A 42,906-nucleotide genomic window follows, 5' to 3' on the forward strand; every position below is an offset into this window, starting at 1 on the left:
GTCGAAAGCACCGTCCTGAGCACGCCTAGGTCCAGCGGTCCATCAAAGCGAACCCGAACACCGCCACTCTCGACCACCAGGGCCGATGTTGCCGGTGCAGGCACCGGCAACTGCACAGGAATAAACGTTGGTTCAGGCTGCGAAAGCGTGGCCGCTTGGCTGCGCTCGTGTATGCGGCGCCAGCGCGCGATCATGTTCGCGTTTAGATCATGCGCTTGCGCAACTTCCGCAATTGAGCGCGCCGGGTCGTTCGCTTGCGCAACGACCATCGCTCTGAATTCCTTCGAGTAGTTCTTCGAACCGCGTCGGCGTCCCGGTGCCTTCTCTTCCATCATCCTGATTCCCACTAGATCTGGTGGGAATCAGATTGCCGCTTTCCGCTCTTCACGAACAGACGGTGAAGACGCGACGCTTACTTTATACAACGCCTTTATTGCTGTATCAACATAACGCCAACTTCAACACTAGAACAAACATTTTGATAAGTATACCGAGTATATTCCAGCAGACATTAGCCACAAATAAGGAAACGAAGCTCCAGTTGAGACGTAAGTTGTTGAAGGACCAAAAGGCTCCCAAAGGCACCTAACGTCCAGCCGGCCACTGAAACATGTCATCTTCTTTAAAACATCGTCTTTTGCCCCGTCTCGACGGCGTGAATACGCATCGCAAGGGTAGGATAGGCGGAGGAAAAAGAAAACCAGCGGTGCCACGACTTGGACGGATAAAGCGTGGCCATCTCGCGCAGCATGGTTAGAGTCGCATCGCGCCCTGCCACAACAGAGGCACCGTTGTCGGCCCGGTATTCGCAGTAGCGGCGTAGAGCTAGGAACAACAGGAAGCCAAGGAAGAACAGCGTACCGCTACTGAGCATGTGACTCATGATGGCGAAAACGCAGGCATAGGTAAAAGTAATCAGGATATGTCGTTCGCGGATGTGTGCGCTCTCATGGGCGATGACGCCGCGCATACCCTCATCGCTCATACTGGTCAGCAAAGCGGTGGTCACATAGATGCGCGAATGCTTACCCAGGAGCCCGACCGTATTGGCTTCCTTGTCAGTATGGTCGTACAGAACGATGGGGCAAGTCTCAGGCAGTGAAGCCACTATTGCTGCCAGCCGACTTTGCAGCGCCTCATCACGCGAGGGCTTCGGAGCAAGAAAGCGAGCGGCGAGCGGCGCACTGGCATAGAAACCGAACAAGAAAATTAGGCTGGCGATGGTCTGAGCTAGTGGCTGATAGGCTGGGCTGAGCGTTAGACGCGCTGCCACCCATAGAATCCCGCCGCCCACTTCCATGATGAAGACGATCAGGATAGCTCGTCGGAACCAGTGCGATGGGATCATTGGAGTTTGCAATCATCGCAAACAATGACAGGGGAAATGGATCGGTACGGGCTCTGAGCAATGCCGGCGCGCCAGTCATTGCGCATGTTCACCGTTTGCGCTCGGGTGGCGCAACCGCCCAGGATCACAGCTGCAAAGACAGCAAGTAAAATGTACTTCCTTTTCATTCAGTCCCCCTTCCTAGGTTTAGGTTGTTGATCCCATCAAACAATTCTAGGCGCACGAGGCGCTGACGCGAACCTCCACCATGCGCGCGAGGATCGTCTGCCTAAATTCATAGACAGACACTTATTTACACAATACGGTAAGCCACTAGTAAAAGCCGCATACACTTGGCGGTTTTCATAAAGACAGCAAGCAGAACCTTGCCGTGCGCTGTCAAGCTTGGCATGTAACGAGCCTCATGTCATTGTCAAATAGGCAGATAAAGGATATTTTGTCATCCAACAAACCCGTTTACTACCCAAGGCTAAAGGAGCACTCGAATGAAGCAAATTTTTGTCCTTGCTTTTATGATGGCAGCACTGTCAAGCGTTGTGTATGCCCAAAAAGAATCGGCACAACAGGGCGGTATGTGTTTCTCAGACAATCACAGAATCAGCAACTCGGAAGCCGTATGGAGGTGCGAAAACCTCGGCCGGGTAACCATCAAAGAAATTTACGAAAAAGGGTTTCGGGTTGTGGGCTCCTATCCAACAGACTATGCCGCACTACAGCCCAACGCCACGGCCAAAAGGACTCCTTCGAGTGTATACCAGTACCTCGTCATTGAGGAACAACGGAGATGAAAGTCTTCAAAATCCTATTTGGCCGCCGACGCTGGATGCTTTGGACTCCCGTGCCGCTTGCCGCGCTAGCCTCAGTCAGCGTTGCTGAATTTGGCACGCTGCTTGTCGGCGGTTTAGTTTTCTGGATCCCCTATTGGTTCGCATGGTGGCTGAGCGACGGATTCAAGGGCATGTCCGACTGGCCGGTTGAAGCACCGACTGTCACAGGCGGCGGCATCCACCCGCTAACGGGAAAATATTGCATGATTCATCATTTACCTTGGGGTGATGTCTACTTCTAGGCGGCAATTGAAGGGGCTAAGCCCCTTTCCCTTAGTCTTTCTTTCCTCCCGTATTGATCTGAACATTAGCCGCACTTTCCCGTTTCATGTTGTCGCTAAGCTTTTCGCCGTCAGCCGTGCCATCACCGCCCGTGATCTTATCCAACACCTTCTTACCGTAGTCCTTGACGTCCCGGACCTCCATGTCCTCCACAACGCCCATTTGATTCACCCGCCCTGCGCCGACCTCTTTGTCCGGGCTGGCCCAGGCGTTCACGTTCTCGTCTAAAGCCTCAGCACGCGCTGGTATGCTGCCCCTGCTCTTCGAATCGAGCTGTCTGTGCACACCCTCCTTGGAACTGCCAACGATGGGTGGCGCACTGGTATCGACGTTTAGCGCGCGAGCATCGTGATACCCGGTCTGAGCCACTTTGTTTTTGTGGACGCTAGCAATGTTCTCCGGAATCTCGGCGCGGGCCTTGGCCGCTTGCTCTTTGAGATCGCTCTGGGTTATGGGCAGTCTTTCGCCCGCGAAAGTGTGCTGCGGCATGGTCTTGGACTGCTCCACCATGCCCTTCTCGGTCACATAGTCGCTGACCATTTCCATGATCCGGTTCTCGGATTGATTGGCGAAACGCATGGCGGTCATGCCGTTGCGCGCAGCCACCTTATCGAACAGGTACGGGTCGGCCATCAGATCCTTGTGGACCGAAAAGGAATCAGTCTCGTTACGGCTGACCCGGTCGCCAGCCCCGTACTCGCGCCGATTTGACTCGTCGAGTACGTGCCCACGTTCATGAGCGCTCAAGCGGGTAGCGTCTCGGCTATGGCGATCTGTCTGGTTTGACTGCTGGCCCGATGTCGACTGCTCGCTTCGCGCGCCGGTGACGGAGAAATTCCGCTCGGTATGCGCTGCTTCGTTTAGGCCGTGGTGAGTGGACACTTCCCGGTTGCGGCCGTGTTCAGCCGAGTAAATCTTGCGCGAGTCAAGACCTAGGCCAACGTTGAAGATACTGCCGGCACCGCCGCCCTTGCTTGCACGATAATTGTCCAACGCCTCATTGATTTGCTGTTGCGTTGCCCCGCCTTGTTTCATCGAGTCAGTAATTCGATTTTCTTCGCGCGGATCGATACCGCCACCGGTTGCAGCAGCGCGGGCACCACTGCTGCCCCGACTGCCCTTTCCGACACCCAGATTCATGCCCAGCCCATCCTGAGCGCCGGCCTGCATGCTAAAATTTGACCCCTCGCGAAAATCCTTGCCCAGACTCTGGCCGGCCGTGTGCTGGCCACCGTAGCCGCCCTGCTCCGTCGTGCTAGTCTGGACACCGTGCTGCTGGTAAATGCCTTGCGTGCTGTCGTGGCCCTTGGCGTCGGTCAAATTAGATACGTCGCTGTGACGGTAGGCCAGCTGGTCGCCAGAAGAAGTGATGTCGGTTTGGTGAGCCTCTTGATTGCGCGAAGACTCAAATTTTTTGTCCAAACCCATCTGCATAAGCATCCGGTTCTGGAGTTGCTGCAACGCCACCGCGCCGTTAGCGGCCATCGTGACCGCTGAACCATCGCCCCGGCCAATAGTTGCACCGCCACCCGACAAACCGATGTTGCCGTCGTACTTGTGCATCGAGGTCGTATTAACCGAGGCCGTATCCAAGCCAGCCTGCCCCACGTTCACGTTGCCGCTGGCCATGCCAGAGCCGATGGCTGAACCAGCAGAAGCAAAACCGGAGAACATTTGATGGGAAACGGACATAAAGCCGCCCTGCCCCATTCTAATGACCACACCGGCAATGAACGGCACTAGCACAACCATGTAGCCGATCATCGCTTGCTCGTTGGTCAAAGTCGCGTCGAAGGCATCGGAAAGCTGAAACGGCACGCCTGCAGCCAGCTCCAGCGCCCGTGCCTTATAACGCAGGTGCATTAGCGATAGATGGTTAATCATGGCAAACAAGACCGGCCACAGCCCGATCCAGGCCAACGACATCAGATAACCGCCAAATACCTTCTTGGCCCCCTCCGTAGGAAGCACCACCATCAGCACTACCAGAACTGGGAAAAGGCCATAAATGATCGCCTCGATCCAGTTGCGCATATGAGGCAATGTCTCCTGCGCCAGCAGGCTCAAGGTGGAGTTGGAGCCATCCGCTTGACGTGCAGCTTGCGCGGCGCCAGCCAAGGCACTGACTTCGGACACGCGTGCGGGATCGTTCAGCAACACTGGCAGTTCGGCGCCCGCTTCTTTCCAAATATTGTTGAACATCGACTGCTTGATGGCATCGGATGCATTGCTGGCGTTGTTCAAGATCCAGTCGTAGGACGTACCCACGGCGGACATGAACATGCTGGTGGCAATCGCGTCGGAGGCGGCCCGCGTAAAGGCCTGCTTGCCATAAAAGCGCTGACCGGCCACCACGGCATCGTTCACTCGTTGTTTAAGGATGGCAGCAACACTGGTGCACGTATCCGTGGTCGGCTTACTGGTCAGCGTGTCATAAGTCACAAAGCGCGCCGGGCTCGTGTGGCTGAAGACCTCTTTCCAGGTGTCGGTGCCACCGACGATTGTCTGTGGCGTGATTTCACCATCCCTCACATCGTAAAACGTGCATTCCTTGATGAACTGCATCAGGTCGGCGCGCAAGCCTGGATCACGCACTGTTGCTTTGTTGACCTGCTTTAAAATACGGTGGCCGAAACCCACATCGCCTTTTTGCAGCCCGAGATCGTCGGGCACACCAAAGACGGTTTCGTAGGTCCGTGTGAGAAAACCGAACACCAAATTGTTCGCTTGAGCGACCCCTGCCAGTGCGAACGGTACGCGATCCACTACACGCGGCGGCTCCAAACCCGTCCGATCTGTGATGACCAAGCGTGCGATTGGCATATTGAGCAATGACGTGAAGACCAGTGCTTGGAAAAACCACTTGGCCATTTCGAGTTGCTTGTTGCCCGCGAAGGCGAATATGCTCAGGGCAATGGCGAGAATGAAAACGTACTTGAGCAGGCCGAAAAAACCGGCACCACTCATGACAGACGCCACCGCGTTGAACACGTAGTAGAGTGTCTCGACGTTCCAGTAGGTATGAAGTTCGATGTCTATCATCGGCTCCCTTCCTTAGCGCAGGCTCTTGCCAAAGGCCAGCGAGGCGCGCAGGGTCTGCGATAAATTCGCGTTCATGACCCGCTCCATATGTCGCACCTCTTGAGCAATGTTGTAGGTGCTGACGGTTTGCGAGTAGGCTGTGGCCAGCACTTGCTTGGCCGCGTGGGAAATGCTCTCCAATTCCGGCCTAATCTCTTCCAGCGCCTCGTTTTGGGAAGCGTCGGACACGAGCGAGAATTTGGTGATCGCGGCACGCAGGTCGGTGACCGCACGCTGGATATAGACTTCGGCGTATTTGGCCGCGATCAACTCCTCGTAGCGGCTAATCAGCGCGTCGGCCAACGACGTATTACCCAGCGTCGTGGTAACAGCCAGCATCTTGTAGATAGGCAAATCAGTGGCATTCAAAAAGCCGAGTACAGCTGTCATATCATCGTGCGCGGAGCGATCGGCGATCTTGCCCGAAATCGCCCCCATTTTCTGCCGCACCATCGCCTTGAAGCTCTTAACAGCGGTAACATCTTCGACAGGGTACAGGCACCCCTCCGCACTCGTAGTGTCGCAACGCCAGATCGGCACGATGATGGTGTCAGACGTGCTACGCACGCCAACCAGTGCCTCCACAGTGATCTCTTTTCGGATAAGAGGTTTTGGTTCTCCAGCAGCATCCGGGCTCGTGGGAAAAATAGTGCTGCCGATCATCGACATCAGGATCATGCGATGCTCATCTGTGATTCCGTCTAGCTTCTTAAGTGCCTTCCACACGACGTTTCCGCTTGGCAATGCGTCCCTGGCTTCCGGACGGGTGTTTTTTGCCCGTTCGATGGGTTCGTTGGCCTTTCTTTCGTTATTCATCACGTTAGTCCATGCATCCGTGATGTTCTCGAACAGGTTCATATCGACGCCGTAATTCTTCGCAGCGTTTTGTTTGCCGCGCTCCCACGTATTTGGCAGGGCGGCATTGACGAGGCCCTTGGCCGCCTCGCATGAGTCCATGTTGAGCCGGTTGATCTGCTGAGCGGTCGCCTGCAGCGCCTGCATCACGTTGTCGCACGTGGGGCACAGGTTTTGGATCGCCAGCTTGAAACCATAGCCGAGCGCGTTTGAGCCAATGTTGCGCATCATGGCTACAAACTGTTCTTTGTTGATGTAAGAAAAGCCGCCCATGTACAAGTCGATGCCACCACAGCCGGCGCCCCAGCTTGGCGGCGTTGACGTGGCAAGCTGATAGGTGCGCTTGGGCATGCGCATAAATAGGCTACCTCCGGTATAGAGGTTCATCGTCTGTCCCTGCAGCACGGCCGGGTTGCTGACATTACCTTGCGCGTTGACCGAATCGAACAGCTCTTGCATCGACATCGCATAAGAAAAGCTGCTCGAGGCCAAAGCCATGACCAACGCTATTACTTTTTTGCGCAGCATAGGTCACCCCTTAAAAATTGTCACCCGGCTTGGTGGCAGTCAACACAAAAATGCGATTGACGATTTCCGACAGCGCCATCATCCCGAAGCCGATAGGCGCAAGATCGCCGGTATGCTTCGAGCCGATAAATAGGGCCGGCACACGCTCGATGCCCCAAGCAGCGGCCTGTGCACGGCCATCTCGCGGGTTCGGAAACTCAGGTAGCCCCCCACCGTCCAAAGACACGCCCAACACGTCAAGACCGTACTTGTCGGCCAGCACTTTTAATGTCGGTGCCATGGCGTGGCAATATGAACAGTGGCTGCTGAAAAAGAAAATCAGGCCGTGGTCTTTGGCCAGCCTGCGTAGTTGCTGTGCCTCGTTCCGCAGACGCGCCGTATCATAGACTTTGATCGCCGAGTTGTTAGCCGGCCGCTTGAGCGTGTAGTCGAAGTCCGGGTTTTGCCAAACCACACGCCGCCAGGTGTCCGCGAACACCGCGCCCTTGTTCTGCGTAAGCTGCCACAGTTCGAGGTAGTCCTTCAGATTCTGTTCGGTGGGGTTCATCACCGCCACGTCCTCGCGGCGCTTCAGTTCCTGGCGCAGCTGCTCAGCCGTCTTAATGTCCTTCAGTTCGATGCGCTTGGGCTTGACCGGCTGTGTAGCCGGCTGCTGGATCTTCTCCGGGCCCTCGTCCATGTCGCAATACCAGTTGAACTTGTCGGTATCGCACTTCCAGACCGAGGGATAATCTAAGACGCTCTCGGCATGGGCAACGCCCGAAACGATGACAAGGGCAAGCAAGGTTCGCTTCAGCATGGTGGCGTCACTCCAGCGAGATAGGCGGTGTGCCGTCGAGACAGTAGTTAACCTGGGTCTTCAGAATCGCGTCGGTGCGCCCCTTCGCCGTGTTTACGTCTTTTTTGAGAAAAACGGTTTCCACTCGCTTGCACTCTTTGCGCTCAAACGATTGGATGACCTTGGCGCTGACCAATAGCGGTCCGGTGCTGCGGAACTGGCGGGTGAAGTGTTCCGCCACCTCGCCTTCCATGACACCGGATGCGCTACCGTTTCTGATGGCATCCGCTAATAGATCATGCTGACGAGTGTAGAGGGTTTGGGCTAAGCTCTTTTGAGTTACAGTCGAGCACGCCAGCAGCAGGCAGATGAAGGTGAACTTTCTCATTGGTCATAATACCCCTGCACTTTGTCGTTCACGGTCTGCTGGACCTTATTGGTCATTTGGGGCAGATTGGCGTCTTTGGGAATCATGTCCGCGATGAATTCGGACAAGTCGATTCGCGAGAAGTCGAGTGCTTTAAGTTGCGCTTCGTTGAAACCGCTGCAGCTATTCATGGCCATGCCGAGTTGGGCGCGGCCCTGGCGGTTAATGATCTTGGCCAGCTTCGAGTTAAAACAGCAATGTCGCTCTTTCTTCTCCACGCAGACTTTGAGCACCTTCTTGCTGCAGTACGTTTCGACGTGGGCGCAAAGATTTTGGCCGCGTTTCATCGACATGGCCTGCTCGCTTGAATCGCAAGCCAGCCACTCTTGAACAAGCATGATCCCAATCTGCAAAGCGAAGCTTGAAGGATCGAATCCGACGAATTGAAAACCATTGGCTAAACTGAACTCAAAAGTGAACCCGTAGAAGCCGAATTGCGGATTCAACACGCCGTCGCCAACAGCAGACGCCCAGTTGTTCATCGCACCCAAGCCCTTCTTCATCAAGGCGCTGTCTAACTGCCCATAGAGCGCGTCGTAGACGTATTTCGAGCCCATCGCCACCGCCTCGCGGCCGGCCTGACCAGCAACCGCTACGCCCGCACCAAGCAGCTGGTAGTTGCTGAACTTTTCGCCCCCGCCTGTGCTCTTACAGCAGCTCTTGAGTGTGGCACCGCCTAGCACTTTGATACTGCACTGCTCCATATAGCCCTTAAAGATTTCGACCTTATCCGGATCGACGCCGTAGACGCCGGCTTCACGGACGGCCTCCATCATCACTGCGGCTTGGCCAAAATCCTCATCGGGCGGTGCACTGGTGTCGAAGCACATTGCCTTGCTATCCTGGCAAAAGGCGCTTTGGTCGCACACGGTGCGCTCGGTGTAAGTTTCGGGCTTATCGGGACATTGATAGCTAAATTCATACATCACACACGTACCGGCATCGTCTTTGTCGACACATGTCGCCCCTATTTGTACGCAGCCGCGGTCGCGCAACGATTGACAGTCGTTTACCGTCGCAGCACTACGGCATTGGTAGGTATCTTCGAAGGCCCAACAACCTCCTACCTGATCGACCGTGATGTTCAGGCCTTGGATGTTTTTGACGGGGGTCGCGTCAATGCACACGCTGGATAGGCGATGGCAGTCACCGGCGACTGCCAGCTTGGGGCCCCACGCCAAGAAAATCATCGCAACAAGCAGCCTTTTTATCATTGCGCTCTTTGCTCTAACGTTGCGCATTGGTTATCAATGAGCGAGCCTAGCATGACCAACCTTTTGGCGCTGCCGACGATTTTTACCGTGCAGGGGCCAATATCGTTCGCGTTTGCACAAACCAAAACGATCTCGTTATTACCCTTCTTAAAGTGCGGCGTAATATCGAGATTGGGCGATACACCAAGGCAACCCCAATTACACCCATCATCATAGAAGTGGCCCATCGAGACGCCATGGCGATCTTTATAAACAATTCTTCGCTGGCGCCGCAATCCCCTGCCGATTAATTCTTGACCGACGCTGCCCCAACGCATATCGCCGTAGCCACTGAGCACGTTTTCGAAGACCTTAGTGCCATTGATCCACAGTTGACCGTAATTATCAACCCGATACCAAGTCAGTATAAGGCGCTCCGGGTTGCCGTTGACGTGAAAATTCATCGTGTACGTTTGCGCCGTCCATGGAGGCACGTTGACGCCGTGATCAACCTCAAAATACGGGGTTTCGACTATCGTGCCGACGTTTGCTGAAAATCCCCGCCTGCATTTCACGTTCTCAAGCGTTTGAGATTCTGTACAGGTTTCGGTGATGAATGTCGCTGGGTGAATGACTTTCTCCACCCGGCATCGCTGAGTATGGGCTCCCGGCACGGGACCTGGGTTGTCGATGACGGATTTTGAACCCGTTAATAACGGATCCGTTTTCTTGTCGATGGTGTACTTGGGCCGGGTAGCCGGCGTCTTCGACAAAAAATTGACCGCATCGCATTCCTGTTGCTGAAAGGCGTCGGAAGCTCTGTAGGATTGGCAGGCATTTTGCTTATTCGTGCCGTTCGCGCCGATTAAATTGCGCCCGCCTTGAAAATGCGCGGCCTCCGGCGCGCTAGTTCCGTAGTAAGGCAACTGCTGACTGCCAGTGTCGCCATTGACCTTGCCGACCGCGGCGTCCTTTGCATCATTGGCAAATACCTTGCCGGCGTTAAAGGCGTCAGCTTGAGTATTGATGGAATTTTCGGCACGCGCGGCAATAGCAGCAAGCACGGCCAGTGTAGCGAAATAAAAGACACGCATTATGGGTGCCCTCTGAGCTGCTGAATGTAGCGGTTTGCCACGTGGTTAAACTGCGGCAGGTTGCGCCCGATCTCATCAAGGGCATAGTCTAGAGAGACATCCCCGGCCACCGCTGCAAATTGATCATGCAACGCGCTGCCCTCGTTATCCACGCTGTCTAGGGTGGCCGCCTCGGCCAACACGATGGTGGGCACCACTTTAATCTTGTACTTGTTGAAGGCGTTTGGATTCACTACCACGTTGCCGGCCGGCTCGTCCAGCGCGTTGATTGCCTGCACGGTGTCCTTAAAGGAATTATTCTTGAAGCCATACAGCACAACCGATGCGCCCACGCGGTTGGCTTGGCTCACCAATCGCTTGAGCGATTCGCGCGGCATGGTGAAGCTGGCGAAGATCATCAGATCGTCCATCTTACGTGCCTCGGCCTTACGCTCGTACTGTCGGGTAATCGCCTCGATATCGATGCCGACCCGCTCGGGCGTCGGTACGTTCGGGAACACGTTGGCCGAGTTTTGGATGTCCGGGTTATTTGCGTCGAACATGGATTTACGCTCCCGCTCTACCTTCTGGCGCTCGCGCTCGATATCGTGCACGCTGGGCATGGCGCCTTTCCTCGTCAGGGTGGCCGGGTTGGAGACATCAAACATCTGCTTGCGTTGCGTCTCAATACGTTGACGCTCTTGATCCACCTCAGACGCGGTCGGTGTGCCCTGCGCCACGCTTGCCCGTACAAACGTAGCGAGCAGCATCAATCCAATGCCAACCTTCTTCATCAGAACCCCACTCCCAAACAGCAATTTTTCTTACGGAAAATCATGTAGGCAAAATCCTCACCTTTATAGGGATAGCTCCTGCCGGCTCCCCATAAGGCCGTCGTGCGCCCATAGGGCTGACAACAGCGTCTATTGATTTTTTGCGTTTGCGGTATCGGATAGAGCATGTGGTATTTGTATTGGGTCTTGTCCATGACCGGTGACGGATAAATGCCGCACAAACCATCCTCGCCCGATGTGCCCCACATGAGGAATTCGCGGTGCAGCTTAGCGGTCATGCGCTGCACCAGCAGTGAACTTGCCTGCACGTGCGACACGTGCGCTTGTACGTGGCCGTTTAATGGGTAAATCGATCCTTGGCAGCCCGCACACCAGAACAGGACATTGCTGCCAAAACCAAAGGACGACAGTACGCAGTCGCCAGCGCACGCGGCCTGAGCAATAGGGTTGCCGAACAGAAAGGTCTCCGGGTTCAGTAGCATCGTCAGCTCATCGTCATTCCAAGTTGGATCGACCTCGGTAATGTAGGCAACGTCAAAAGAACCCGTTTCAAGGCATATGAAGTCTAATAGCACCTCGAGCCAGTAAAGGATGGGGTCGATGTACCAGTGAACTTGATAGCTGGACTGCTTCGTGTTGTCCTGTTGCAGGCGCACTTCACCTTCTGGCGCACGAATGCCGGGATCGATCTTGATACCGCCCAGCGAAACAAAGCAGTACGGCGTGCGGGTCACGTCCACGCGCCGCGCCGGCTCCCAAAAGGCGGTCTTAATTCCGATACGCAAAGGGTCGGTGCAGGTGCAGAGAAAGCCACCTGGATTACCGGTGTCTTCCTGGCCCATCGTCATGATTCGGATGCCCCCGAGTGTGATTGGAAACAGGCAGCTCCAGCAAATGTCGGTAATCGGGTTGGCAAACTTGCCCTGGCACACCCCGGCCACGCTCTCGTGCGCGAAAGTGACGAACAGAAATATGCAGACGGCGACAAGCCTGCGTTTCATTGCAACTCCTTCGCGGGAATCTCCTCGACGAGCAGCATCTTTCCTTGCTGGCGAATCACGGAAGGCACGGCCTTGATGCCGAACCGCCGGGTCAGCGAGCCGTGCTGGTCATAAAACACCTGAGTCTTCCAAGCTTGGGTCAGGTCCAGCCAGGATCCGGCCACCAAGATCGGCTTTAGGCGAGCCGGCCCTTGCGCGACCAGCTTGTGCACGGCTTTGCACTGTGCGGCATCGCGCCCGTCAAAGAACACCAAGGTCTTTGTCAGGTTCATCATGTCCAGCGGGTTAATCTGGGTGCCCGCCGGGATGACAATGCGTCCATCGTCGGTGGTGACAGCCTTGGCATAGGTGACGGTCGGGTCGATCAAACGCTGGGCGCGCTCGGCCACGGCGGTGATGCCTTCAACGGGCTTCATGTGCTTGACGCTGTCCATCGAGCGCTGGATCGCTTGCTCCTGCAGTTTCTTCAACTCGCCGGTACGCTCTTTTTGGCGTAATTTCTTCATGATCATGTCAAGCGCGCTTTCCTCGCCAATCGGGTAAGTTTGCCCGATGACGCCCAAATGGACAGCATTGGCGGCAGGAAGCATCGCCGCGGCTAGCCAGGCCGCGATTAGTTTAGAAAACCTCATAGGCCCTTCCGATGACTTCGACTTGCTTGACGTTGCCAGTGAGCGCGTAGCGCGAATCCAGACTGTCCGGGTTGGGCGTGGCCACAAAGTATTCGCCGGGCTGAATAGGTCCGCCTTTGGCGGGCACCAGGGGCACGCCGGCCTTCGAAAAGGGTTTGGCCACCCCGATATATTGGTCGTTGACAAAAAACGCCGTGCCGTCCCGTTTAACCGTGTCACCGGGTACACCGGCAACACGCTTGATGAAGGTAGTACCGGCCGGGTAGTTCGCACCGCCGTGCCAACGATAGGCGATCAGGTCGCCCTTGCTGAGGCCGCCGCCCTTGTGAATGACGTAGAACGTGCCCGGCAGGCTCTTGGTCAGACTGAGCGTGAAGACAAGCCAGGGCGTAGCGGCCACAGCCAGCACGCTCATGCCGAAGATGCCGGCGCACAGCGACAGGTACAGACGCTTGGTGTTCATCGCGTGATCCTCGCACGCACATGGTTCGTATAATCGATGGCTGTGCCACCGAGCAGCGCGGCCTTGTTGACAATGACGCAGTTGCATTCCTTGCCCAGTTCATCGACGGTACCGGACAGCTTTTTAGCAAAATCGACGGTCAGCTTTTCGGCCATCGCCCGCTGTTCGTCGGTCACGTCGCCGCCCTGGCTCCCCACATCCAACATCCGCTTTTGCTCTTCTTCGATCAGCATTTGCAGGTCCACAGTCGCCAAGCGCGGCGGCATATTGCGGTGGAGCACATAGGCCACTGGCGACAGTGCAAGCAGCGCGATAAAGGCCGATAGTAGAGCCTGCATGGCGATGCGCATGCGGTCGTTGCTGGCCGGCGTGCTAGTCGGTGCCGCCTCACGGGAGGCCGGCACCGAGTTGTTCGGTTCAGACATTTTTTATCCAGGGCGCTGATGAGAGTGACTGGTGTAGCCACGGCGCTGCAACATGATTTCCAGGGTTTGCATCGTCGTGTAGCCTTGCTGCAATAGCGCCTCGCACTCGTTGAAGTCGTCCGCGTTGGTCGAGGCCATCAGCAGCGAGAACGGATCGGGGATGTGGCGCACCACAGCATCGCCGTTGGGCGACGAAATGAGCATCTCAGAAAAGCGGTTTTTCTCAGTGCGCAGCGACAGCAGCATCCGCTTCACAGCCGGCGAGAAATTCACCATACCGTCCTCAATCAGCTTTTCCAGGTTCTTGCGATCCTGGCGCAGCAGAATTTTCCAGTCAGCATTGTTGTAGGCGGCCCGTGACGCGTCATTCTTGAAAGCGTCCTCAATGCCCTGGGTACCAAGACAAAAAATTCCCTTATACTTGCGCGCACGACGATAACCTTCCTCAATGAATTCAGCGGTCTCTTTGTCTGAATCGAGAAGCTGCCACGCTTCGTCTATCAAGCACAATTTTTTGCGATTGCGGGACAGATACATGTCGTGGGCGATACGGCTAGTGAGCACATACAACACCACGCGGCGCAGTTCGGGCGCGTTTTTGAGTTCTTCCAGTTCCAGTCCCACCATATCGACGTCCAGACTGATATTGGCGCGACCGTCAAAGAAATCACCGTACACGCCTTCCTTGGTAAAAGGCTGGAGCTGTTTGGCCAACTCGTAGGCCACGCGCTCGACTCCGCCCGATTCGTTCTTGATTTTGGACTGTAAGTAGTCGCGAATCCGGGTGGGATTGGTTTCCTGCCCGTAATCATTCCAAGTCTCAGTAATGGCCTCCGCAATGAGCGCATACTGAAATTCCGTGAGCGGCGCGTTCGGGGATGCCATACGGCCGATCATCGGCTTGAGCATCCGCATTTCGGCCTTGAAATCTAGCTCGTTGTCCGTGCCCACCCAGCTGAAGGGATTGATGCAAATTTTCATGCTGGGTGTGAATTCCAGGAACGTGCCACGCTGCAATGCGACGAGGTTCCGATAGGAACGGCCTACATCCATCACCCACACGCGAGCACCGATGCCACGATAGGCCGACACCACCTCGTTCATGGCCACGGACTTGCCGGAACCTGACACGCCAGCCACGAAGACGTTGTAATTGCCCTGTTGGTTGCTATAGAAGTCCAGGAAAGTCGGCGTGCCGCGCCGGCCGAAAAACATCATTACTGGATCACCCGCGCCTTTCCATTCGCCAATCACTGGTGACATATCCACTGCATTCACGGTGGTCTTGTTGGTGAGCAAACGCATCTTCTGCAGGTCGTCGCGCACCTGCTCGGTCAACGTCATGGGCAGACTGGCGTACAGCGCGGGCAGTTGCAATAGTCGCAGCGGACAGATGGTGAAGCGCTCGCTTCGCCAAATGTTGAGCGCGACCTGGCTGGCCCGGTTGATTATCTTTTTGGGCGCAAACAGCAGCAACGTGTGATATAGCTCGCACATGCTGCCACCGTTGTTAAGCTGGTGAAGTACAATGTCCCAATCGTTCGCCTGCATGTGCAGCGCGGGCTGAAACTCAGCCATCTTGGACTTGGCGTTTTGTTTGGTGCGGGCAGCTTTGAACTGCGCTTTGGTGTCCACCACATTCGGGTCGAGCGTGAAGACGCCGCCGCAGACCAAAAACGGGCAGGGGTACTGCAGACCGTCGTCAAAGAAGGCGCCGATGATGTTGGCCATCTCCCACAGTTCTTTCTTTTTCGGGTACTGCAATACACCAAAGCCGCGCACGGCTATGCGAGTATCGTCATCGCTCTCTTGCTCGGGCGGCAGGCCAAACAGGATTTCGTTGGCTTTGACACGCGCGTGCTGACCAAACCGGGTCACTTGGTCTTTAATCGACTTTCCATCGTCGTAATGCAAGTCCGGCAGCGGTTCCTGGTCAAACATGCACTCGGGATTGAGGATAGGCCACAGGAAATGAATGAGGCCATCGGCATTCAAGGGAAAAGCTGGCAGGCTCGCTGTACGCAGTGACGCGCGCAACGTCTCGCGCAACTCGTACATTTCCTCCACCAGCTTGCTGTCTCGGTGAGAACCTGCTTTGGTGATGGATACAAGCAGGCGAATGTTCTTAACAAAATAGTTGTCGTTCGGCCAAAGCGGAGTGCCTTTCTTGTAAATGTATTCGACGCGGCGCTTAGCCAGATCCTGAAAGAACGGTGGGGTACGTTCGTTATCCACCGCGATATGCCGCTGGTCCAGATAGGCTTGAAACGGCTCATCTAAGATCGGGCTACCAAACAGGCACCACTGTATGCCGGTGTGTGGAGGAATCGGTGTAAAGAGCGTCGTCAACCGATTCGTCATGTCCTCATCGGCGCCGGTCTGCGCGATAAGCTCAAAACAAAAGGACACGGAGTTGTCGTTGTAGAACAGCCCGGTGCTCTCATCGTATTGGTCATATTTGAGAATGCGATGCAACCCGTATAGGCTGGTAATTTCGTTGGCCATCTCCACCGGCGCGGGCTGCTTGCCCACGTCAGAAGCGTTTCCCAGCACTGTTTCGTTCCAAAACTTGGCTGCGGCGCCTTTTAGCTTTTCTATCGCCGTTTCTTGCATTCGTTGGCCTCCGTAATGGTTTCTCGTGCCGGCATGCTCTGAAGGGGCCCTATTTGGCCTGTGGCGCTACGTCGCCAGGCGTTAGCACGCCGTCCAAGAATTGCGCAGCTTGGGCGTCGCTCATGCGGTCCTGACGCACACCGATTACTACTTCTTCCGCTTCACCGCCCTGGACAGCAGCTTGGCCATACTGTTGATCCTGGCAGGCTTGGCAGTCTTGCGCTGCGCCGGGCGATTGCGACATGGTGGCGCTGGCCGGCGCGCGTACCGGACGGTAGGCGTCCTGGATGCGACGCTGATTGTGTTCGATTAACCAGCGGCCTGAATCGACTTGTAAGTAAACGTAGCTCTGGTCGTGCAAATCACCGTCCGAGTCCTCCCAAGGAGAAAACCACACGCGCAGCAGCCGCGGCGCACTACGGATCGGTGTGCCGCTGTAGAGCGGCTTGGTCATCACGCCTTTCGCCTGCGAAAGCGCAATCAAAGGATCAGTTTTCGCACGCTGGTCCATGCGCTGGCCAGGCAGGTCGTTTGCCTGGGCATTGGCATAGATGCCGCTCATGGACTCACAAAAAATTCCATCTGGCACCTTGCACGCAAAGTTAGATTTCGCATCGAGGCCAGACATGCTGACGCAACCGCACAGAGCCAGCATAGCCCCCAGGCTCAAGGCCATTGCTCTCGTCTTCACCACAGGCTTCATTGGACCGCTCCTTGCTGAGCCACTGGCTTGCCGTCGTCTAGCCATCGGTCAAGCTTTTCGGCCGGCGCAAAGCCAGGCATCACGCGCCCATCGGCGGCAATCAACGTCGGGGTACCGACTACGCCGAGCTTCGAGCCAAGCACCAGGTTGTCATTGACCGGGTTGTTGCACGCCACCAGCTTTGGCTTCTTGCCGGCCAACATGAGTTCGCTCCATGCCTTGCCATGGTCGGTCGCGCACCAAACGCTAACCGCCTTCGTCTTGGCCTGCGGGTGCAGGGACTCCAATGGGTAAAGGAAGGTGTAAATGGTCACGTTATCCAGACGCGCAAGCTCGCCTTCCAGTTGTTTGCAATATGGGCAATCGGGGTCGCTGAAGACGACGAACACACGGCTGCCGTCGCCTTTCACGGACTTGATAGCGTTGGCTAGGTGTTGCGTGGGAAACTCTGTGTTCTTGGCCTCGCGCTGGCGCGAAGCGGTTAAGTCCACCTGCTCCTGCATGTCGAACAGATGCCCAAAGAGGAAGAAGCGGCCAGACTCATCAGTGTAGGCAATGTTCTCGCCCATCACCACTTCGTAGAGGCCCAAGACTTTTGACTTGCGAACTTCATTGAAAGTCGTTTTTGGGTACATGGCCTTGAACTTGTCTACGATATACGCTGGCGCTTGCTCGTTGGCAAAAGCGGGAACGGCGAGCGCGGTGGCCAACGCAAAAATCAATGCGCGCTTAGTCATCTTGATAACTCCTGTTGCGGGTACTGGAGCGTTTGAGCAACCCCCGGTATTCCTCCTTGGCAAGCGCCTTGCCGTCGTACACGGCACCTTTAGTGATGAGAATTTCGACAGTACGGCCACCGTCCGTTTCAATGACAGGAAACAGCTTGTCCGCGGCCTTAAGGTAGTACTGTGCAAGCATGTTGGAGGCGCTACCCAAACCACCGCCGAGGCCGGCTTGAGCCACCTTGTCCGGGTCGACTATCTGCGTCATTCCACCAGCACCGGAATTCACAATGGAAGAAGACTGCTGAATCGCCTGACCAATGCCAGACAGCGTGCCGGCAAAGAGCGCGTTAGCGAGCAGCTGGCCCTGCTTGGTGACGAGGCGGCCACGCACGCCAGTCTTGCCGTCTTCACCGATCACTTGGCCCTTGACGGGCATCTCGACCGTCTCGCCGTTGATAATGCAGCTCAGCGTTTCGGTGCGGCCCATCATCCGTTCGGAGGAGAGGTCGCCCCACGCTGCGGCGATGAACCGACAGTCCTTAATGTCAAGCTTGTGCTTATTGGCCAGATTAGCCACGTCAATTACGTGAAAGGCCACCGGTAACGGGTTGCTTTGCGCCTGGCCGCCAGTGGGCGCATCCACGCCGTTGAGCATCGCTACCCTAACGAAAGAGCCAGCAGGGATGAAATTTATAGGAGCACGCTTGGCCTCGGCGGCCCCTTTTGTCGTCTCGAACCGCGTAGCCTTCTCGTTGTTCCGGAAGCCGCCCCCTTCCGCGTTCCCGTCTGCCGCACCGGCGAGCAGACCATCCATGCCGACCTTGCCGCCCGGCAAGCCGAAGGTAATCATCTCCAATTCGCGCTTAGGCGGCTCGGGCGCAGAGTTGAGCGGCTGGTTCAATATGCCGGATTCACTGTTGCCGGTCGGAGAGTTCAACACGCGCTGACCGGCGCCAGTATGGCTGGTAGGCAGCGGCTTGTCGAGCACGGAAGCATCGGCAGCCGGTGAGCTTGCGCCGGCGTCAGCCGCCTTGCCTGCCTTTAGCTCTTCCAGCGCCTGGGCGAGCCGCTTGTTGGCTTCTTCCTGCGTCTTGAGTTGAGCCTTTACCTCGTCAATGCGAGTAGAATTCGCCTTTTCGGCCGCTGCCTGCTGGGCACGCCAAGCGTCCTTGTCGTCCACCGTGCCGGGCGCGGTGATGGAGACGGTCTTGGGCTTTTCTCGGTGGTGGGTCGGACCGCTGTCAAACAGGAACATGCCAGCGCCGATCAGCACGATGATGCCAGCCACAGCACTACCGGTTAGCAGCATCTGGCGCTTCTTGATTTGGGAATTCGGATCAATCATTGTCTTTGCGCTCTCGCACAATGAAGATGTTTGTCGATTCCCCCGGTGGCAACGTCTGATGCTCGATGGCGACTGCGCGCACGCCACGCCGGTACAACTCCTGTTCGACCAACAGCAAGTCGGAAGGGGACACGTTGGTTAGGCGGTATTTCTCACCCACCATGTCATCGTCAATGTACTTGTCCTCCAAAACCAGGTGGCCTTCCTTCCACAGCGGCACCTCCTTGTTCACCGTGATGACATCCACGCTCTCCTGCTGCGACTCATCGGCCATCACCAGCATCAGGTCTTTGATGTGGCGTTGGTACGATAACGCGCGGTTGCCCGATGCCGCACGGCTCGAAAGGGCCGCCTTCTCGCTCGGCGGCCGCAGAATGATTTCCTCTCCGGCGACCGGGCGTGGCACCAGAATCAGCTTGTAGGTCATGCCCTTTTCGTCGGAGACGAACAGCGTGACAGTGCCGTGGTTCATGCTGTCGCTGGCCAGGGCGAAATATAGTGCACCAAGCGCTTCGTCTTTCTCGTACGTCAGCACGCCCTTGGCCGAAGGCACGACGTTAGCAATGCGGCGTCCCTCGATGGCCAGGCGGTTCTGTTCGTGGGCCGAGATATTGACCTGAACGTGGCCTCGGTCGGCGTTGTCAACGATCTGCGTTGCACGTGCTTCAAGTACCAGTAGGCTTAGAAGGATCGCGCTTAACGATTTCTTCAATTTTGGATACATACAGACGCCCCGAGACCGTTACGTTAAATTCAACAAGGTAATCTTTGTCACGCTCGGAAGTAAGCTTGTCGGCGATGTAGGTCTTCAACCTGCCGCTGACCTTGACGCGCAGATCCTGCTCGTTCACCTCCTCTTTGCGCGGCACCCAAATCGTGGTGACCCGCTCATGCCTCATGCGAAGCGCCGCGGCCTCCAGCGACGCTTTGAGCGCACCGTAGCCATCCGGGTGAGCCATGCGCAGGATGGTCTTGACGTTGTAGTCAACGTTGTCTGGCGTGACGGTCAGCACCTGGGCCAGCACATAGTCGGCCATGTCCAGCAGGTAGTCCTTGTTGGCGTAGTTCGAGCTGATTTCGTAAGGGCGCTTCACCTCAGGTGGCACGATCTTGGTGGTATCGCGCAAAACGACGAAACCCAGCAAGATCACTCCCATCAACAGGGCGGCGAGCAAGCCGACGTTCAACGCACGATGAAAACGCACTTGCGATTTCAGCCAATCTCGCTCGTTGTTGGCTTTTTCTGGCGACATGGCACACTTGTTCCTATCCGTTGAGTTCTCGGATATGGCTACCCGGCAGCTCCTTGGGCTGCGGGAACCCGGTGAACCAGTACAAGAGGTGGGTGGCTATGCCCGGGTGCTTGCCTGTCTTAAGCTTGCTGTAGAAAAACGCAGTTGCAACTCCAAGACCCAGACCAAGAATGGGAAAGCCCGTGGCAATGCCCGCCAAGACACCCATTAAGCCAATGCCAGCAATGTCCAACTCCCAGAATAGGAACTTGGGGGCATCGTCCAAGCGCCTCGGGATGTAGTGGGAAAGATCGGTTTTTTCTGACATAGCCACCCTGCACCTTTAGATGATTGCCGTAAAGCTGGCGTTGACGATGCCGACGGCCACACCGACCCCCATCGACAGCACAACGCCACCGAAAAACCAACTCCAGTCCTTCCTGACAGCGGCCATGACTGAACCAACGCCGATAGCGATAAAGGCTGCCAGCCTGCCCAGGTTGCCCTTGACCCACCTTTCCCACTGCGTCACTGCTGCGTCGAACTCCGTACCGTCGCTAGCATAGACGCTGGAGACAAGCGTCATCAAAACCATGACGATGCCTACCTCTATCAGCGTTCTGAGCCACCGCTGAGCATTGCTGTCGCGCGCGCTTATTGCTTGCATTACGGTCATTTGAAAAGCACTCCTTTCTATGAAAAGTAGGATTCCCTGTACTTTGGGGCCTTGCGCTGGGAGTATGCAAAGACGGCGAAACCGATCACTTCGTAGGGGCGGGTTTGCATTCGTACTTCAACGTTGACCTTCTGCGCTTTGGCTTGCGTTTCACAGGTTCCAGCTTGACTGGCTCGACTTCCGCGCGAAAGTTCGGTTAGCATTTGGACAGACTGCGGTTGCGGCATGGGCAGTGGCGGAATGTGCAGATGTTTGATCGAACGCTCGGGACAGTCCTCGCCGTCACAAAAGACGAACTTGGCGTCGCGCGGCACGCCAAATTGCACGACATCTGGCAAGCGCTCGATTGGGCTGAGCTGATTCACAGACTGAGCATTGGCGACAGTCACACCTGCGGCGGCCAACGCGAAGACGAGAGAAAAACGAGACGTGTTGGCTAGCAACGCCATGCGTCAATCCCCTTGGTAGCTAGCAACTTGTGCCGGCGTGGTTGAGTATTGCTGTGCCTGCCGCCTGTAGCCTTCGTAGAATTGCTGTACGTCCCGTACGTATCTGACTTGGGCAGCGACATTCTGAGAGTTGGGGCCAACGTAATAGCAACCCACTGCTTTCCAGGTGGCGCCAAAGCGCTGGATGCAGTCGGCTAGCACCCATGCGCCCACCTTCTGGCTCACGCAAGCGTCGAACAGATGCTCGCGACGGATGCCGAACCGTGTCAGGGTCGGCAAATGAATTGTATTGACCTGCATGAGGCCCACGGCGCGGTTGCCGTCCGCCAGCTTAGGACCGACCGCGCCGGCCCAGCCGCGCGACTCTTTCCAGGCGATCGCCTTGAGCAACAAGGGGTCGATACCATACCCCCGCCCCGCATCTTCCCAGCACGTTGCAGACGCAGCGATTGGTACCAACAGTAGGCTAGCAACGGCTAAAGTACGTGCAACGAAATTCATATAGGGGTTTTCGATTGCGCTATTTGTACAGTTTTATGCTTCCAAAATGAAAGCAATCTAACTTTATGTGCTGCAACGACTATGACGACGGCGCTTTAGCACAGACCGGCAGGCAAAACTGTGCAGTTGCTAAGCGGCCCGACTGCACTCACCGCGGCATTGTTGCCATAAGACGGAAGAAAAAGAAAGACCGTATCGGAAATTTAACTTCCGATTGTCGGAAAAATATAATGATTGTTTCGGAAAATTTACTACTTCTTCAAATCCATATCACCGCGTTGCGTTGGGCGGAACGTGTGTCGCGATGAAGTCGCCGCCACATTTCTGTCAAAATTCGCGAGTAGGACACGGGTTCAAGCGTTGAACCCTCACCGATGTACTGCGTACTGACCACATGACGCAGTGTCGGCAGCACCAGCGCTTGACCCTCGGGATCGACCTGATCACATGAACAATGGGTGACGACTTGGGAATCAACGTATTTTTAGTGGACGATCATCAGCTACTGGTGGCCGGCTTCCGTGACGTACTGAAGGACTACGGCGTCAGCGTAGTCGAGGTGGCCTACGATCTAGACGGCGTGGTTGACCGCTATCTGAAGGTCAAACCGGACGTGCTGGTGATTGACCTTCGGTTCAGCGGAAAGAATGCCGGAAGAAACGGGCTGGACGTCTGCGAGGAGCTACTGGCCCGCGAGCCGTCGGCCAGGATCATCATTTTTTCGCAGTTTGATGATCAGTACATCATCGAAAAATCCTATAAGCTTGGTGTGTTGGCTTTTGTGCGGAAGGACGAAAGTACCGAAATACTCAACGAGGCGATTCGGACAGTGGCCGCGGGAAAAGAATATTTTTCGCCGAAGATTGCCCAACTCTTGGCTTGGTCAGCAGTGAAAGAGCGCGATCCCAATAAGCTGCTGGACGAGAAGGAAATGCGCACGTTTGCTCTGGCCGCTGACGGCGCCGCCCTATCCGACATATCAGCGCAAATAGATCTATCCACCAAAACAGTGAGCGCGCTGCTGAAAAGCGTAAAAAGCAAGCTAGGTGTGGAAAGCCAAGCTGACATTACCAAGTTGGCCATCCGCTACGGCATCACGACGACTGCCCTGAAAATGAAAAGCTGATACGGGTGCCGGGTCGCTGCGCATTGGCTGAATCGGTGACCTGGATTTTCAAACAGCCCCCCAGCGCACGTGCGCGCTCACGCATGTCGATCAGCCCGATGCCGGCACTCTCAATATTTTTCGCAGACGCGTTCATACCCATCCCATCGTCGGCGACTTCGACTTTGTACTGGTTGAATGCTTTGTTGTACTGTACCGAAACGTGCACTCGGGAGGCATTGGCGTGCTTCATCGCATTCAGCAGGGCTTCTCGGATGATCTTGTAGGCACTCACGGCCATAGCCTCCGGCAGCTCTGGACGCTTGGGCAGATTGTGGTTCAAAGTGATCGCGGTTTCATTAAAAAATGACGTGTAGTAAACGACGAGAGACTCTAAGGCGGCCGTAAAACCGATGGAGTCGATAACCTCAATGCGAGTGTTCTTGATGATGTCGCGTGTTTGTGTATAGGCGTCGGACACCATTTCAAGCGCACGAGCCAGCAGTACCGACGCCTTCTCATTGCCCTTAACCAGTGGTTCTAGCTGCTCTAGGGCGTGCTTGCTGATGAGTAGTTGAGGGTTGACTTCATCGTGCAGCCGCCGCGCAAGATTGCGCCGTTCCTCATCTATGCGTCGGTTCGATTCAGCCAGGACACGCCGGATTTCCTCGTGTGACACGTCGATGCGCTTCATACCGTACCGCGCAGTCAGATACAAGACGAAGAGGAAGAAGAGCAGCATTAGGCCAGCGGCCACGCTGGAGTTCATGTTCGCTCGGGCAATGAAGGACAAAGCCAATCAACAGCCCAACTTATACACATAGCATATATCTAACAGCCAAGTTTCCCTTGACTACAAAAATGCTGACCGCAAAGACGACCAGCAGGACGCTAAAACTTGGTTTGACTCGATTCTTTAGCCTTAGTCGAGGCAACCACAATCTTTGCCTTCTTCATGCCGACAAAGCGGTCAACATGCTGCGGATAAAAACGTAATCAAAGCGCTTAACACCATAGCCTATGGCAAGTGCTATACACCCTACCTTTCCTTAGACAAACGAACGTAAAGATATCGAAGGAGTCAAAAAATGAGTGCCATATTGACATGATTTGCGGCGTTTCTTTGGATCAGCCTCAATCAATTTAATTACCTATATATTGGCAAGCGTCTCCAACTCGTCACATAGATCTATGATGCGCTGGCGCAACTCGGGCTTTATGCAAAAAAATACCGTCCTTTTGTCACTGTAGATTCGTACCCGACGACGCTTCGTCCCTCGGCCGGTTTTCCGGCGTCTGTCGATTCAGTCATGGCGTAGCTTTTGTATATGTATCAAGGTTTGTTGTTGCAAAGTGCAGGCTAGCTTACCTATATTGGCACGCGCAGGCTGTAAGCTTCCGCCCGCAAAAGTTGGAATTTTAACGGGATTACCTTTGATAGTCACGGTTTAATTGTGGCGACACCGATCCTCTGCCGGCCGTAATGCCGGTGCCTTTTTCGTACCGCTGGATGACTTCCACAGCACTTGTCTTATCCTGCTTGGCGGCCAAGGCTCGCGCTGCAAGGCCCTTGTCGTTAGTGTAGATGCGAAGCTCATGGCTCGCACGGGTCGTACCAACGTAAAAGCTGCGGTCACCAAACACCTTTGCCATGCGCTCCATGAGGCGTTGTTGCTTGCGCTCATTACCCGTTTCAGGCGCCCGAATATGGAAGATTGCCCGATACTGAGTGGCACCCTGGGATCCGTGGACCGTTGATGCGTAAGCATGATCCCAATGTTTGTTCCTGGAAAGGTCAACCTCATGCAGTGACACCTGTTTGCCCTGGCGCAACATCAGGGTTGCGCGGTCGCCGGCAATGGCTACTACCCTGGCTACCTCGCCGTTTTTGAACTCGCCTTCGTTTCGAGTCAGGCGGATCAGATCGCCCCTGGTCAAGCCACGCCTGTCAGTCTCGTAGACTTCAATCTTATTGTGCTTCTTAGGCTGCCAAGCGATGGTCGAACCATCCTCCTTCTGCAACACAACCGTCCCGACCGGCGCATCAACAGACGTCACGCGCATGTACTCACCCTTGCGGGCGTCGATCTGCTGGTAGTCGCGGCCAAACCGCACCACGTCGCCCTGGCTGTAGTATTGGGCCTCCCTTTGCATCGCACGCGTCCAGCCCTTTGACACCAGAATCTCTCGCGTATCGTCGTTGCGGTCCAGCTCACCGATCGCCTTCAGGCCCTCGCGCACCCCGTTATTGATCGCTACGCGGTCTTTGTTGTACGCGGTGATGACGATGGTGCGCTCACGCTCCGCCTTCCCCATCTGGAGCACATCTTGCACCACAGCATCAATCACTGCTCCGGATCCCCCCTTAACCTCGCGGACCATGCCCGCCTTATCCATGTAGGCAAATGCCCTGCGGTTGTTGGCCAGCTCTACCTGAGTCAGCTGCTGCCCGTCCTGCAAAACATCACGACCAACAATAATATCCACAGCTCGCTGCAACTCGCGTGTCTTCTGGCGGCTAATTTCGGTCATGTAGGCTGTGTCCATACCATTACGTTGGGCCAACTCGAACGGCTTGCCGGCCTCCACACCCTGCAGTTGCAGCGTGTCGCCCAGGTACAAGACCTTGGCACCAGCCTTCTCGGCCATGTAGTCAAGTCGGGCCTTCTGACGCTGCGACAGCAGTGATGACTCGTCCACAATCCAGACCTCGGTCTTGCGCTCGAAGTCAGGCGCGTACTGCTTGGCGAACTCAATGTCCTTCTGCAGCTGACGCTCCTTAATCTGGAACATCGAAACAGTATCAGTAGCAATGCCGGTTTCGCGAGCCAGTACCTTGCTAGCCATCCCGGTCGGCGCCATGCCTCGAACGGTGTAGCCCTGCTCCTGGGCCATTTCCCGCAGTGATTTGAGCATTGTGGTTTTGCCGGTGCCAGCCAAGCCTTGCACCGCCACATAGCGGTCCTCGCTGGTCAGCACCTTGCAAATAGCCTCTTTTTGCCCGGCTGTGTACTGAAAACCCTGTCTCTTCTCTGCCAATTGGATTCGGGCGGCTACGGCCGCCGAGTCAATCATTTTCGGCACTTGGCCCGTGTGAGCCCGCACCTGGTCCAGCGTCCACATTTCGCTGCCCAACATCTTTTTAGTGGTGTACTGTCCGTCTGGCAGCTTCACCAAGTCGCCGTCGCACTCTAGCCTATCGAAGGCCATTTGCACCTCGGATATGCAGACACGGCCAACACCGTGTTCGATGGCGACCGCCATGAGGTCATATTTGGTCACCACGATTTCACGTTCGATCAGGTGGGCCGCAGCAAACTCCATTGCCTGTCGGCCAGTCAGTTTGTCTTCTCGCACAACGCCGCCCTGGGCACGCTGGGCGTCAGCCTTGGCCTGGATAGCATCGAAGTCGATGCCGATCTCCTTGGCTCGATCCTTCCAGTCAGCAATGAGTTGGGCATGGTCCACGTCCACCTTACGGGCCCGCGTTTTTAGGGTAGCGTCCTCCTTTTGCTGAGCCGTCGCATCGTCAATGTCCACGCCCTTGGCTTTTAGAGAGGCCTCAATTTCCGCCCGGCGCTGACTAAAGTGCTCGATCTGCTCTCTGGTAATGCCGGCAATCTCAAAGTTGCCTTTCTCGTCCGTGCGCCGCAGATCGTAGCCCAGCGCCTGCAGGCGATCGGCCAACTCCGACGTGTAGATTGCACCGACCACGCGCTGCGCTTTATAAATGTCGTCGTTGGTTAGCGAGCGCCATTGCCCGTCATCGCGGCGGGTGGCGTTCACAATGACGGCATGTGTGTGGGTTTGAGGGTCCAGATTGCGGCTTGTGTTGTGGCGGAACATAGCCACTGTTAGATTGCCTGTCTGCACCACCTGCGTCTTACCGCCCTCGGTCTGCCGCGTCTGCGCGAGGTTCGACTCTACGTAACTAAGCGCCTGCTTGACGGCCGCTTCGTGCGCCTCGCGCACCTGGCAATTGCCATGCACCTCAGCCAGCAAAGACACGCTTTTGGGTGCGGAGAATGTCACGTCAGTGCCTGGCCGGTGCTCGCGCTCCTTCTCGCCAGTTTCCCCGTTTTTTACCCACTTGCCCAGTTCACGACCCTCAACTTCTCCAGAAAGGATGTTAAAAAACGCTTGCCGGTCGATCTGCTCGAACAGCTCAAGCTGCGCTGCCCCCTTGCCAAACCACTCAGAGTACTCCAACCCTTCGCCCTGAGTGTAGTAATTGTCCTTGGAGAAGTAGTGCAACGCTTGCCCAGCGCTGCCTACATTGTGCATACTTATCATCCCCTGCCCCCTTTCGGTGCCAGAACGCTGAAAGCTCGCAAGAAAGGCAAATAGCACGTCCATCCAACTGCGCATCCTTGCCACGTTTAGTCTGTCAGATCGGCACGTTGGCGCCCGACATAGTACGCCACTATTTCGCCAGCGCTCAGTCATATTGAGCGAGCAGCGCCGTCATCTGCGCACAGGTCACCTTCACGGTTGGCCGTCCAGTGCCACTCACGACCTCTTTACAAGGCGTCGGCAAGCGGTTTTCCGTGCTTTCCGCCCGGTTTATCGGTTGCCGCGGCATCGTCTTTCACATGCGAACGCGGGCGCGCTTTGCCCGTTTCCGGGTCAATGGTTTCGCCGTTGGCGTTGCGCTTCACCCCCGTCACTGTGGCAGTCGGACCATCCACATCGTCCTCGTCCAGCAGATCGACGGCCGGCCTTTTCTCGGCATCGGCCTTCGCTGCCTGCTCAGTACCCGGTTGTTTATCTGCTGGATCTTCAGCCAATGTATTAGCCACGGCGGATAGCGCATATTTCGGCTTGAAGTCGACGGCTAGCCCCGTACGCTCAATAAAGCCACTGGCGATTTTTGGCGTTGGCACGTAGTCGTAGCTCACCTTAGCAATCGGAAAATCGCCGGGAATGGTCAAGTAGCCGGTCATATCGGGTAGTTTTAGGATTTCCGAGGTAAGCACGAGGTCGCGGATGTTCCGGCGCGCGAAAACGCTTACGCCGTCACGATGCGAATTCAGGCCATAGCTCAGAGTTTCTTCCTTCTCGTCTACCTCGTATTGCCCCATCAATTTTGCCAGTAGCTCGGCCGCCTCGCCGTCTGTCACACGCAGCAGCAGCTTGGTTTGACAGCCGGAAATGATTGTACTGGCCAGGTGCATGCCATAGATTTTGTAGAGTTGAGAGAAGTCTTGAACGCCGAGCACCATGCACAGCCCGTACTTGCGGGTGTTGGTGAGCGCGAGCTTGAGGATGTCAAGCTTTTGTAGAGTCGGCAACTCGTCAATGCAGAACCAAAGCCGTTCACGATGCACCGCTTCGAGGTCAAGTACCGCCTTGATTGCCGTGTCGATCCACAGCGATAGCAGCGGTGCCAGCGCTTCGCGCATCGACTCACGTGCCGTGATAAACATCCATGAATCACCCTCCTCATGCACCCAATTACGGATGGAGAACGGCTCGCCGCTATCGTGCAAGAAGCGAAAAGACTCGAGCTGATTCTGCACGGTCATCTTGAGCGACATGCCGGTGCGCTCGGTCTTCGGATCAACGTAGGTGGCACCGGCAGTGCCTTGCAGCAGCGCATGCATCGCATCTAAGTTGCTCTTGGCGATGGCGTTGTACAGATCGCGGTTCGTGCGCCGGCCCTCTCTGCCCAAGACGCGATACACATCCTTTAGCACCATCCGGCCCGCCAGGGACCAAAATGGGTCTACTTCGGCCGGATCGGGAATCAGGCCGTTCGCTAGATTATCGAAATGGTAGTCTTTCTTGATTTCGTGCCAAACGTTCCAGTTCGGGCTCCTCGCATCGAGCGGGTTCATCAGTACATCCTTGCCCTCCCGATAAAACGCCTGGGTGAATTCACCGGTTGGATCATACACAATCATGCGCTTCCCGCGCGCGCGGACCTGTTTCATCAGCGCAAAAAACTGCTGTGACTTACCCGTACCCTGCGTGCCCGCAATCAGCGTATGCAGATTCTCTGAGCCCTTGCGCATCGGCACGCCAGCTAGCATGTACGGGCTAGCCTCGTTACGCAATTCAACAATTTTTTTCAGTTCCCGGCCCGTCACCAGCTCGGCACCGCGAAGCTTCACATCCTGCATCTTTGAGCGCCCGTATCCCCACCAGTACAAACTGATAAGAAAGATCATGCCAATGCCGGACAGCAAGCCGATCACTCCACCGTTGCGCAGCTTGCGCCATGCGTTGTCAGCTATCTCGTCGGTCAAGAGCGCCACGTCCGCGACTTCCAGCTTGCGCAATTCGCCGTTGACGTGCAGCTCCATCTTCCCCGCCGTCATGTACAAGGCGTCACGGATGTGGGCTAGGATATTGCGCTCCAACCCGTACCGCTCATTAGGAGGGGTGGCGGTCCAGAAGTAGCCCACCGCCACGGCTAGAGCAACGATCATGGAAACGAGCGCAACGGTCCAGATCGCCACAACAAACATTCTGGCCTGATGCATCCATAGTTCTGCGCCGCGCGAAAAGCTACTCGCGCTGCGCTTCGCGTCACGTTTGACCATGCCACTCTCCCTTTATTCGCTTTAGCTTCGCCCGCGCAGCGTCTTGTGCACTGTATAGCTCTTGCGGATCACGCGCCTCAACAATCGCCGTCAGCAACGCCTCGCAAGTGAAGACGGAAAGCAGCATTTCGTCGTCACTCGTGCAACCCATCCCACCCATAGATGCCGTGTTAATTTGCGCGACAGCCTGCTTGAGTCGCTGCTCAATTTCACTGACATTTTCCGCAATCACGCCTTGTACTAGCATCTGCCTTAGATACTCGGAAACACTCACTCCGTGCTCGTTTGCCTTGGACCGATAGTATGCGCCAGTGTGCTCATCCAAGCGGATGTTGAAGCGTGTTGTAGGTCCCTTGCCTGATCCTTTTTGCCGTGGCATTTATTCTTTCTCCTTAAAGGTTTGGAGTATTTTCACAGTCTTCGGTGTCGCCTCGTCACATCTTCGGTGTCGCCACGCTAAAATCCCTGTTATTGTGACGAGTCCGGCACTAGCAACAAAGTTGCGTGGTGTGTGACGCCTCTGCCGGGGCGCGGGGCTTGCCCTGCACGCTGATCGGTCCGTGCTATTCCTACCTCAAGGCTCTAGTGGATGGTATCCGTCATTTGATAACATAACGAGCGTGGAGCACAAGACGTCAGAAATCTGAACCAGCAGATTTTCCCTGGGAAATCGCATTGACCAAGGTAAAGCATGACTCAACAAAACGCCACCACAAAGCCAGGCCGTAAGGTTCGCACACTAGACGAAGAAATCCAGCGGGCAGCCTATAAGCTACAGCAGCTGCAAGAGCGCAAGAAGCAGCAGGAGAAACGCCAACGAGAACGGAATCAAAAGGCGGTGTTGGAACTTATTAAGGCGGAACGGCTTGATGTAGTTCCTGCGGAGCAATGGGAAAAAGCGCTACCGCAGATCAAAACGCTTTTGGTCGTCCATTCTGCGCAGCCGGCAGAGCCGGTATAGCCTCTTTAGACGGCTCAGTTGGAGAGCAAGCAGACGAGATTAGCGCACAATGTGTTTTTGCGCAGATCCACGGGCCTCATAGTCATCGGCCGCAATACAAAAATTGCAAGAGCCGATAAATCCGGGCACGCGACATGATCGCGCCGATGAGGTGTTTGGCGGCTACAGCTAAGTTAGTCTAGATCGCGCTTATGCGATTTAGCCGCATCATGCACGAGTCCACGCGTGCGTTGTGCCGATCCCTTTGCGTGCGTGCAAGCTAGAAAGATATCGAATCGGTATCAAGCATGATCGTAGGTAGGGGTGACAGTGAGTTTCAGCCCAAGCGCACGCACGACACTTAGAATAGTCGCGAATTCCGGATTGCCGTGCTCATCTAGCGCCTTGTACAAGCTCTCACGGCCGACCCCCGCCGCGCGCGCAATTTGCGTCATGCCGCGCGCACGCGCGACAGTACCGATGGCTTCCTGAATGTCGGCCGCGTCGCCCGTTTCGAACGAGACGCGAAGATATTCAGCTTGCGCCTCGGGCACGTCAAGATAGTCAGCCGCATCGAAAGGTGTCGTCTTGATTCCCATGCTAATCTCTCAATTCAGCAGCAAGCATCAAGGCTCGCTTAATGTCCCGTTGTTGCGTTGATTTGTCGCCACCGCATAACAGTATGATGAGCGCTGAACCGCATTGGGTAAAGTAGACGCGATAGCCAGGCCCAGTATGCACGCGCATTTCGCTGACGCAAGAGCCAACCGGTTTCACATCGCCAAACTGTTCACGCGCCAGCCGCTGAATCCGCTTGGCGATCTGTGCGCGAGCGATGGGATCACGCAAGTCACGCATCCACTTGGCAAATTCGGCAGTCTGCTCAATTCTCATATCAGATTGTATCCCATGGGATACGAGTGTTCAAGGAAAGTATTCAACGCGGCGTAGCCACATCGGCTCCGACATCCACGCATTTAGCGCATGCTCAACGACGATAGCCGCTATATCTTTCTTCATTGCAACAAGCGGCGCGGCCTTCTCTGTACCCACATCCTCAGTGACAGCTGACACGGTCTGCACTTCTGACAGCATGAATTGCCATTTTTCCGAGCTGCACGAGTGAATTCTTGCCATGCCCGGCTAGATGGCATATCGTCGGCTGCATTCGTGAGCAGGGCGTCAATCAGCTTGCCTGGGATTAAACAGCAGGCTCGCCGTCACTCCAACTTGCGCGGCACTCAAGCACACCACGCAGCGGAGCGCGTGCGACTGGCGCACCGCCAACGCCCCGGTTGCGTCTTTCGCAAGCGAAAGACACGCGAAACAGGCGTCACGCTTGCCGAGGCGAGCTTGTTCGTATGCGCAAATATCCGCAGGCGCGACTCTGGGCGCAGCCGCGCCTGCGCTTCGTTACGGGTGTCTACCGCACGGACAGCAGTCGGGATCGATTCCGGTTAAAGGGCAGCCACCGGATTCCTCGATCTCGTTTTGCATCTCCTCGCGCTCCGCCGGTGTCGCATAACCCATGGTTGCTGCAACCTCAAGGGCAAGTGCTTGATAGGGTGCTTCCACGGTCTCGAGAAAGTAGTCCACTTCCGCTGAAAACCGCATCACAAACAACTCATACGACAGTCCACAGCTTCGGCTTACTTGCCTATCTATAGCTTCAATCTCGGCCTCGATGCCCTCACGCGTGCGCCGCTTTTGCCGCTGATCGCGCACCGACTCGACGGCCCCCATAAACGCGGCGCGAAGCTGCGGCACGTCTGCGAGAAGTGCCGGACATTGCACATCCTCGTCCTTCCTGGCTGCCACCTCTGCGCTGCGCTCAGCATAGTTGAGCGCCAAGAACAACTGAGCTTGAGCTGCCTTCTCGTCACCTGCGACTACGCTTATCCGGTGCAACGCCCATTGGACGCGTGCGTCGAGTGCATTTGAGTAAATTGTCATTTGCGGATCTCCTTACAGGGGCATCGGGGACCAAGTGCCGCGCGCGTGGCGATACAGCGTTATGCGCTTTAGCTGACCATCGATCAGGATTTCAAGACGCACAGCACGCACGTCATCCTCCACGCGACGCCGGCGATACAACACGCGGATATCCGCGTTCAAGTCGCAACCCAGAAAAAAAGCTGCGTTACGGCGAAGAAGGCTCGGTTTCATGTACACCTCGTTTGGTTCAAGAGTTTCAGGCTGACCGGGACCCTAGATTCCGAGTCCCCACGTAGGGGTTGTGCCGGTGCTGCCTGCGCTTTCGGCAGAACTGCTGCCGCCAGTCCCCTGAGTTCGTCGTCCCGCGACATAAGGAGTCCATCGCTGGGCACGGTCAAGGTTGCGCGAAGCGCACCCGAAGGGCTCGGCCTTGACCGTGCCCAGCGATGGGCTACGGTCGCGTTTGGGACGACGAACTCAGGGGACTGGCGGAATGCGGAAACGTCAGGCAGCACCGGCACGCCGCGCGGCGAGCGCCCATTTGCGGCGAAGCCGCAACAAGCCAGCTCGCCGCTTGCGGCGCAGCGCGAAGCGCCTGGTGCGCTGAACGTCCCGAATGCACACGCGGCTTTCTCGATCGCGCTACGCATTCCCTCGCGCCGGCACCGCCGGTGCCGGCCTTCGACTGACGCATTCCCCTGCCGATTAGGCTGCCACCTGCTTGAATGCGAGCAACCGTGCTTTTGCTGCGGCGAAATAGCGCGCGTCCAGCTCGATCCCGATATAGCGCCGACCCAGCTCGCGCGCAGCCACGCACGTCGAGCCCGATCCAGCGAACGGATCGAGAACCGTATCGCCTGGATTCGTGAAAGCCTGGATCAACGTGCGCAGACTCGATACGGGTTTCTCGGTCGGATGATGTCGATTCCCGCTGTACGGGAACGGCACAACATCCGCGATCGGCTGCGCCGGCACGGGCGGCCGTCCCTTCGCGAGCACATAGGCCGATTCATGCTGGTATCTGACCAGTCCGGCCTTAGACGAATAGGACTTGGCGAAAACAAGGTGCCCGGCGATTCGGAATCCCGCTGCTTTCCACGCGAGAAAAAATCGATCTGCCTTGTTCCAGCTGTAGAAACTGATACAAACCGCATCGCGCTTCAGTACTCGAAACATTTCTGCAAATGCTGGCGCAAGCCATTCGTCGTTGCTGTCATTGGCGATCGTGCGCCCGCTGCGATCGCGGTAGTTAACGAGATATGGCGGATCAGTGACAACGCAATCAACCGACTCAGAGGCGAGTTTGGGCATGGCGACAAGGCAATCGCCGTGGTAAAGATAGCTCACGGTCTGCTCCTTCGTTCGAAAAAGGGGCAGCCGCAGAGGCGTAGCTCGCGTTTCGTACTGCCCGGAGCAAACGCGCGCCCGCCGCAGCATGACGGGCAAGCGACGTGGAATACCGCAGGCCGCAGCGCGGCCGAGGATATGCCGCGAAAGCGCTTGAAGAAGCCAGTAATTGTGCGACCTTGGGCGCGCACGGTTACTGGCTTCGATCCGTCAGGATCGCGGAGGGCGACCGTGGGCTCCGGGTTGAAAGGTCATTGCATGACATGCCCACCCACGGGCAGAAACGTAACACGCGCGCCAGAAATACCGACCTGCGTCAGTTTCGTCTTTCGCATGCGAAAGACGCACGATGCGGCCGGCAGGCCGAGCAAGCGCAGCGCGCAGCGCCAGCACGGCGCGGAGGCGTCAGGGATGGAAGCCCGAAGGGACGAGACTCGCTGCGCGAGGCTCGACGCGCAGCGCGACAGCCCGGCCCGCAGCGCAGCGGAGGGAGACGCCTATAGAAAAATTGAGCGCTCTGCTGGTTTTTCCGGTGAACCCCGATGGTGCACCCCCTCAGTTTGCGTTTTGGATGCGCCGCAGCCATACTTTCTCGTAACGCAGACAGAGTGTTGTGCATTACGGGGGATGGCAAATCTTGTGGTAAGGGATTTGCATGACGCACTCGTCCAGAGTCAGAAAGAGCGTGCGGCCGCGTACGGTCGAAACGCCGAAGCAGAAAATCGCGAGATGCTCGCGAAGGCATTGCGCAGAGCGCAACGCAAGATCTTTGCGGAAGTGCTCATAGCGATGCCGAATGTGGTTGACGGCGCCAATCCCGTGCGCGTTCTAACGGTCGTCACGCAGGACGTTGAGGACTTTGTAGGAATGAAACTCGCGTCTTGAACCCTTTTCGAACGACTGGATGGTCGGCTACGATTTGGAAATTGTTCAGGTCATAGCCTGAACACACCTTGGAAAACGGAAGTATTAGGAATCTTGTGCGCCGAGGTCGGTTAAAAGATCTCAGTTTATGGCGTTCGCGAACCGGTCGCCGACCACAATGGCGAACTGATTGAGTGCCTGCCGTCAAGTGATAGGCGGCATCTTCCAATCCTTTTCGATGTTGCGCAAGGCCAGATACAGCAGTTTGCTGGCCGCTTCGTCGCTCGGGAAGTGGCCGCGGTTCTCACAATCTTGCGCAGTTGCCTGTGTATGCTCTCGATGGCATTGGTATGCGCGTGCGATGCTCGTTGAAGCCGCGTGGTCGGCGGCTCAGTCGGCCGGACCGCTGCGCGCATTCTTCCTGCGTATCCGCGACCGGCGGGGTCAGCAGATTACCGCCGTCGCGACAGCCCGCAAGATTGCCGTTATGGTGTGGTACGTCCTCACACGTCATAAGACTTTTGCGTGGGACCGGCCGGCGCTCACCGCGCGCAAGATGCGCTCACTCGAACTGCAGGCCGGCATGCCTGCACGCCGCGGCGCTCCGAAAGGCCGCGCAGCGGCCTACAACCTGAAGAACGTGCGTGACCAGGCGCAGGCGATGGCCGAGCGAGCGTATCAGCGCCTGTTCTGCCGCTAGAAACAGACACGACCCGGCCATAAACCCGCCTCAACGCAATGGCCGCCAAGGCAAACCTCACGAAGTCAAAGAAATATCGACCTTCAGGCTTGTCATCCGTCGTGTAGATGACTCGACGCATGCGCGGTCAGCGCGGTGCTCGGCGTGGCGCTGATCACCGCCGAGCGTCTCAAAAAGGCATGGCAGAAGTGGGCGCGAGAAAAATCGGCTATCTGGATTTGACCGTGGGCAACCAGACGACAGCTAACGAGACCCGGCCTGGCTCTGGCCAGGCCAAGTTCGGGCCTTCCATAGGATGTTCTGTACGTCACCGCAGCCAAGCGCACGCTTGTGTGGTCAATCAAGCCAAACAAACCCTATGCTGCTAAGCCCTGTATTGACTTATTAGTGACAGATCTGCTTCATATCGGCTTCGGACAAGCCCGTCATACGCTTGACCGTCTCGCGCTCCAAGCCGCTTGCCAGCAGCGTACGCGCAATCTTTAACGCGGCTTCCTTGTGCCCTTCTTCGCGCCCTTCTTCGCGTCCTTCTTCGCGTCCTTCTTCGCGCCCTAGCATACGGCCGCGTTCCAGGCCTTTTTGCTCGAGCTTCTGTGCAATCGTCATCAAAACCTCCTCGTGTTGCGGGGAACGGAGCGCCAATTCTCGGATAAATCGCTCCGGATCCGTCGTGTCGCCCCACTGCAGCATATAATGCATCAGCGACACCAATTGCTCGTGCGTAGTGTACCCTGCGAGCAACAGGCTTGCCAGTTGCTCTACCAGGGTCGCCAAATCGCGTTGCCGGATATGCTTTTGCAGCAATTCCAGCATCGCCATGCGTCGATGCGTGATGATTTCATCATCCGGAATCACCGTGACATCCACCAATGGAAAGCCTCCCGCATACAGCTGCGACGCCAACTCAGGCGCCTCGAAGCTGTCCAACCACCGCATTGAGTACGGATACGGACTGACCTGCCCGTGATAAAACAGCATCGGAATCACCAGCGGTAACTGGTCATGTCCGGCCTCTAAATGGCGCTGCATGGCGGCTATCGCGTAACGCATTAGCCGAAACGCCATATGACGCTCCGGCCGACTTTGATGCTCGATCAGCGCATAGACATAGCCATCGCCCTGCCGGGTCTGCAGCGACCACAGCACGTCCGAATAGTAGGCACGTAGATCTTCTTCCACAAAGCTGCCCGACTCCAGACGCAACGTGTCCAGGTCGCACTGCGCCAACCACTGCGTGGGCAAATGCAGGCTTAAAAAATCCCGCGCGGTGTCCGGATGCGTGAGGAACTGCTTGAAGAGCGCGTCGTGCGGCATCATCGTCGATGAACGTTTCATGGCGAGCATGGATCATGAAGTCCACCTACTTTACCATCGCCCGCGCGTGGCGCCCTCACGGCGGTCCTGTGTCGCGACGATAGACGCTGGCTTCTCGACCCGCTCTTCGGTGCGCATTCCCTTTGTCCTTGCGCGTCGAAGGGTTGAGGGAAATGGTCAGCCGACGGTGCCATCGAACCCTTCACCTTTCGGTGTCCACTCGCGACCGCATGACGGTTCAATCTTTTTCTTCGCTTGCGCCACGGTATATATTAACAAAGTGGATCGTTAACGTAACGGGAAAAAAGCCGCTCACTCCCCATGACACCGTACGCATCAAGAGGGGCGGCTATAAGGGCCTTGAAAATCTCTTGTGTAAAATATACTTTACATACATGCGCTGCCCCAGTGAGCGGCCGGGAGGTTCACCATGCAATTTTACGAGATAGGACGGGCGCAGCAAATGTCGCCCTAACAAGATAGCCAGAGCAGTACAGGAGCGCGAACGGGGCTAACAACGACACACCGGCAGCTGTTTCACCGGCAACGAGAACTGCTTCGCCCTGCTGCACTGTCGGTCGCATCGTATTCATCGCGTATGCCTTCCCGTTCAGATAGGCAAAAGCGTCGCCCTCCTACATCTCAGGATCACAGCCGATTAACCCTGTGTGTTTGCCGATAGCATAGTCGATTAAACACGATGTCGGACAAAAGTGTGCCTGCTGCTCACGCAAGATCTCGTGGCTGCGTTGGCGGCTTGGTCTGGCTCGACATCAAGAACCAGCATGGCGTTCAAGGTGATCATAGTGTTAGCCTCCCGCACCGCATACCAGCCGCTTAACCTTTTCCATCGCCTTCGTTTTCGCTTTAGTCGAATTCATAGTTTCCTTACGTTTCCTAAACTGACCGAGTTCCTAGATTTGGAGTCCCGGCGTTAAGTGTTCTGCCGAGTTGGTGGGCTGCGCTTCGCGGCTGCCGCCGTTCCCTTGAATTCATCGTCCCGCGACGAAAGGAGTGAGGACTGGCGCCGCGTCAAGGATCAAACGTGGGGTGATGCTGGATTGAGCGCAGCAACTGACGCGGCCCCACGCGGCTTGGTGCGGCGCGGGCCCGAGCTACAGTCGCGGGAAATGGATGGCGAACCAGGGAGCAGTAGGTGTCGGCAGCAAAACGCTCACGCGCGAGGCAGAACACCGCGCGGCGAGCGCTTTCTTGCGCAGTAAGCGGCAGCGCCGCGCAGCGACATGCTTCGATGTCGAAACGCAGGGCGACAGCAAAGGGCGCGAGTCCCAAGGGCTAGCGTCGGGGGAAGTCGGTGGGCGGCATCGAGCCACCCCAACCGCCACGCTTTCCTTCTCCGGCCTGAAGGCAGCTTGCCACGCACCGAATATCAAATTCCATACCACGCAATGTCCGTCGCACCACCCGCGCGAGGCAGATTGCGGTATGACGGGAAAGTCCCTGCGCGATAGCATAATAGCGCCCGTCGGTCTCGACCGCGATGTGCCACTTTGCCAAGTGCCTACGGTCAGCAAGCCGCCACGGCGAGGCCTGCGGCGCACTGGATGCCGCGCGCTGCGACAGCAGCACAACGCAGCGCCCGTCCGGCGAGACCAAACAGACGCGATCAATCCGGTGCATCGCGATATGGGTTGGCTCCGATTCCAGCCCATACCAAACGATACCTGCTGCGCTGATGCTGAATCGGCTTTCGCTCAGGGCCGGTTCCAACCAACGCAGTAAGCACCCGGTGATCAACACCTCGCACAGCAACGTTGCAATGCCGAGGTCAAAACGCATGAGGAAGGCGGTGACGGTGGTACCCGCTGCGGCTAGCCATACTCCCATACTTTTGCATACCGAAAGGAAGGCCGGCGGCACGACGAAACGCGCGTGCGCCTGATCCACCGAAATGGCATAAAAGTCGCGGCCAGCCACGGCGTGTCCTAAGTTACCGGTACGCCGCTCGGCTAACTACAGTCGATGATCGAGACGATGCTTGCTGCTAAGCGTGACAGGGTATGATTGTTGGCGATTGGTCCACCATGGCGTACGGGGCTGGACGAAGCGTCAATCGCTTGCCCACACACAGTCGTGTCTACTGTGCGTAGGCTCGCCCCTCATCTTGATAACTTGATTATGTAGCGAACCCGGCAGCGCAACCAAGTGCAGTAGCGCCAACCTATTCGAGGTATTCAAGCGAACTTGCATAAAAACTTTCGTTCACACAATGAAACTAGAACCTGAGCTATGTGGCACCTTTATGGCTAAAATAAGGTGGCGCATCGGCCAGCGCCCAATGGTAAAAGCCGACGCGCACTAACGTATTTCCAGCGCCTGTCGACGCTGGCGGTCGCTTGATTTACTGCGCCTTGATTTCAAGACTGAGCACGTCAGGATAGGCAACCGTGCGTTTGTGTTTTATACTAGCTTGGCGCGAAAATTCCCCAGATAACATGATTAGCAATAACACAATAATTAGACATCCTATCAAAATGGTAAGAATGAGGTAATCAAACTGTGACCCGTCCCGTTGACGGTCCGACCGGCCCAGCAGCCAACCAACGGCGATACTGATGCCGATAGAGAAAAGATAAGAGAAAACCATAATAGCGCTAACATAGGACTTCATAATATTATCCTTATAGTAGTTTTGGGATGAACATGTCACGTACTGTTCCCGTTTGCCGCCAGACGGCGCTGATCGCGCCGTCTGGCGCATTGAGGTCACTAGTTTTGCACGTACGTCACCCAGCTCTGTTCGGTTTGGCCACGATCACGGGCAGGCGCGCTGTGTGTTAAGGGGCGCCGACGCGCGAGCACCGGCATGCCAGCCTCACCGTCCCATTGAGCGCTCAGCACGTAGCCGAGGCAGTGCACGATATCAATAAATATTTGCGCGTTGATGTCCGCCTCCCACAGTGTGCGCAGGTATTCGCAGCGCACTACTGGCACGCGAGGCAAATCGAACGAAGTATCAAGCTGGCCATGACTGATAACTGCCATGTGGGTCTCCTTTTTGGACACAGCAAGCCCCCTCGCGCCGTATCGGCACGAGGCGAAACGAAAAAGTAGGAACGTGTTTAAGCCGCTAGGCGGGTTGCTCGAACGGCGGCGTGACGCGTTCGAGCACAGGGGATGGCAGCCGCAGATTCAGTGTCCTTTGATCAGCTTTAGCGCGCATGAGCGCAGCTATTGCGGCCGTGTTGCCGAAGGGCGGTGTACAGAACACGCACAGACGAGAGGAAGGGAAAAGCGTCGCTTGGAAGAAAATCGCAGCGGGCGATATTCTGGCAGGTGAACGCAAAGAAGCGAATATTGGGATATTCATGTCTGGCTCCTTGTTTGCGGTTTATACCCGCGCCCTCTTGTCACGGAGGGGTGGCGGACCGAACGAGGGTGACAAACCGGAAACAAGGAACCGGCCCAGCCGAAGCTGGCCCCGCCCGGCCCGCCATAGACGTGCCAGACGTTACGCACAAGAAAGCCGCGACATGAAGTGGCGCGGCTTTTGTGCGCCTCGTTTACCAGGTTGTCACACCCGACCGCTGCTGTTTTCAGCGGCAATTGCAGTATAGGCTATTCTCTCGGCGGGCGGCAACTGAAAATTCAAACTTCCATTTCCACTCGTCTACTGTGGCAACAGCTGCACTGAGCAGCGATAATCATTCAGTCCGGCACATTGACTCAGATTTTTATTACCGAGCTAGTCCCGTTGCCTCAAGTGTTTTGCTACCTGGCAACGTCTGGCGGGACGACGGATGACGAGGCGGCTCAGCATGAGAACACGATGGGATTAATTAAGGCAGTTGGCGAGCGGTACCGCGGTTCTAAGCGGAACGAAAAGCGGCAGATTCTAGAGGGATTCATTGAATTGACGGGCTATCACCGCAAGCAAGCGATCCGAGTGCTGTGCCGAGAGCCGCCGAGGTAACGCTAGGCCCGCAGCGACGCTGATAATCAGGTGCGGGCCGCGCTGGTCCCGCTATGGGAGCCTGGTGACCGGATCTGCGGCAATGACCTGCCCCTGTCAACAGCAACTTAGAAGTGACCCACTTGTGCCGATACACAGCACATTAGATTTGACCCACCCGGGTCACCAAGTTGATGCCCGGCATGTTGACTGACTCAGGGTCAGCGCCGGCTGCTGACCATCGGTTTCGCTTGATCCAGGGTCAAGCGATGTTGCTGCTCATCATTGGCGCGTGCATCTGCAGTTGCTGTTCAGCACTTTCGCACGCACGGGAGCGGATCACCCCGGCTTTACGCTTGTCCTTCAGTCGGTAGCTCTCGCCTTTGATTTGGAGAACGTGACTGTGGTGTAGAAGGCGGTCGAGCAGCGCGGCCGTGAGCGTCTGATCGCCGGCGAACGTCTGGTCCCATTGCCCGAACGGCAAGTTGCTCGTCACGATCACCGAACCCTTCTCGTAGCGTTTGGCGATCACCTGGAAGAACAGATTGGCATCGTCCCGGCCCAGCGGTAGGTAGCCGACTTCGTCGATGATCAGCAAGCGTGGGTTCATGATGTTGCGCTTCAGGAAGTCGGCCAGTCGATCCTGTCGAGAGGCGGCTGCCAGCGCAATAACGAGATCCGCCGCGCCGATGAAACGCGTCTTGATTCCCATCTGCGTGGCGATGTAGCCCAGCGCGATCGCCAGATGCGTTTTGCCCAGTCCACTCGCTCCGAGCAGCACGATGTTCTCGGCGCGCTCCACGAAGGCCATCGACGAGAGCTCCAGCACCGATTTCTTCGTGACGCCATGAGCGAACGTGAAGTCGAACTCTTCGAGTGTCTTCAGTACAGGCAAGCCTGCCGTGCGTAGCAACATGGATTTGGTGCGCGCGTGCTTCGCGTCCATCGCGCACTTCAACAGCGCCTCGAAGAAGTCGGCAAACGTGAGTTGGTTAGCCGCCGCCCGAGCCGCCAGCATGCTGTACTGCTCCCCCATTGTGTCGATGTGCAGTTGTCGGCAAGCTTCAAGGATCCGTTCGTGTTGGATATCCATCACCGAGCCTCCATCAACAGGGCTTGGTAGACCGACAGCTGATGCTGCAGCGGCGTATTATCGAAGCGCGACGGCGGCGGCATCGTTGGCACGCAGGCACAGGGCAAGCTCGCGCGCCACGGCTGCGGCAAGGGCTGTAGCTTTGGTTGCTCGAGTAGAAGACGCTCGAGCGGCCGCTGCCCGGTCGTGCCGTGGATACGTACATTGGCGACGTCCCTCAACCAGCGCACGACCTCGGCGTTCGCCGTGGTCGCGTCCAGCGCGAGCCGATCCTGAGCCAACCGGCTTGCCAGTGGATTGTAGAAGCTGCGGCGCAGGTACCCGTTGAAGCGCTCCACCTTGCCTTTGGTCTTGGCTCGGTAAGGCTTGCACAGTCGCGGCACGAAGTTGTGGTGCTTCGCAAAGTCGAGCAAGCCCGGTTGATAGCGATGCAGTCCGGGACCGTAAGCGTCTCGGCCAATCACAACCGTCTTGACGTTGTCGTACAGAACCTCGCGCGCAACGCCGCCGAAGAAGTCGAACGCACGCTCGTGGCAGCCCAGCAGTGTCGGCAATCGTTCGTCGGTCACGAATTCGACGTAACTCGCTCGACTGTAACCCAGCGTCGCGACGAATGCCGACAGCGGCAGCTTGCCACGTCGGAACACGATCCAGTCAACCTGCATTTGTTGTCCCGGATCGGTCTCGAAACGCACCAGCGGCTCCGGCGCCTTGATCGACTTCAACGACCGAAGATAGGCCCGAAGCCGCGTCAGGCCACCGTCATAACCCATCGCACGGATCTCGATCAGCAGCGCTGTCGCCGGCAGCCAGGCCGGATGCGCTGCTCGAACCCGCTCATGCAGATAGACTTTGAACGGATCGAGCTTGTGCGTACGCCCCGAGCGCGGCGCGCGCTCCTGCTCAGCACAACTGCGTAAATATTTGCGCACGGTGTTCCTCGACAATCCCAGTTCCCGTGAAATCTCCCGGATCCCCAATCCTTGGCGGGCCAACACACGTATTTCCACGATTACCTCCCTTGTAAGCACTGGCCCTCCAAAAAGGGCCCATCCTAACCGGGTGGGTCAAATCCAATGTGCTGGCACTGGGTCATTTTCAACGTGCTGCTGACACCCCCTTGGTTAGTGCCAGCCGTCTTCTAGCAAAGTCCTTTTAAACCAGCTCCTGGAAAGCGGCAGGAGCATCCGCTGTTGCCC

45 protein-coding genes and 2 pseudogenes are annotated in these 42,906 nt (G+C 56.5%); 7 read left to right on the forward strand and 40 right to left on the reverse strand.

Going from position 1 to position 42,906, the window contains the following annotated elements:
* Together tnpA and KPG66_RS13880 are read right to left on the reverse strand one after the other, a co-directional pair.
* Positions 1–332, reverse strand: a 332-nt coding sequence (gene tnpA / locus KPG66_RS13875) for an IS66-like element accessory protein TnpA (protein WP_237071193.1), incomplete at its 3' end; no start/stop codon positions are given.
* Positions 333–622: 290 nt separating this feature from the next.
* Positions 623–1,348, reverse strand: coding sequence for a M48 family metalloprotease (locus KPG66_RS13880; protein ID WP_041755114.1), 726 nt, complete (start codon positions 1,346–1,348; stop codon positions 623–625).
* Between the two features lie 485 nt (positions 1,349–1,833).
* On the opposite strand from KPG66_RS13880, the gene KPG66_RS13885 reads away from it, so the two are divergent.
* On the forward strand, positions 1,834–2,136 hold the full coding sequence (locus KPG66_RS13885; protein WP_237071194.1) for a hypothetical protein: 303 nt from the start codon (positions 1,834–1,836) through the stop codon (positions 2,134–2,136).
* The gene (locus tag KPG66_RS13890) at positions 2,133–2,417 is read left to right on the forward strand and encodes a hypothetical protein (protein ID WP_237071195.1); all 285 of its coding nucleotides are present in this window, start codon (positions 2,133–2,135) and stop codon (positions 2,415–2,417) included. The genes KPG66_RS13885 and KPG66_RS13890 overlap by 4 nt, the downstream gene beginning before the upstream one ends.
* 31 nt (positions 2,418–2,448) lie before the next feature.
* On the opposite strand, the gene KPG66_RS13895 is transcribed toward KPG66_RS13890, so the two are convergent.
* The 21 genes from KPG66_RS13895 to KPG66_RS13995 form a co-directional block, all read right to left on the reverse strand.
* Positions 2,449–5,499 (reverse strand): conjugal transfer protein TraG N-terminal domain-containing protein, encoded by a 3,051-nt coding sequence (locus tag KPG66_RS13895; RefSeq protein WP_237071196.1) that lies wholly within the window; start codon positions 5,497–5,499, stop codon positions 2,449–2,451.
* Between the two features lie 12 nt (positions 5,500–5,511).
* Positions 5,512–6,921, reverse strand: coding sequence for a conjugal transfer protein TraH (locus tag KPG66_RS13900; RefSeq protein ID WP_237071197.1), 1,410 nt, complete (start codon positions 6,919–6,921; stop codon positions 5,512–5,514).
* Positions 6,922–6,931: 10 nt separating this feature from the next.
* Entirely contained in the window at positions 6,932–7,720 is a 789-nt protein-coding gene (locus tag KPG66_RS13905) for a conjugal transfer protein TraF (protein WP_237071198.1), read from the reverse strand.
* A 7-nt stretch (positions 7,721–7,727) separates the two neighbouring features.
* Positions 7,728–8,087 carry a hypothetical protein gene (locus KPG66_RS13910; protein WP_237071199.1) on the reverse strand — a complete coding sequence of 120 codons (360 nt, stop codon included), beginning with the start codon at positions 8,085–8,087 and terminating at the stop codon, positions 7,728–7,730.
* On the reverse strand, positions 8,084–9,340 hold the full coding sequence (locus KPG66_RS13915) for a conjugal transfer protein TraN (RefSeq protein ID WP_237071200.1): 1,257 nt from the start codon (positions 9,338–9,340) through the stop codon (positions 8,084–8,086). The genes KPG66_RS13910 and KPG66_RS13915 overlap by 4 nt, the downstream gene beginning before the upstream one ends.
* The gene (locus KPG66_RS13920; protein WP_237071201.1) at positions 9,337–10,413 is read right to left on the reverse strand and encodes a conjugative transfer aggregate stability protein; all 1,077 of its coding nucleotides are present in this window, start codon (positions 10,411–10,413) and stop codon (positions 9,337–9,339) included. The genes KPG66_RS13915 and KPG66_RS13920 overlap by 4 nt, the downstream gene beginning before the upstream one ends.
* Complete coding sequence (trbC, locus tag KPG66_RS13925; protein ID WP_237071202.1) at positions 10,413–11,186, reverse strand: type-F conjugative transfer system pilin assembly protein TrbC; 774 nt, start codon at positions 11,184–11,186, stop codon at positions 10,413–10,415. Before trbC ends, KPG66_RS13920 begins: the two co-directional genes overlap by 1 nt.
* On the reverse strand, positions 11,186–12,187 hold the full coding sequence (gene traU / locus KPG66_RS13930) for a conjugal transfer pilus assembly protein TraU (RefSeq protein ID WP_237071203.1): 1,002 nt from the start codon (positions 12,185–12,187) through the stop codon (positions 11,186–11,188). The genes trbC and traU overlap by 1 nt, the downstream gene beginning before the upstream one ends.
* Entirely contained in the window at positions 12,184–12,819 is a 636-nt protein-coding gene (traW, locus tag KPG66_RS13935; protein ID WP_041755112.1) for a type-F conjugative transfer system protein TraW, read from the reverse strand. Before traW ends, traU begins: the two co-directional genes overlap by 4 nt.
* Positions 12,806–13,282 (reverse strand): S26 family signal peptidase, encoded by a 477-nt coding sequence (locus KPG66_RS13940; RefSeq protein WP_237071204.1) that lies wholly within the window; start codon positions 13,280–13,282, stop codon positions 12,806–12,808. Before KPG66_RS13940 ends, traW begins: the two co-directional genes overlap by 14 nt.
* On the reverse strand, positions 13,279–13,707 hold the full coding sequence (locus tag KPG66_RS13945) for a hypothetical protein (protein WP_237071205.1): 429 nt from the start codon (positions 13,705–13,707) through the stop codon (positions 13,279–13,281). Before KPG66_RS13945 ends, KPG66_RS13940 begins: the two co-directional genes overlap by 4 nt.
* A 3-nt stretch (positions 13,708–13,710) precedes the next feature.
* Complete coding sequence (gene traC, locus KPG66_RS13950) at positions 13,711–16,320, reverse strand: type IV secretion system protein TraC (protein ID WP_013436704.1); 2,610 nt, start codon at positions 16,318–16,320, stop codon at positions 13,711–13,713.
* Between the two features lie 49 nt (positions 16,321–16,369).
* Positions 16,370–16,882, reverse strand: a complete 513-nt coding sequence (locus KPG66_RS13955; protein WP_237071206.1) for a TraV family lipoprotein — start codon at positions 16,880–16,882, stop codon at positions 16,370–16,372.
* A gap of 137 nt (positions 16,883–17,019) precedes the next feature.
* Positions 17,020–17,760, reverse strand: coding sequence for a DsbC family protein (locus KPG66_RS13960; protein ID WP_237071207.1), 741 nt, complete (start codon positions 17,758–17,760; stop codon positions 17,020–17,022).
* A complete protein-coding gene (locus KPG66_RS13965; protein ID WP_237071208.1) occupies positions 17,753–19,093 on the reverse strand; it encodes a TraB/VirB10 family protein in 1,341 nt (446 codons plus the stop codon). Before KPG66_RS13965 ends, KPG66_RS13960 begins: the two co-directional genes overlap by 8 nt.
* Positions 19,086–19,805, reverse strand: coding sequence for a type-F conjugative transfer system secretin TraK (locus KPG66_RS13970; RefSeq protein ID WP_237071209.1), 720 nt, complete (start codon positions 19,803–19,805; stop codon positions 19,086–19,088). The genes KPG66_RS13965 and KPG66_RS13970 overlap by 8 nt, the downstream gene beginning before the upstream one ends.
* Complete coding sequence (locus KPG66_RS13975) at positions 19,759–20,346, reverse strand: type IV conjugative transfer system protein TraE (RefSeq protein ID WP_013436699.1); 588 nt, start codon at positions 20,344–20,346, stop codon at positions 19,759–19,761. Before KPG66_RS13975 ends, KPG66_RS13970 begins: the two co-directional genes overlap by 47 nt.
* A 13-nt stretch (positions 20,347–20,359) precedes the next feature.
* Entirely contained in the window at positions 20,360–20,653 is a 294-nt protein-coding gene (traL, locus tag KPG66_RS13980; protein WP_237071210.1) for a type IV conjugative transfer system protein TraL, read from the reverse strand.
* Positions 20,654–20,668: 15 nt separating this feature from the next.
* Positions 20,669–21,001 (reverse strand): TrbC/VirB2 family protein, encoded by a 333-nt coding sequence (locus KPG66_RS13985; RefSeq protein ID WP_013436697.1) that lies wholly within the window; start codon positions 20,999–21,001, stop codon positions 20,669–20,671.
* Between the two features lie 17 nt (positions 21,002–21,018).
* The gene (locus KPG66_RS13990; protein WP_237071211.1) at positions 21,019–21,450 is read right to left on the reverse strand and encodes a hypothetical protein; all 432 of its coding nucleotides are present in this window, start codon (positions 21,448–21,450) and stop codon (positions 21,019–21,021) included.
* Positions 21,451–21,453: 3 nt separating this feature from the next.
* Positions 21,454–21,951, reverse strand: a complete 498-nt coding sequence (locus tag KPG66_RS13995; protein ID WP_237071212.1) for a lytic transglycosylase domain-containing protein — start codon at positions 21,949–21,951, stop codon at positions 21,454–21,456.
* Between the two features lie 466 nt (positions 21,952–22,417).
* Between KPG66_RS13995 and KPG66_RS14000 the strand changes: the two genes are divergently transcribed.
* Positions 22,418–23,077 (forward strand): response regulator, encoded by a 660-nt coding sequence (locus tag KPG66_RS14000; protein WP_237071213.1) that lies wholly within the window; start codon positions 22,418–22,420, stop codon positions 23,075–23,077.
* Here the strand turns inward: KPG66_RS14000 and KPG66_RS14005 are convergent.
* From KPG66_RS14005 to KPG66_RS14020, 4 genes are all read right to left on the reverse strand, one after another.
* Positions 23,046–23,825, reverse strand: coding sequence for a sensor histidine kinase (locus tag KPG66_RS14005; protein WP_237071214.1), 780 nt, complete (start codon positions 23,823–23,825; stop codon positions 23,046–23,048). The two genes, KPG66_RS14000 and KPG66_RS14005, sit on opposite strands and share 32 nt — an antisense overlap.
* Before the next feature lie 659 nt (positions 23,826–24,484).
* A complete protein-coding gene (gene mobF / locus KPG66_RS14010) occupies positions 24,485–27,349 on the reverse strand; it encodes a MobF family relaxase (RefSeq protein WP_336886361.1) in 2,865 nt (954 codons plus the stop codon).
* Between the two features lie 227 nt (positions 27,350–27,576).
* Entirely contained in the window at positions 27,577–29,601 is a 2,025-nt protein-coding gene (locus KPG66_RS14015; protein ID WP_237071216.1) for a type IV secretion system DNA-binding domain-containing protein, read from the reverse strand.
* A complete protein-coding gene (locus tag KPG66_RS14020; protein WP_013436689.1) occupies positions 29,588–29,980 on the reverse strand; it encodes a plasmid mobilization protein in 393 nt (130 codons plus the stop codon). The genes KPG66_RS14015 and KPG66_RS14020 overlap by 14 nt, the downstream gene beginning before the upstream one ends.
* A 312-nt stretch (positions 29,981–30,292) precedes the next feature.
* Between KPG66_RS14020 and KPG66_RS14025 the strand changes: the two genes are divergently transcribed.
* Positions 30,293–30,562 (forward strand): hypothetical protein, encoded by a 270-nt coding sequence (locus KPG66_RS14025; RefSeq protein WP_237071217.1) that lies wholly within the window; start codon positions 30,293–30,295, stop codon positions 30,560–30,562.
* 281 nt (positions 30,563–30,843) lie between these two features.
* Here KPG66_RS14025 and KPG66_RS14030 read toward each other — a convergent pair whose 3' ends face one another.
* From KPG66_RS14030 to KPG66_RS14050, 5 genes are all read right to left on the reverse strand, one after another.
* Positions 30,844–31,140 (reverse strand): addiction module antidote protein, encoded by a 297-nt coding sequence (locus KPG66_RS14030; RefSeq protein ID WP_013436687.1) that lies wholly within the window; start codon positions 31,138–31,140, stop codon positions 30,844–30,846.
* A gap of 1 nt (position 31,141) precedes the next feature.
* Complete coding sequence (locus tag KPG66_RS14035; protein ID WP_237071218.1) at positions 31,142–31,435, reverse strand: type II toxin-antitoxin system RelE/ParE family toxin; 294 nt, start codon at positions 31,433–31,435, stop codon at positions 31,142–31,144.
* Between the two features lie 519 nt (positions 31,436–31,954).
* Entirely contained in the window at positions 31,955–32,494 is a 540-nt protein-coding gene (locus KPG66_RS14040; RefSeq protein ID WP_237071219.1) for a hypothetical protein, read from the reverse strand.
* A 12-nt stretch (positions 32,495–32,506) separates the two neighbouring features.
* On the reverse strand, positions 32,507–32,707 hold the full coding sequence (locus KPG66_RS14045) for a hypothetical protein (protein WP_237071220.1): 201 nt from the start codon (positions 32,705–32,707) through the stop codon (positions 32,507–32,509).
* A 474-nt stretch (positions 32,708–33,181) separates the two neighbouring features.
* On the reverse strand, positions 33,182–33,823 hold the full coding sequence (locus tag KPG66_RS14050; protein ID WP_336886360.1) for a DNA methyltransferase: 642 nt from the start codon (positions 33,821–33,823) through the stop codon (positions 33,182–33,184).
* A 333-nt stretch (positions 33,824–34,156) separates the two neighbouring features.
* Between KPG66_RS14050 and KPG66_RS18070 the strand changes: the two genes are divergently transcribed.
* Complete coding sequence (locus KPG66_RS18070; RefSeq protein WP_442929447.1) at positions 34,157–34,708, forward strand: FitA-like ribbon-helix-helix domain-containing protein; 552 nt, start codon at positions 34,157–34,159, stop codon at positions 34,706–34,708.
* A 120-nt stretch (positions 34,709–34,828) separates the two neighbouring features.
* On the opposite strand, the pseudogene KPG66_RS14060 reads toward KPG66_RS18070, so the two are convergent.
* Positions 34,829–35,037 (reverse strand): annotated as a pseudogene (locus KPG66_RS14060) (transposase); the annotation flags it as partial.
* On the opposite strand from KPG66_RS14060, the pseudogene KPG66_RS14065 reads away from it, so the two are divergent.
* Positions 35,031–35,498: pseudogene (locus tag KPG66_RS14065) on the forward strand (hypothetical protein); the annotation flags it as partial. The pseudogenes KPG66_RS14060 and KPG66_RS14065 sit on opposite strands and share 7 nt — an antisense overlap.
* Positions 35,499–35,771: 273 nt before the next feature.
* On the opposite strand, the gene KPG66_RS14070 reads toward KPG66_RS14065, so the two are convergent.
* The 5 genes from KPG66_RS14070 to KPG66_RS14090 form a co-directional block, all read right to left on the reverse strand.
* Entirely contained in the window at positions 35,772–36,722 is a 951-nt protein-coding gene (locus KPG66_RS14070) for an Rpn family recombination-promoting nuclease/putative transposase (protein WP_237071221.1), read from the reverse strand.
* A 1,275-nt stretch (positions 36,723–37,997) separates the two neighbouring features.
* Positions 37,998–38,501 carry a hypothetical protein gene (locus tag KPG66_RS14075; RefSeq protein WP_237071222.1) on the reverse strand — a complete coding sequence of 168 codons (504 nt, stop codon included), beginning with the start codon at positions 38,499–38,501 and terminating at the stop codon, positions 37,998–38,000.
* 562 nt (positions 38,502–39,063) lie between these two features.
* Positions 39,064–39,333, reverse strand: a complete 270-nt coding sequence (locus tag KPG66_RS14080; protein WP_237071223.1) for a hypothetical protein — start codon at positions 39,331–39,333, stop codon at positions 39,064–39,066.
* Between the two features lie 98 nt (positions 39,334–39,431).
* Positions 39,432–39,707: a hypothetical protein gene (locus tag KPG66_RS14085; protein ID WP_237071224.1), complete on the reverse strand. Its 276-nt coding sequence runs from the start codon at positions 39,705–39,707 to the stop codon at positions 39,432–39,434.
* Between the two features lie 85 nt (positions 39,708–39,792).
* The gene (locus KPG66_RS14090) at positions 39,793–40,032 is read right to left on the reverse strand and encodes a hypothetical protein (RefSeq protein ID WP_157864638.1); all 240 of its coding nucleotides are present in this window, start codon (positions 40,030–40,032) and stop codon (positions 39,793–39,795) included.
* Positions 40,033–40,383: 351 nt separating this feature from the next.
* Between KPG66_RS14090 and KPG66_RS14095 the strand changes: the two genes are divergently transcribed.
* Entirely contained in the window at positions 40,384–40,635 is a 252-nt protein-coding gene (locus tag KPG66_RS14095) for a hypothetical protein (RefSeq protein ID WP_237071225.1), read from the forward strand.
* A gap of 241 nt (positions 40,636–40,876) precedes the next feature.
* On the opposite strand, the gene istB is transcribed toward KPG66_RS14095, so the two are convergent.
* The gene (gene istB, locus KPG66_RS14100) at positions 40,877–41,707 is read right to left on the reverse strand and encodes an IS21-like element ISRme20 family helper ATPase IstB (protein WP_237071226.1); all 831 of its coding nucleotides are present in this window, start codon (positions 41,705–41,707) and stop codon (positions 40,877–40,879) included.
* Positions 41,707–42,738, reverse strand: a complete 1,032-nt coding sequence (gene istA, locus KPG66_RS14105) for an IS21 family transposase (protein ID WP_442929448.1) — start codon at positions 42,736–42,738, stop codon at positions 41,707–41,709. The genes istB and istA overlap by 1 nt, the downstream gene beginning before the upstream one ends.
* Between the last annotated feature and the right edge of the window lie 168 nt (positions 42,739–42,906).

The sequence above is a fragment of the Mycetohabitans sp. B2 genome, assembly GCF_021733735.1.
GTDB classification, from domain to species: Bacteria; Pseudomonadota; Gammaproteobacteria; order Burkholderiales; family Burkholderiaceae; genus Mycetohabitans; species Mycetohabitans rhizoxinica.

Excerpts from the sequence above, each read along its gene's own strand:
- KPG66_RS13880 (WP_041755114.1), bottom strand. The coding sequence starts at position 1,348 with ATGATCCCATCGCACTGGTTCCGACGAGCTATCCTGATCGTCTTCATC.
- KPG66_RS13885 (WP_237071194.1), top strand. The coding sequence starts at position 1,834 with ATGAAGCAAATTTTTGTCCTTGCTTTTATGATGGCAGCACTGTCAAGC.
- KPG66_RS13890 (WP_237071195.1), top strand. The coding sequence starts at position 2,133 with ATGAAAGTCTTCAAAATCCTATTTGGCCGCCGACGCTGGATGCTTTGG.
- KPG66_RS13895 (WP_237071196.1), bottom strand. The coding sequence starts at position 5,499 with ATGATAGACATCGAACTTCATACCTACTGGAACGTCGAGACACTCTAC.
- KPG66_RS13900 (WP_237071197.1), bottom strand. The coding sequence starts at position 6,921 with ATGCTGCGCAAAAAAGTAATAGCGTTGGTCATGGCTTTGGCCTCGAGC.
- KPG66_RS13905 (WP_237071198.1), bottom strand. The coding sequence starts at position 7,720 with ATGCTGAAGCGAACCTTGCTTGCCCTTGTCATCGTTTCGGGCGTTGCC.
- KPG66_RS13910 (WP_237071199.1), bottom strand. The coding sequence starts at position 8,087 with ATGAGAAAGTTCACCTTCATCTGCCTGCTGCTGGCGTGCTCGACTGTA.
- KPG66_RS13915 (WP_237071200.1), bottom strand. The coding sequence starts at position 9,340 with ATGATAAAAAGGCTGCTTGTTGCGATGATTTTCTTGGCGTGGGGCCCC.
- KPG66_RS13920 (WP_237071201.1), bottom strand. The coding sequence starts at position 10,413 with ATGCGTGTCTTTTATTTCGCTACACTGGCCGTGCTTGCTGCTATTGCC.
- trbC (WP_237071202.1), bottom strand. The coding sequence starts at position 11,186 with ATGAAGAAGGTTGGCATTGGATTGATGCTGCTCGCTACGTTTGTACGG.
- traU (WP_237071203.1), bottom strand. The coding sequence starts at position 12,187 with ATGAAACGCAGGCTTGTCGCCGTCTGCATATTTCTGTTCGTCACTTTC.
- traW (WP_041755112.1), bottom strand. The coding sequence starts at position 12,819 with ATGAGGTTTTCTAAACTAATCGCGGCCTGGCTAGCCGCGGCGATGCTT.
- KPG66_RS13940 (WP_237071204.1), bottom strand. The coding sequence starts at position 13,282 with ATGAACACCAAGCGTCTGTACCTGTCGCTGTGCGCCGGCATCTTCGGC.
- KPG66_RS13945 (WP_237071205.1), bottom strand. The coding sequence starts at position 13,707 with ATGTCTGAACCGAACAACTCGGTGCCGGCCTCCCGTGAGGCGGCACCG.
- traC (WP_013436704.1), bottom strand. The coding sequence starts at position 16,320 with ATGCAAGAAACGGCGATAGAAAAGCTAAAAGGCGCCGCAGCCAAGTTT.
- KPG66_RS13955 (WP_237071206.1), bottom strand. The coding sequence starts at position 16,882 with ATGAGCGGCATCTATGCCAATGCCCAGGCAAACGACCTGCCTGGCCAG.
- KPG66_RS13960 (WP_237071207.1), bottom strand. The coding sequence starts at position 17,760 with ATGACTAAGCGCGCATTGATTTTTGCGTTGGCCACCGCGCTCGCCGTT.
- KPG66_RS13965 (WP_237071208.1), bottom strand. The coding sequence starts at position 19,093 with ATGATTGATCCGAATTCCCAAATCAAGAAGCGCCAGATGCTGCTAACC.
- KPG66_RS13975 (WP_013436699.1), bottom strand. The coding sequence starts at position 20,346 with ATGTCGCCAGAAAAAGCCAACAACGAGCGAGATTGGCTGAAATCGCAA.
- traL (WP_237071210.1), bottom strand. The coding sequence starts at position 20,653 with ATGTCAGAAAAAACCGATCTTTCCCACTACATCCCGAGGCGCTTGGAC.
- KPG66_RS13985 (WP_013436697.1), bottom strand. The coding sequence starts at position 21,001 with ATGACCGTAATGCAAGCAATAAGCGCGCGCGACAGCAATGCTCAGCGG.
- KPG66_RS13990 (WP_237071211.1), bottom strand. The coding sequence starts at position 21,450 with ATGGCGTTGCTAGCCAACACGTCTCGTTTTTCTCTCGTCTTCGCGTTG.
- KPG66_RS13995 (WP_237071212.1), bottom strand. The coding sequence starts at position 21,951 with ATGAATTTCGTTGCACGTACTTTAGCCGTTGCTAGCCTACTGTTGGTA.
- KPG66_RS14005 (WP_237071214.1), bottom strand. The coding sequence starts at position 23,825 with ATGAACTCCAGCGTGGCCGCTGGCCTAATGCTGCTCTTCTTCCTCTTC.
- mobF (WP_336886361.1), bottom strand. The coding sequence starts at position 27,349 with ATGATAAGTATGCACAATGTAGGCAGCGCTGGGCAAGCGTTGCACTAC.
- KPG66_RS14015 (WP_237071216.1), bottom strand. The coding sequence starts at position 29,601 with ATGGTCAAACGTGACGCGAAGCGCAGCGCGAGTAGCTTTTCGCGCGGC.
- KPG66_RS14020 (WP_013436689.1), bottom strand. The coding sequence starts at position 29,980 with ATGCCACGGCAAAAAGGATCAGGCAAGGGACCTACAACACGCTTCAAC.
- KPG66_RS14025 (WP_237071217.1), top strand. The coding sequence starts at position 30,293 with ATGACTCAACAAAACGCCACCACAAAGCCAGGCCGTAAGGTTCGCACA.
- KPG66_RS14030 (WP_013436687.1), bottom strand. The coding sequence starts at position 31,140 with ATGGGAATCAAGACGACACCTTTCGATGCGGCTGACTATCTTGACGTG.
- KPG66_RS14035 (WP_237071218.1), bottom strand. The coding sequence starts at position 31,435 with ATGAGAATTGAGCAGACTGCCGAATTTGCCAAGTGGATGCGTGACTTG.
- KPG66_RS14040 (WP_237071219.1), bottom strand. The coding sequence starts at position 32,494 with ATGACAATTTACTCAAATGCACTCGACGCACGCGTCCAATGGGCGTTG.
- KPG66_RS14045 (WP_237071220.1), bottom strand. The coding sequence starts at position 32,707 with ATGAAACCGAGCCTTCTTCGCCGTAACGCAGCTTTTTTTCTGGGTTGC.
- KPG66_RS18070 (WP_442929447.1), top strand. The coding sequence starts at position 34,157 with ATGCGAAAGACGCACGATGCGGCCGGCAGGCCGAGCAAGCGCAGCGCG.
- KPG66_RS14070 (WP_237071221.1), bottom strand. The coding sequence starts at position 36,722 with ATGAAACGTTCATCGACGATGATGCCGCACGACGCGCTCTTCAAGCAG.
- KPG66_RS14075 (WP_237071222.1), bottom strand. The coding sequence starts at position 38,501 with ATGCGTTTTGACCTCGGCATTGCAACGTTGCTGTGCGAGGTGTTGATC.
- KPG66_RS14080 (WP_237071223.1), bottom strand. The coding sequence starts at position 39,333 with ATGAAGTCCTATGTTAGCGCTATTATGGTTTTCTCTTATCTTTTCTCT.
- KPG66_RS14085 (WP_237071224.1), bottom strand. The coding sequence starts at position 39,707 with ATGGCAGTTATCAGTCATGGCCAGCTTGATACTTCGTTCGATTTGCCT.
- KPG66_RS14090 (WP_157864638.1), bottom strand. The coding sequence starts at position 40,032 with ATGAATATCCCAATATTCGCTTCTTTGCGTTCACCTGCCAGAATATCG.
- istB (WP_237071226.1), bottom strand. The coding sequence starts at position 41,707 with ATGGATATCCAACACGAACGGATCCTTGAAGCTTGCCGACAACTGCAC.